Annotated in this window: 52 protein-coding genes (2 of these 52 running past the window's edge); 43 read left to right on the forward strand and 9 right to left on the reverse strand. The window is 64.5% G+C overall.

The annotated features are described in order from the left end of the window. From E4J93_RS06010 to E4J93_RS06030, 5 genes are all read left to right on the forward strand, one after another. Positions 1-339 carry the 3' portion of a YafY family protein gene (locus E4J93_RS06010; RefSeq protein ID WP_147588564.1) on the forward strand. The gene continues 648 nt to the left of window position 1, outside the view, so 339 of the gene's 987 nt are visible here — the last part of the coding sequence; its start codon lies beyond the left edge, outside the window; its stop codon occupies positions 337-339. Positions 340-552: 213 nt separating this feature from the next. Continuing rightward, positions 553-2,220, forward strand: a complete 1,668-nt coding sequence (locus E4J93_RS06015; RefSeq protein ID WP_147588565.1) for a SulP family inorganic anion transporter — start codon at positions 553-555, stop codon at positions 2,218-2,220. 427 nt (positions 2,221-2,647) lie between these two features. Continuing rightward, positions 2,648-4,261: a peptide chain release factor 3 gene (locus tag E4J93_RS06020; protein WP_147588566.1), complete on the forward strand. Its 1,614-nt coding sequence runs from the start codon at positions 2,648-2,650 to the stop codon at positions 4,259-4,261. An 81-nt stretch (positions 4,262-4,342) separates the two neighbouring features. Next, positions 4,343-5,929, forward strand: coding sequence for a hypothetical protein (locus E4J93_RS06025; RefSeq protein WP_147588567.1), 1,587 nt, complete (start codon positions 4,343-4,345; stop codon positions 5,927-5,929). 48 nt (positions 5,930-5,977) lie between these two features. Beyond that, positions 5,978-6,622: an NUDIX hydrolase gene (locus tag E4J93_RS06030; RefSeq protein ID WP_147588568.1), complete on the forward strand. Its 645-nt coding sequence runs from the start codon at positions 5,978-5,980 to the stop codon at positions 6,620-6,622. Between the two features lie 304 nt (positions 6,623-6,926). On the opposite strand, the gene E4J93_RS06035 is transcribed toward E4J93_RS06030, so the two are convergent. Beyond that, entirely contained in the window at positions 6,927-7,643 is a 717-nt protein-coding gene (locus E4J93_RS06035; protein ID WP_147588569.1) for a DUF554 domain-containing protein, read from the reverse strand. Between the two features lie 10 nt (positions 7,644-7,653). Beyond that, positions 7,654-8,142, reverse strand: a complete 489-nt coding sequence (locus tag E4J93_RS06040; protein WP_147588570.1) for a low molecular weight protein-tyrosine-phosphatase — start codon at positions 8,140-8,142, stop codon at positions 7,654-7,656. A 554-nt stretch (positions 8,143-8,696) separates the two neighbouring features. Here E4J93_RS06040 and E4J93_RS06045 point away from each other — a divergent pair. Then, positions 8,697-11,171, forward strand: a complete 2,475-nt coding sequence (locus E4J93_RS06045; protein WP_255431940.1) for a Tex family protein — start codon at positions 8,697-8,699, stop codon at positions 11,169-11,171. A gap of 304 nt (positions 11,172-11,475) precedes the next feature. On the opposite strand, the gene E4J93_RS06050 is transcribed toward E4J93_RS06045, so the two are convergent. Next, complete coding sequence (locus tag E4J93_RS06050; RefSeq protein ID WP_147588571.1) at positions 11,476-13,239, reverse strand: OPT/YSL family transporter; 1,764 nt, start codon at positions 13,237-13,239, stop codon at positions 11,476-11,478. Positions 13,240-13,400: 161 nt separating this feature from the next. On the opposite strand from E4J93_RS06050, the gene E4J93_RS06055 reads away from it, so the two are divergent. The 4 genes from E4J93_RS06055 to bsh all read left to right on the forward strand — a co-directional run bounded on the left by E4J93_RS06055 (position 13,401) and on the right by bsh (position 16,996). Further along, positions 13,401-14,222, forward strand: coding sequence for a type III pantothenate kinase (locus E4J93_RS06055; protein ID WP_255431941.1), 822 nt, complete (start codon positions 13,401-13,403; stop codon positions 14,220-14,222). Further along, entirely contained in the window at positions 14,206-15,108 is a 903-nt protein-coding gene (locus E4J93_RS06060) for a patatin family protein (RefSeq protein ID WP_255431942.1), read from the forward strand. The genes E4J93_RS06055 and E4J93_RS06060 overlap by 17 nt, the downstream gene beginning before the upstream one ends. A gap of 37 nt (positions 15,109-15,145) precedes the next feature. Next, a complete protein-coding gene (locus tag E4J93_RS06065) occupies positions 15,146-15,913 on the forward strand; it encodes a class I SAM-dependent methyltransferase (RefSeq protein ID WP_147588572.1) in 768 nt (255 codons plus the stop codon). Between the two features lie 138 nt (positions 15,914-16,051). Further along, the gene (gene bsh, locus E4J93_RS06070; protein ID WP_147588573.1) at positions 16,052-16,996 is read left to right on the forward strand and encodes a choloylglycine hydrolase; all 945 of its coding nucleotides are present in this window, start codon (positions 16,052-16,054) and stop codon (positions 16,994-16,996) included. Positions 16,997-17,128: 132 nt separating this feature from the next. On the opposite strand, the gene E4J93_RS06075 is transcribed toward bsh, so the two are convergent. Then, the gene (locus tag E4J93_RS06075) at positions 17,129-17,491 is read right to left on the reverse strand and encodes a NifB/NifX family molybdenum-iron cluster-binding protein (RefSeq protein WP_147588625.1); all 363 of its coding nucleotides are present in this window, start codon (positions 17,489-17,491) and stop codon (positions 17,129-17,131) included. A gap of 743 nt (positions 17,492-18,234) precedes the next feature. Here E4J93_RS06075 and feoB point away from each other — a divergent pair. Further along, a complete protein-coding gene (gene feoB, locus E4J93_RS06080; RefSeq protein WP_147588626.1) occupies positions 18,235-20,595 on the forward strand; it encodes a ferrous iron transport protein B in 2,361 nt (786 codons plus the stop codon). A gap of 173 nt (positions 20,596-20,768) precedes the next feature. On the opposite strand, the gene E4J93_RS06085 is transcribed toward feoB, so the two are convergent. Further along, positions 20,769-22,550 carry a 1-deoxy-D-xylulose-5-phosphate synthase gene (locus tag E4J93_RS06085; RefSeq protein WP_147588574.1) on the reverse strand — a complete coding sequence of 594 codons (1,782 nt, stop codon included), beginning with the start codon at positions 22,548-22,550 and terminating at the stop codon, positions 20,769-20,771. 415 nt (positions 22,551-22,965) lie between these two features. Here E4J93_RS06085 and E4J93_RS06090 point away from each other — a divergent pair, with 415 nt between their 5' ends. The 5 genes from E4J93_RS06090 (at position 22,966) to E4J93_RS06110 (ending at position 30,839) form a co-directional block, all read left to right on the forward strand. Beyond that, positions 22,966-23,385: a YbjN domain-containing protein gene (locus tag E4J93_RS06090; RefSeq protein WP_147588575.1), complete on the forward strand. Its 420-nt coding sequence runs from the start codon at positions 22,966-22,968 to the stop codon at positions 23,383-23,385. A gap of 90 nt (positions 23,386-23,475) precedes the next feature. Further along, positions 23,476-24,285 carry a ZIP family metal transporter gene (locus tag E4J93_RS06095; RefSeq protein ID WP_147588576.1) on the forward strand — a complete coding sequence of 270 codons (810 nt, stop codon included), beginning with the start codon at positions 23,476-23,478 and terminating at the stop codon, positions 24,283-24,285. A gap of 136 nt (positions 24,286-24,421) precedes the next feature. Then, on the forward strand, positions 24,422-25,294 hold the full coding sequence (locus E4J93_RS06100; protein ID WP_147588577.1) for an HAD hydrolase family protein: 873 nt from the start codon (positions 24,422-24,424) through the stop codon (positions 25,292-25,294). Positions 25,295-25,488: 194 nt separating this feature from the next. Beyond that, positions 25,489-26,223 carry a TetR/AcrR family transcriptional regulator gene (locus E4J93_RS06105; RefSeq protein ID WP_255431943.1) on the forward strand — a complete coding sequence of 245 codons (735 nt, stop codon included), beginning with the start codon at positions 25,489-25,491 and terminating at the stop codon, positions 26,221-26,223. A gap of 2 nt (positions 26,224-26,225) precedes the next feature. Further along, positions 26,226-30,839 (forward strand): 2-hydroxyacyl-CoA dehydratase, encoded by a 4,614-nt coding sequence (locus tag E4J93_RS06110; RefSeq protein WP_147588578.1) that lies wholly within the window; start codon positions 26,226-26,228, stop codon positions 30,837-30,839. A 610-nt stretch (positions 30,840-31,449) separates the two neighbouring features. Here the strand turns inward: E4J93_RS06110 and E4J93_RS06115 are convergent. Next, the gene (locus E4J93_RS06115) at positions 31,450-32,592 is read right to left on the reverse strand and encodes a hypothetical protein (protein WP_147588579.1); all 1,143 of its coding nucleotides are present in this window, start codon (positions 32,590-32,592) and stop codon (positions 31,450-31,452) included. A 244-nt stretch (positions 32,593-32,836) separates the two neighbouring features. Between E4J93_RS06115 and E4J93_RS06120 the strand changes: the two genes are divergently transcribed. The 6 genes from E4J93_RS06120 to E4J93_RS06145 all read left to right on the forward strand — a co-directional run bounded on the left by E4J93_RS06120 (position 32,837) and on the right by E4J93_RS06145 (position 38,860). After that, positions 32,837-33,292 (forward strand): helix-turn-helix transcriptional regulator, encoded by a 456-nt coding sequence (locus E4J93_RS06120; protein ID WP_222705698.1) that lies wholly within the window; start codon positions 32,837-32,839, stop codon positions 33,290-33,292. Positions 33,293-33,481: 189 nt separating this feature from the next. Continuing rightward, positions 33,482-35,209: a protein kinase gene (locus tag E4J93_RS06125; protein ID WP_147588580.1), complete on the forward strand. Its 1,728-nt coding sequence runs from the start codon at positions 33,482-33,484 to the stop codon at positions 35,207-35,209. Between the two features lie 209 nt (positions 35,210-35,418). Beyond that, positions 35,419-36,273, forward strand: coding sequence for a hypothetical protein (locus E4J93_RS06130; RefSeq protein ID WP_147588581.1), 855 nt, complete (start codon positions 35,419-35,421; stop codon positions 36,271-36,273). Between the two features lie 132 nt (positions 36,274-36,405). Beyond that, entirely contained in the window at positions 36,406-37,047 is a 642-nt protein-coding gene (locus E4J93_RS06135; RefSeq protein WP_187231631.1) for a MerR family transcriptional regulator, read from the forward strand. A 121-nt stretch (positions 37,048-37,168) separates the two neighbouring features. Then, the gene (locus tag E4J93_RS06140) at positions 37,169-37,840 is read left to right on the forward strand and encodes a DUF4230 domain-containing protein (protein ID WP_255431945.1); all 672 of its coding nucleotides are present in this window, start codon (positions 37,169-37,171) and stop codon (positions 37,838-37,840) included. 210 nt (positions 37,841-38,050) lie between these two features. Then, complete coding sequence (locus E4J93_RS06145) at positions 38,051-38,860, forward strand: hypothetical protein (RefSeq protein ID WP_147588584.1); 810 nt, start codon at positions 38,051-38,053, stop codon at positions 38,858-38,860. A 1,763-nt stretch (positions 38,861-40,623) separates the two neighbouring features. On the opposite strand, the gene E4J93_RS06155 is transcribed toward E4J93_RS06145, so the two are convergent. Continuing rightward, the gene (locus tag E4J93_RS06155; protein WP_147588629.1) at positions 40,624-40,824 is read right to left on the reverse strand and encodes a hypothetical protein; all 201 of its coding nucleotides are present in this window, start codon (positions 40,822-40,824) and stop codon (positions 40,624-40,626) included. 35 nt (positions 40,825-40,859) lie between these two features. After that, complete coding sequence (locus tag E4J93_RS06160) at positions 40,860-41,999, reverse strand: DUF389 domain-containing protein (protein WP_255431944.1); 1,140 nt, start codon at positions 41,997-41,999, stop codon at positions 40,860-40,862. A 156-nt stretch (positions 42,000-42,155) separates the two neighbouring features. On the opposite strand from E4J93_RS06160, the gene E4J93_RS06165 reads away from it, so the two are divergent. The 3 genes from E4J93_RS06165 (at position 42,156) to E4J93_RS06175 (ending at position 44,345) form a co-directional block, all read left to right on the forward strand. Then, positions 42,156-42,431 (forward strand): NifU family protein, encoded by a 276-nt coding sequence (locus tag E4J93_RS06165; RefSeq protein ID WP_147588587.1) that lies wholly within the window; start codon positions 42,156-42,158, stop codon positions 42,429-42,431. A 118-nt stretch (positions 42,432-42,549) separates the two neighbouring features. Further along, positions 42,550-43,389, forward strand: a complete 840-nt coding sequence (gene lgt / locus E4J93_RS06170; RefSeq protein ID WP_147588588.1) for a prolipoprotein diacylglyceryl transferase — start codon at positions 42,550-42,552, stop codon at positions 43,387-43,389. A 194-nt stretch (positions 43,390-43,583) separates the two neighbouring features. Continuing rightward, a complete protein-coding gene (locus E4J93_RS06175) occupies positions 43,584-44,345 on the forward strand; it encodes an ABC transporter permease (protein WP_147588589.1) in 762 nt (253 codons plus the stop codon). 507 nt (positions 44,346-44,852) lie between these two features. Here E4J93_RS06175 and E4J93_RS06180 read toward each other — a convergent pair. Next, on the reverse strand, positions 44,853-45,905 hold the full coding sequence (locus E4J93_RS06180) for an ABC transporter substrate-binding protein (RefSeq protein ID WP_222705699.1): 1,053 nt from the start codon (positions 45,903-45,905) through the stop codon (positions 44,853-44,855). A 357-nt stretch (positions 45,906-46,262) separates the two neighbouring features. On the opposite strand from E4J93_RS06180, the gene E4J93_RS06185 reads away from it, so the two are divergent. From E4J93_RS06185 to map, 18 genes are all read left to right on the forward strand, one after another. Beyond that, complete coding sequence (locus tag E4J93_RS06185; protein WP_147588591.1) at positions 46,263-47,069, forward strand: YebC/PmpR family DNA-binding transcriptional regulator; 807 nt, start codon at positions 46,263-46,265, stop codon at positions 47,067-47,069. Between the two features lie 337 nt (positions 47,070-47,406). Further along, positions 47,407-47,946: a hypothetical protein gene (locus tag E4J93_RS06190; RefSeq protein WP_147588592.1), complete on the forward strand. Its 540-nt coding sequence runs from the start codon at positions 47,407-47,409 to the stop codon at positions 47,944-47,946. Positions 47,947-47,951: 5 nt separating this feature from the next. Beyond that, the gene (locus E4J93_RS06195) at positions 47,952-48,317 is read left to right on the forward strand and encodes a DUF2273 domain-containing protein (RefSeq protein WP_147588630.1); all 366 of its coding nucleotides are present in this window, start codon (positions 47,952-47,954) and stop codon (positions 48,315-48,317) included. A gap of 81 nt (positions 48,318-48,398) precedes the next feature. Beyond that, positions 48,399-48,923 carry an Asp23/Gls24 family envelope stress response protein gene (locus tag E4J93_RS06200; RefSeq protein WP_187231632.1) on the forward strand — a complete coding sequence of 175 codons (525 nt, stop codon included), beginning with the start codon at positions 48,399-48,401 and terminating at the stop codon, positions 48,921-48,923. A 313-nt stretch (positions 48,924-49,236) separates the two neighbouring features. Continuing rightward, positions 49,237-50,136, forward strand: a complete 900-nt coding sequence (locus E4J93_RS06205) for a methionine ABC transporter ATP-binding protein (protein ID WP_147588594.1) — start codon at positions 49,237-49,239, stop codon at positions 50,134-50,136. Further along, entirely contained in the window at positions 50,129-50,794 is a 666-nt protein-coding gene (locus tag E4J93_RS06210; RefSeq protein ID WP_147588595.1) for a methionine ABC transporter permease, read from the forward strand. Before E4J93_RS06205 ends, E4J93_RS06210 begins: the two co-directional genes overlap by 8 nt. Positions 50,795-51,000: 206 nt before the next feature. Continuing rightward, positions 51,001-51,849, forward strand: a complete 849-nt coding sequence (locus E4J93_RS06215) for a MetQ/NlpA family ABC transporter substrate-binding protein (protein WP_147588596.1) — start codon at positions 51,001-51,003, stop codon at positions 51,847-51,849. Between the two features lie 236 nt (positions 51,850-52,085). After that, positions 52,086-52,643: a 50S ribosomal protein L5 gene (gene rplE, locus E4J93_RS06220; protein ID WP_147588597.1), complete on the forward strand. Its 558-nt coding sequence runs from the start codon at positions 52,086-52,088 to the stop codon at positions 52,641-52,643. A gap of 88 nt (positions 52,644-52,731) precedes the next feature. Then, entirely contained in the window at positions 52,732-52,917 is a 186-nt protein-coding gene (locus tag E4J93_RS06225) for a type Z 30S ribosomal protein S14 (RefSeq protein WP_147588598.1), read from the forward strand. A 121-nt stretch (positions 52,918-53,038) separates the two neighbouring features. Next, entirely contained in the window at positions 53,039-53,437 is a 399-nt protein-coding gene (rpsH, locus tag E4J93_RS06230; RefSeq protein WP_147588599.1) for a 30S ribosomal protein S8, read from the forward strand. Between the two features lie 33 nt (positions 53,438-53,470). After that, a complete protein-coding gene (rplF, locus tag E4J93_RS06235) occupies positions 53,471-54,007 on the forward strand; it encodes a 50S ribosomal protein L6 (RefSeq protein WP_147588600.1) in 537 nt (178 codons plus the stop codon). 70 nt (positions 54,008-54,077) lie between these two features. Then, positions 54,078-54,440 (forward strand): 50S ribosomal protein L18, encoded by a 363-nt coding sequence (gene rplR, locus E4J93_RS06240; RefSeq protein WP_147588601.1) that lies wholly within the window; start codon positions 54,078-54,080, stop codon positions 54,438-54,440. Between the two features lie 13 nt (positions 54,441-54,453). After that, on the forward strand, positions 54,454-54,981 hold the full coding sequence (rpsE, locus tag E4J93_RS06245) for a 30S ribosomal protein S5 (RefSeq protein ID WP_147588602.1): 528 nt from the start codon (positions 54,454-54,456) through the stop codon (positions 54,979-54,981). Positions 54,982-54,983: 2 nt separating this feature from the next. Further along, a complete protein-coding gene (rpmD, locus tag E4J93_RS06250; RefSeq protein WP_147588603.1) occupies positions 54,984-55,166 on the forward strand; it encodes a 50S ribosomal protein L30 in 183 nt (60 codons plus the stop codon). Between the two features lie 2 nt (positions 55,167-55,168). Continuing rightward, positions 55,169-55,618: a 50S ribosomal protein L15 gene (rplO, locus tag E4J93_RS06255; RefSeq protein WP_147588604.1), complete on the forward strand. Its 450-nt coding sequence runs from the start codon at positions 55,169-55,171 to the stop codon at positions 55,616-55,618. After that, the gene (gene secY, locus E4J93_RS06260; RefSeq protein ID WP_147588605.1) at positions 55,612-56,898 is read left to right on the forward strand and encodes a preprotein translocase subunit SecY; all 1,287 of its coding nucleotides are present in this window, start codon (positions 55,612-55,614) and stop codon (positions 56,896-56,898) included. The genes rplO and secY overlap by 7 nt, the downstream gene beginning before the upstream one ends. Positions 56,899-56,921: 23 nt before the next feature. Continuing rightward, a complete protein-coding gene (locus E4J93_RS06265) occupies positions 56,922-57,548 on the forward strand; it encodes an adenylate kinase (RefSeq protein ID WP_147588606.1) in 627 nt (208 codons plus the stop codon). Beyond that, on the forward strand, positions 57,545-57,671 hold the 5' end (the start) of the coding sequence (gene map / locus E4J93_RS06270; protein WP_147588607.1) for a type I methionyl aminopeptidase. Its footprint extends 662 nt past the window's final position; the window shows 127 of its 789 coding nt (coding positions 1-127); the start codon lies at positions 57,545-57,547; the stop codon falls past the right edge of the window. Before E4J93_RS06265 ends, map begins: the two co-directional genes overlap by 4 nt.

Below are 57,671 nucleotides of genomic sequence, written 5' to 3' on the forward strand. Positions count from 1 at the left end.
GAGGTGTCGGAGCAGGAGGCGACGCGCAACGAGCGCATCGCGTCGTTCAAGGTGGACGAGTATCGCCAGCGCGCGTTCGGCATGTACGGCGGCAAGACGGTCGATGTCATCCTGCGCGTGCAGGCGAGCGCGATGAGCACGGTGGTCGATCGCTTCGGCGGGGACGTCCCCGTGGACGCGCAGGACGATGGGACGGCGCGCGTGTGCGTGCGCGTGATGGAGGCGCCGACGTTCTACGGCTGGCTTGCAACCTTGGGCACGCAGGTGAGCATCGAGGAGCCGCAGCCTGTTCGCGAGGCGTATGCGGCGTACCTGCGTTCGATCCTGGCGCTCTATTAGAGGGCGCGCTTCGCCGCGCGCCCGCTTGGAATGTGTCGGGCGCGGGGTGAATCGCGCGGGATGTGTGGTATAACGGAGCAGCGTCTAAGCACGATGACAACGAAATGATGTTCATGCGTTTCCGGCCGGGATTTTTCCAGGTCGGGCGTTCGCGCGTTTCGAGGGCTTGGCCGCACGGTACGCACGTCACGAGCAGAAAGCAACGAGGCCCGCATGAAGCGCGACAAGATCAAGCCGATACTCTTCAGCATCATCAAGCATCAGGACCCCCAGACCCTCAGGCGGCAGATCCCGCGCGACATCGTGGCGGGCGTCGTCGTGGCCATCGTGGCGCTGCCGCTGTCCATCGCCCTGGCCATCGCGTCGGGCGTCGGACCCGAGCAGGGCCTCTACACCGCTATCGTCGCCGGCTTCCTCATCGCGCTGCTGGGCGGCAGCCCGGTGCAGATCTCCGGTCCCACGGCGGCGTTCGCCACCATCGTCGCCGGCATCGTGGCGGCCGACGGCATGGGCGGTCTCGTTATGGCCACCATCATCGCCGGCGTTCTGCTGATACTCATGGGCGTCTTTCGGTTGGGCGCCCTGATTCGCTTCGTGCCCTATACCATCACCACGGGCTTCACGGCGGGCATCGCGGTGACCATCGTGGCGGGCCAGCTCAAGGACCTGTTCGGCCTGACGTATCCCGCGGGTACGCCCACTATCGAGACCATGGATAAGCTCTCGGCCGTGGCCGCTAACTTCTCGAGCTTCAACGTCGAGGCGCTGCTGGTGGGCGCCGCGTTCCTGGCCGTGCTCGCGCTGTGGCCGCGCGTGAGCAAGCGCATCCCCGGATCTTTGGTGGCCGTGCTGGTGGGCGTGGGCCTGGTGAGCGGGCTGGGCCTCAACGTCAACACGATCGGCGACCTCTACACCATCAACGCCGGCCTGCCGCAGTTCCAGATGCCGCAGATGAGCCTGGATCTTTTCCGCGCGCAGTTCGCCAACGGATTCACCATCGCCATCCTCGCGGCTATCGAATCCCTGCTGTCCTGCGTGGTGGCCGATTCCATGATCAGCTCGCACCATTGCGCCAACATGGAGCTCGTCGCCCAGGGCGTGGGCAACATCGGCTCGGTGCTGTTCGGCGGCATCCCCGCTACCGGCGCCATCGCGCGTACCGCGGCCAACGTCAAGGCAGGCGGCCGCACGCCCATCTCGGGCATGGTGCACGCGCTCGTGCTGCTGGCCGTGATGGTGTTCCTCATGCCGTATGCGGCGCTTATCCCCATGCCGTGCATCGCGGCGATCTTGCTGCAGGTGGCATACAACATGTCGGGGTGGCGCACCGTGGTTCGCCTGGTGCGCACCGCGCCCAAGAGCGATGTGGCCGTGCTCGCCGTGACCTTCCTCTTCACCGTGGTGTTCGACCTGGTCATGGCGATCGGCGTGGGCATGATGATGGCCCTCGTGCTGTTCATGAAGCGATTGAGCGACGAGACCGAGGTGCGCGGTTGGAAGTACTATTGCGACGAGGACTCCGAGGTCACGCATCTGCGCGAGCTGCCCCAGAGTGTCCGCGTGTACGAGATCAACGGCCCCATGTTCTTCGGCATGACCGACCAGATCGCCGAGATCTCGGTGAAGGAGTTCACGAAGTACCTGATCATCCGCATGCGCGGCGTGCCGTCGCTGGACGCTTCGGCTATGAACGCGCTGGAGAACCTGCAGGGGTATTGCGCGGAGAACGGCGTGCAGCTCATCATCTCGCATGCGAACGAGCAGCCCATGCGCACGATGGAGCGCGCCGGCTTCGTTGACCTGGTGGGTCGCGAGCACTTCTGCGGCAGCATCGACGACGCCATCGCGCATGCCCGCGCGCTGCTGGGCGAGGACGCGTAGGCTGCCATCCGGCCCGCGGGTTACGGCTGCTTGTCGGGGACGGCTACGGGGCTCGAAATCGGCTCTTTTGACCGCTTGGCGGAGCTCTCACCCCCGAAGTGAGTGGAAAAATCGCCGCGTGCCGGATAGACGGCACGCGGCGATTTTATTTCCCCAGGTAGCGACGGTGCGCGCTGCTCGAAATGGCTTGTATACCGAAGGGGTCCAGAGTATTCCACTCACTTCGAGGGTGAGAGCTCCGCGTACGGCTATAAACCGCGCCATCCTCTATCGCCACGAGGAGGCGCAGCGTGGAAATCCGCTGCATAATGCGCTCGTCTGGGTCTTCATCCCGACGGGCGCTTCTTCTTGCCGCTACAATACGTACGTTTGAGCAGATCGCGCGGGAAGGTCCGCGCCGACACGTTAGAAAGGGACGCACGCGCCCATGGCATCTCTTGCAGACCAGATTTCCTCGCGCCGCACGTTCGCGATCATCTCGCACCCGGACGCCGGCAAGACCACGTTGACCGAGAAGCTCCTGCTGTACACCGGCACGATCCAGAGCGCCGGCTCCGTAAAGGGCAAGCAGAACGCCCGCCATGCCGTGTCCGACTGGATGGACATCGAGAAGCAGCGCGGCATCTCCGTCACGTCGTCGGTGCTGCAGTTCACTTACGGCGGCTGCTGCGTCAACATCCTCGACACCCCCGGCCACCAGGACTTCTCCGAGGACACGTACCGTACCCTCATGGCCGCCGACGCCGCGGTCATGGTGATCGACGGCGCCAAGGGCGTCGAGGCGCAGACCAAGAAGCTGTTCCGTGTCTGCGCCCTGCGCGGCATCCCCATCTTCACCTTCGTGAACAAGATGGACCGCGAGACGCGCGATCCGTTCGACCTCATGGAAGAGGTCGAGAACGTGCTGGGTATCCGCACGTATCCCATGAACTGGCCCATCGGCAACGGCCGCACCTTCCGCGGCGTGTTCGACCGCGCGAGTCGCCACGTGCTCGCGTTCGAGGGCGATGGCCGCGCGAACGGCACCAAGAAGGTCGACGAGATCGAGGCCGTGCTGGGCGACGAGGCGCTGAACGACCTCATCGGCGAGGACAACCACAAGAACCTGATGGACGATATCGAGCTGCTCGACGGCGCCGACTCCGAGTTCGACCTGGACGCCGTGCTTTCCGGCAAGCTCTCGCCCGTGTTCTTCGGAAGCGCGCTCACCAACTTCGGCGTCGAGCCGTTCCTCAAGGACTTCCTGCGTCTGGCGCCCGGTCCCTCCACGCATGTGGACGCACTCACCGGCGACGTGATCGAGCCCACGCGCGACGAGTTCTCGGGATTCGTCTTCAAGATCCAGGCGAACATGGATAAGAACCACCGTGACCGCATCGCGTTCGTGCGCATCTGCTCGGGCAAGTTCGAGCGCGGTATGGAGGCCTTCCATATGCAGGGCGGGCGCAAGCTCAAGCTGGCGACCGGCACCACCATGATGGCCGACGACCGCGCGATCGTCGACGAGGCGTATGCCGGCGACATCGTGGGTCTGTTCGACCCGGGTATCTTCAGCATCGGCGACACGCTGTGCGCGGGCAAGAAGCACGTGCAGTTCGCCGGCATCCCCACGTTCGCGCCCGAGCATTTCGCCCGTATCTCCCAGGTCGACACGCTCAAGCGCAAGCAGTTCGTGAAGGGTATGGAGCAGCTCGCCATGGAGGGCGCCGTGCAGATCTTCCGCGAGCTGGGCGCCGGCATGGAGAGCGTTATCGTGGGCGTGGTGGGCACGCTGCAGTTCGAGGTGCTCGAGCAGCGCCTGCGCAGCGAGTACCACGTGGAGGTGCGCCGCCAGGCGCTGCCGTACAGCGATATCCGCTGGATCTTGAACGAGCCCGATAGCATCGACATCGCGGGCCTGTCGCTCACGCGCGACACGCTGCGCGTCGAGGATATGCGCGGCGGCAAGCTGCTGCTGTTCACGAGCCCGTGGAACATCGACTGGGCGAAGGACCACAACAAGGACCTGATCCTGTCCGAGTTTGGTAACGTGGAGTTTTAAGACGCGAGGTTGCAAGCGGGGCACGGCGCGCGCGGCGCGGTCCGTGCCCCGCTGCGTATGACGGCGAGCCGAAGGGGGACGGTGCTGCAGATGGGTGATGCGATGGCGCGGGTCGACCTTCCATGGGTCTACCTGTACGAACTGGATAGCGTTCGAAAGGCTCCCTGGGAAATCGAGCTGGGCGAGCAGGCGCTGTTCGATGCGATCCGCCGGGGCCGGGTCGTCGTGGTGTCCATGAACCAGTTCGCCGCATCGCCGGTGATGATGAGCCTGCTGTTTTCGCGCGGCACCCATGCCGAGGGCGAGGAGCTGGACGAGCAGACGCTGCAGATCCTGTCGCTCATCCGCCAGGGCCAGATCGTCCTGGCGCGGTTCTCGTCGACGGGGCCCGCGTTCAAGGGCCGCGACGTCGCACGGGGCGTCGCCCGTCCCGCTGCCGACGCGGCGCCCGCGGTCCATGAATGCAGAACCATCACGCAGTACCTGCTGGAGGCGGCGACGAAGGACGGGTTCCGGTTCTCGTCCCTGCCGTTTTTGAATTACGAGAACGTCGCCGCGCGGCTGGCGGCGGACGGATGCGGCGGCGACGTCGCGCGCGACGTCTACCATGCGCTGATGGACTGCTTCTTCGATTCGATCGTGTTCGACGAACCCGAGCGTTTCCTGCATTTCGACAAGCTCTACGGCAACGGCGGCGCCCTGCCGTCGCCGCTGGATGCGGCCCAGGTCGAGCAGGCGGTCTCGTTCATCAGGATTCTGTCGGTGGTCGAACGCGATATGACCTACGTGGACGGATGCAATTCCGCGCGCGTCATCGGCATCGACGAGGCCGTGGAGCGCTTGGCCGGCGCGTGCGAGCGCTTCATCGAGGACGGCGGGTCGCTGGGCGCGGACGGCGCGGCGGCGGGGTGTGCCGTGGCGGAGGCGGATGTGCTGGAAGCGTGTGCGTTCGTGCGACGCATGGCGCGGTCCGCGTCTTCCGAGGGAACGCGCGCGCCCGCCACGAGGTCGGGCTACTACAACGCGATCGATGCGGAGCCGGGTCTGGGCCGCCGGGTCGCGCACGCCGCTCGATGCATCGTCGACATCGCGTACAACGCGACCGTCGAGCTGAACTTGGTGGGCCTGGACCCGCAGCTGGCGTGCGGTCCCGACGGGGTCGACGCTGTGAACAGGCTGAGGCGCTATATGGCCGTGCATCCCGCGGACGCCGCGTCCTATACGAGCTCGACGGTCGCGCAGTGCAAGGAACGCGTGCAGGCCGAAAGCGATCGATGCTGGACGGGCTTGGTGCGTCTTACGAGGGGCGTCGAGCTCTCGGGCGGACCGGGGTCGCGGGCGAGCCTGCAGGCGCCCGCGGGCCTTGCGTTCGATGCTGCGTGGTCGCGGCATGTGCGCCGTCGCTGGGCGCTCGAGGTCGTCTCGTTTCTGCGCGACGTGCTGCTGGCGGTCGCGGTCTCCACGGTGTCGTGGGTGATGGGCGGCGCGGGCGACGTGCTTACGTCCGCCTTTAACCTGGGCGTCGCGGGCCAGTTCGTCGTGCAGGTCATCGTGCTGACCATCGTGTTCGACCGCGTGTCGAACGCGTTCTCCATCCGCGATAGCGTGGAGGTCGACCATGGTTTGCGCGAACTGTACCGGACATTCAAGGCGTATCGTATGCGATAGCGCGACGTGCCGCCGCGAGGCGGCGGCTGTTGATAGGAGGAAGCTGGCATGGGCGATTGCATAGACCGCTACCTGCATCTGGTTGCTGCGCGTCCGGATCTATTCGAGTCCGAGGGCGGTTTTGCCTATGTGACGGACGAGGCGCGGCTTCGGGAGCGTTCGAGCGCCGAGGCCCCGTTGGGCGCCCTATACGAGGGCGCCTACCATTACCTGCTGGTCGATCTGATCCAGATGTCTGACGGCTCGCTGCTGCGCTACGAGCGATTCGTGCAGCGCGCGGCGGGCAGGGGCGTGGTCGTCGTGCCCGAAAGCGACGCCGGCATCGTGTTGTTGCAGCAGGAGCGTCCGTCTGCCGGAGGGGTCTTCTGGGGATTCCCGCGCGGTTTCGGCGAAGACGGCTTGTCTGCGCATGAGAACGCTCGCAAGGAGCTGACGGAGGAGCTCGCGTGCACGGCGTGGGATTTCGTCGAGCTCGGTTCGTTTGTCGCCGATTCGGGTGTGACGGGCGACCGCGTGGTGGCGTTTAGCTGCTCGGTTTCCGATGTCGCCCCGAAGACGGGGTACGAGGGGACGCTGGCGTGGCGCGCGGTTCCCTACGAGGAGCTGCGCGGCATGGTGCAGGCGGGCGCGATCGATGACGGCATGACGCTCGCCGCCCTACGCCTGTACGAGGCGGCGAAGGGCCTGGCGTAAGGGGCCCGGACGGCCGGCGCCGCGGGCCGCCGCCGCGGGCCGGCGCCGCGGCCGTGGGCGCGGGCGGTCGGCGGGTTCGCGCGTATGCTTTTGGCCCGTTTTCGGGCGGTCGGCGGGTTCGCACGTATGCTTTTGGCCCGTTTTCGGGCGGTCGGCGGGTTCGCACGTATGCTTTTGGCCCGCTATCGTGCTGCGTGACGGGCCAAAAGCATACGTACCTTAGAGACGATGGCCCGGAGGCGTTTCGAATGCGCGCGCCCCCTGCGCGGCGGCTGGCTGCCTGTACGCGTCGTAGGCGCGCCCGCTACATGAAGAGGGCGGCGAGCATGGCCACGAGCACGCTCGGCAGCATATTGGCCACGCGGAACGTCTTGCCCCAGATCAAGTCGACGCCGATGCAGAAGATGAGGATCGAGCCCACGGTCGACAGGTTGGCGAGCGCGGTCGCCGTCATGAGCGGCTGCAGGAAGCTGGCCAACAGGGTGAGGCTGCCCTGGAGCACGATGACGGGGATCACGGCGAAGATGCAGCCCTTGCCCATCGAGGCCGTCATGGTGCATACGAGCAGCGCGTCGATGGCGCCCTTCACCGCCAGGGTCGAGAAGTCGCCGGTGGTGCCGTCTTGGATGGCGCCCACGATGGACATGGCGCCCACCGCGACGGAAAGCGATGCCGTCACGAAGGCGTCGACGAATTCGGCGTCGCCGTTGCTGCGCGTGGCGTATTTGAGCCATTCACCGAAGCGGTCGATCTGGCGTTCCAGGTCGAGCACCTCGCCGATGAGCGATCCCAGGGCGAGGGAGCCCACCACCAGGGCGGTATTGCCCGCCGAGAGCCCGCCGTCTGCCAGGGAGAGCATGCCGGCCATCGCGCCCGAGATGCCTACGAACAGGATGGCGACCGCGGTTGCTTTGAGCAGGGTGTCCTGGATGCGCCCGTTGATGAAGCGGCCGAATGCCATGCCCGCGAAACCGCCGACGAGGATGAGCGAGACGTCGATAAGCGTGCCGAGTCCGATCATGGGTGTGCTCCTAACGCGTGCGCGCCGCCGGGAGGGCGGGCGCGGGACAATTGGTTACGTGCTGGAAGAGGGCGGAACAGCCTGCGACGACGTCGCGGTAGGTGGCGTCGAAGTCGCCGGTGTACCAGGGGTCGGCGACGTCGGCGGAGCTTCCCGCATATGCGAGGAGCTTCGTGCAGGCGCGCACGGCGTCGGCGCCGAGGATGCGGCGCAGGCCGCGCTCGTTTTCCTCATCCATATAGACGACGTGGTCCCAGCGGTCGAATTCGTCGCGCGAGATCTGCCGCGCTCGATGCGGGCCCACGGGTATGCCGACCTCCCGCAGCTTCGCCACGGTGCCGCGATGGGGTGGGTTGCCGATCTCCTCGCGGGAGGTGGCGGCCGAGTCGACCGTGAATTCGTCCTCGCGGCCGGCGCGCCGCACGAGCTCCTCGAATACGAATTGCGCCATGGTCGAACGGCATATATTGCCATGGCATATGAAGAGGATGCGGTGCATGGGGTTCCTTTCGCGAGGGGGTTCGGGCTCCATTGTACCGTGGCACGCCGCGTCGCGGCTCCACGCGGTCGGGCGGTAGCGGCGACGTGGCGTTTCGTGCGCCGGGGCGGTGTCCGCGCGGGGGCTCTCTATGGTTTTGTCAGCCATAGCGGCTTTCGTTTTTCAGCATGGTCCATCAGGGCGCCGGCGTCGCGCGCGACCGGCCCGCCGAGATGGGCGGGAAGCCGGGGCGGTGCCCGCGGGCGCCGGCGCCTACCTTGTGCGTATGCTTTCGACGTTGTGCGTATGCTTAGGCATTTGCACGTATGCTTTCGTGCTCGTTTTTACCGTTTTTCGCCCAAAAAATGGCGAAAGGCATACGTATGAGATTCGAACTGGCAAATTGCATACGTATGAGATTCGAGCTGGCAAAAAGCATACGCATGGTGTTTGGGACGGTTTCGAGCGGGGCGCGGCGGCTGCTGCGGCGCGTGTCGAGTGCATGGAGCGCGCGCCGCGCGTCGGTTCGGTCGTGTAGGATAGGGAACCCGACTGATTAGTGAGGAGATCGAGATATGGCCGATACCCAACATGTCGATGTTGCTTCCATCATGAATATGGTCGCCGCGCTCAACCCTGCCAACGCGGGCAAGTCGGCGGCAACGCCTGGTTCCGCACGGGGCGCAGGCGCCTCTGCGGGCGCGGAGGGCGAGGGCGTTCACGCGTCCGGTGCATGCGCGGCCGCAGGGACCGGACGCGCGAGCGGCGTCGTTTCGTCAGCCGAGACGGGCGCCGTCGCCGCTGCCGCTTCGCCTGTCCCGACGGCCGCGGCCGATGTCGCGCCGGCGGCCGAGCGCCTAGACGTGCCCGCCGAGGCGCCGGAGGCCCTCAAGGCGCGTATCGCCGCCGCGCTGGCAGCCGAGCTCGGCCAACCCGTATCGCGTATCGAGGCCGTGGTCGCGCTCATCGACGAAGGCGCCACCATCCCGTTTATCGCGCGCTACCGCAAGGAGGTCACGGGCGGGATGGACGACGTTGCCCTGCGCGCGCTCAACGACCGCTTGGCCTACCTGCGCAACCTCGAGCAGCGCAAGGCCGACGTCATCGACCTCATCAACATGCAGGGCAAGCTCACGCCGGAGCTTCTGGACGAGATCCGCTCGGCCACGGTGCTCCAGCGCGTCGAGGACCTCTACAAGCCCTATCGCAAGAAGCGCGCCACGCGCGCCTCGAAGGCCCGCGACGCCGGCCTGGAGCCGCTCGCCAACCTCATCCTCATGCAGCCCGCGCGCAGCGACGATCCGCTCAGGGTCGCCGAGGGCTATCTCAACGCGCCCGCCGGCTACGGCACCCCCGAGGCGGCGCTCGCGGGCGCGCAGGATATCGTGGCCGAGCTCGTGGCCGAAGACCCCGAGAACGTTGCCGACCTGCGCGCGTTCACGCAGAAGACGGCCGCCATCGAGTCCGAGGCGGTGGATGCGGACGAGAAGACCCCTTACGAGCCGTATTACGAGTTCGCCGAGGCGGCGCGGACCATCCCCAACCACCGTATCCTTGCCATCAACCGCGGCGAGCGCGAGGGCAAGCTGCGCGTGCGCGTGCGCGTGGACGGCGAGGCGGCGTCGAGCCGTCTGGTGGGCCGCTACCCGCGTCGCCGCGGCCCCTTCGCCCCCGTGCTGGAGGGTGCGGTTGCCGATGGTTACAAGCGTCTGATGGCGCCCTCGCTCGAGCGCGAGCTGCGCGTGGACCTCACGGTCCGCGCCCAGCTCGACGCCATCAAGGTGTTCGCCAAGAACACCGAGGGCCTGCTGCTGCAGCGCCCCGTGCGCGGCGCCCGCGTGATCGCGCTCGACCCGGGCTACCGCGCCGGGTGTAAGGTGGCGGTGCTGGACGAATACGGCAAGCTGCTGGACCACACCATCCTGTATCCCACGCCGCCGCGCCGCGATATCGCGGGAACCAAGCGTGAACTGGCCCGTCTTACGCGCAAGCACCGTATCAACACCATCGTGGTGGGCAACGGCACGGCGAGCCGCGAGACCGAGGAGGTCGTGGCTGCCTTCATCGCCGAGTCGGCACCAGATTTGCGCTATACCATCGTGAACGAGGCGGGCGCGTCGGTGTATTCGGCGTCCGAGCTGGCGAGCCAGGAGTACCCCGACCTTGACGTGACCACCCGCGGCGCCATGAGCCTGGGGCGCCGTTTGCAGGACCCGCTGGCCGAGCTCGTCAAGATTCCGCCGCAGTCCATCGGCGTGGGCCAGTATCAGCACGATCTCGACCAGGCGGAGCTGGGCCGCGCGCTGGGCAACGTGGTCGAGGACGTGGTGAACCGCGTCGGCGTGGACCTCAACACGGCGAGCGCGAGCCTGCTATCCTACGTGTCGGGCATCACGCCCGCGGTGGCGAAGAACATCGTGGCGTATCGCGAGGAGAACGGTGCGTTCACCGACCGTCGCCAGCTTAAGAAGGTGCCCAAGCTCGGGCCCAAGGCGTTTCTCAACTGCGCGGGCTTCCTGCGCATCGCGGGCGGTAAGAACCCCCTCGACGCCACCAGCGTGCACCCCGAGAGCTACGACGTGGCCACCGAGCTGCTGCATCGCGCGCACGTTGAGCCCGCGGCGCTGGCCGCCGGCGGCGTTCCCGGCATCGCCAAGCGCGTGGGGTCTCTGGGCGAGCTGGCGGGAGAGCTGCACTGCGGCGTGCCGACGCTGCGCGATATCGTGGCGGAGCTGGAGAAGCCGGGCCGCGACCCGCGCGACGATGCACCCGAGGTCATCTTCTCGCAGGCTGCCCGCAGCATCGAGGACCTCGAGGTGGGCATGGAGCTCAAGGGCACCGTGCGAAACGTGGTCGACTTCGGCGCCTTCGTGGACGTGGGCGTGCACCAGGACGGCCTCGTGCACATCTCCAAGCTGGCCGACCGCTTCGTGAAGCACCCCAGCGAGGTCGTGTCGGTGGGGGACACCGTGACCGTGTGGGTGACGGGCGTCGACCGCGCGCGCCAGAAGATCTCGCTCACCATGGTGAAGGGGAAGATGGACCGCTAGCCGAGGCCCCGGCGTAGCCCAAGGGGCCGGCCGCCGCCACGCGGGTTTCGAGCGGCGGGCGCGGTTGCGTCCCTAATGCGCGCCCTTCCTCATACGTATGGGTTTCGGCCGTTTGATGGCAGCAACGCGACCTATTTCCATACGTATAAAGAAGGCGCCGGGTTGCACGTATGGGTTTCGGCTGTTTGGCGGCAGCCATGTAGTCGAAACCCATACGTAAGGGGCGGGAACCCGAGATGCTCTTTCGATCTCGCACGGCGCGCAGCGCGCGCCGCATGCCAGGCGACGCGCGCCGAGCGGTGCCTTAGCCGAGGAGGCCGCTCGCAACGGATGCGAGGGCGATGAGGACGCCCACGATGGATTCGCCGCCAAGGATGCCGGAAGCGACGATGATGCCGCTCTCCTCGTGCGTGGTCTCGGGGCCGTCGACGGTGCCGGCGGCAGGGTCGCTCGCGGGCCGGTCGCAGCACCCGGCCCGACGTCCAGCGATGCGGTCGTAGGCGAACTTGACGAGTGCGCCCAACGCCGCGGTGAGCGACATGTAGAACGGCAGGTAGATGCCGAGACCGAGCATCATGGAGGGCACACCCAGACAGTACAGCGCGATGCCGCCGACAAGGCCCAGGGCGAAGGCGGGGACGCTGGGGATGCCGGAGACCATGGTGGCGACGACGCTCGCCTGGGCGGCCACGAACTGCTTGCCGGGACCGAAGGCATCTGCGCCGTAAGCGTGCATGAGCGCTGTCATGACGACGACCGATACCACGCATCCCAGAAGGGCGCCGATGGCCTGTCCGCGCCAGAGCGCGCGCGGGTCCGTGCCGATGATCGCGCCCGTTTTGAAGTCGCTCATCACATCGCCCGCAAGGCCGCAGGCGATGGCGACGACGGCGGCGACGAAGAAGAGCTTGACCTGATTCGACTCCCCCAGGGCGGCGATGGCGAGCAGCACGATGAGGCCGAAGATCTCCATGGGGTCGATACCCGTCTGGCCCACCGACTGGGCGCTCATGATGGTGGTGACGAACGCCAGCGCGACCACGACAAGGCAGGCGAGCGGGGACAGGCCGATGCCGAAGCAGACGAGCAGCGCTGCCGCGGCCGTTATGATGCCGAGCGCGCCCGCGTCGGCGCGACCCAGCCCGACCGCGAGCGTCGCGCGCCGGGCCTTCGATCCCCGGCCGCTGCCTTGCTGCTTTTCGCTGCGGCTCGACCCGCGTGCACCCGCGTTCGCGCGGCCGCGCAGGGCGGCGACGACCTTGGGCAGGATGTCGCGTGCGACCACGCCCAAGCCGGAGCCCATCATGAGGCCCATGCCCAGGCTCGATACGATGCCCTGCGCGCTCGCGACATCCCAGAGCCCCGCGGCGGTGCCGCCTACGATGATGCCGAAATTGCCCAGCAGGGCGCCGAGGAACCATACGGCCACGGCCGTGCCGCCAACCAAAAAGCCGACCGAGCACAGCATGGGGGAGTTGTAGAGCGCGAAGCTCACACCCGGGATGGGCAGAGCGCCGATCATGGTGGGAATCGCTCCCGCCAGGTCGCGCAGTGCGCACCAGATGCCGGCGAGCGCCATGGAGCCGAACAGCTTTCTGCCCGTCTTTCCGCCCGCGCTGCTGGCAAGCAGCGTCTCCGCCGCAGCGGTGCCGATGGGGTACTCCAGATCCGACTCGTCCACGAACCTGCGGCGGATGAGGGCCGTGCATACCAAGCCCAGCAGCGTGCCCGCCAGGGCGACTGCGAGCAGGGCGGACACGCCGACCTCGTCGGCGCGTCCGAGCATCCAGATACCCGGGACGGTGAACGCCAAACCGCCGGCGACCATCGAACCGGCCGACATGATGACCTGCGTGATATTCGCTTCGTTCAAACTCGTTTTGCCCAGCGCCCGCAGCACCACGAGTGCGGTGATGGAGGTGAAGATGGTGGGCCACGGGAGCGCCCCCATCTTGAGGGCGGTGTACACGGACGACGCCGTGATGACGATGCAGCCGATGCAGCCGACGACGATGCCGGCGACACTCAGCTGCGCGCGCGCCGATTCGCGCGTGCTCGATGAGCTCATGTTGTAACTCCTTCGTATATCCGCTCTCCCTGGTGGAGAGTCGGGTTACGGCGGTAAGGACCGCTATAGTATAGACTCGAACGAAACGAGCGAAGCGCTCATTTTGCACGGTCCTCACCCGCACGGCGTGCGCGGGCGAGGACGCTGCCGAAAGGGGTTGTATGGCTGAGCAGATGGATGCGCGCGGCGAGCAGCCGCTGGTGCTTACGGTGGATGTGGGCAATACCACGACGCGCCTGGGCGTATTTTGCACGGACGAGATCCAGGGTACGTGGGAGCTCACCACTCCTGCGAGCCTTACCGCCGACGAGGTGTACGCGCAGGTGGTCCGCGCGCTGGATATGCTCGGCATCGGGGTCCCGCACGATGCCATCCTGGCATGCGTGGTGCCATCGCTGACCGATGCGTGGCGCCAGGCGCTGACGCGGGCCTGCACGGGGCGCGTCTACGTGGTGGGACCGGGCTTGAAGACGGGCATCCCCATGCGCTGCGACGACCCGTCGGAGGTGGGTGCCGACCGCGTGGCCGATGCGGTGGCGGCACGGGCTTCCTACGGCGCCCCCGTGGTGGTGGTCGACCTGGGCACTACCACCACGATCGAGGTGGTCGACGCCGACGGCGCCTTCGCGGGCGGCGTGATCGCGCCCGGCGTGGCCCTGGGCGCCCGCTCGCTGGCGGCCGCCGCCGCGCGCCTGCCCGTTATCGAGCTGCGCGCGCCCTCTTCGGTGATTGGCCGCAACACCTGCTCGGCCATGCAGTCGGGCGTGGTCCTGGGCGAGGTAGCGCGGATCGACGGCCTGGTCGACGCCGTGATGCGCGAGCTGGGCGCTGCAGCCCCGGTGGTGGTGACGGGCGACGGCGCTTCCGGCCTGGCGCCGCTGCTGGCGCACGAGACCGTGCTGGATGAGGCCCTGACGCTGCGCGGCCTGCACACGATCTGGAAGTACAACGTGAAGTGGGGGCGGGGTGCCGCACGTGGTTAGGGTGGAACGGGATGCCTCGACGCGTCCGAGCGCGGGCGCGGTCCTCGAGGGCGGCGGGTTTCGCGGTATGTACACCGCCGGCGTGCTCGATATCTGGATGGAGAACGGCATAGAGGTCGATGCCGCGGTGGGCGCGTCTGCCGGAGCCGCCTTCGGCTGCAACCTGAAGTCGCGCCAGATCGGCCGCGCCATCCGCTATAACAAGCGCTTCTGCAACGATCCACGCTATGCGGGCCTGGGCGTGCTGCTACGTACGGGGGACCTGTTCAGCAAGGATTTCGCCTACCATACGGTTCCGTTCGAGCTCGATATCTTCGACAGCGAGGCGTTCGAGAAGAATCCCATGCGCTTCTCCGTCGTGTGCACCGACGCCGATACGGGCCGGCCGGTCTACCGTGATCTGCTGTACGGCGATGAGCGCGATATCGAGTGGATCCGCGCGTCCGCGTCGATACCCGTGGTGTCGCGCCCGGTCGAGCTCGAATACGAGGGGCGCACGCTGCGCCTGCTTGACGGCGGCGCCTCCGATCCCATTCCGGTGACGTGGATGCGGGCGCAGGGGTACGACCGATGCGTGGTGGTGCTCACGCAGCCGCAGGGGTTCCGGAAGGAGCATCAGCCGCTCATGCCGCTTATCCGCCGATCACTTAGGAAGTTTCCGCAGATGGCGGAGGTGCTCGATCGTCGGCATGAACGCTACAACGCGCAGCTGGACGAGATCGCGCGGTTCGAGGCGGCGGGCGAGGCGTTCGTGATTCGCCCGAGCGAATCGGTGAAGGTGCCTGCCGTGGTGAAGGACCCCGAGGTGCTCGAGGACGTCTACCAGGTTGGCAGGAGAGACGGCTTGGCGGCGCTGCCGGCGCTGCGGGCGTATCTGGGGCAGTAGGGACGGCCGTTGCGCGGTGCGCGACGAGAGGATGGATATGACGAATTCTCTGCAGGATGGCTTGCTGCTGGCAGTCGATGGGGGCGCTTCGTTCGAGTATGCCGAGCGCGTGGCCGCGTCGACGGGGGCGCGGATGGTCGCGGCCGATGGGCTCGAGGTGTATGACGGCTTGATGCTGCGATTGGGTGCCGGGGGGCTGTCGCTCGAACGCGGGGGCATGGTGCTGCGCGGCGATTTCTCCGATATGCTGCCCCGGTTGCGCCCGGCCAACCTCGCGCGCGAGCTGCTCGTGCGTGCCGCCAAGGTGAAAGGGGTGGCCGCACCCGTGGTGGCGGATGCCACGGCGGGCTTGGGGCAGGATTCGCTGCTGCTGGCGGCCGCTGGCTGCACGGTTGTGATGTATGAGAGCGACGCGGTGATCGCGGCCCTTCTGCGCGACGCGCTCGAGCGCGCCGCGGGCGATGGACGCCTGGCTTCCATCGTGGCGCGCATGACGTTGGTTGAAGGCGACAGCATCTCGGCACTCCCGCACCTGGCCCCTGCGCCCGACGTGGTGTATCTGGACCCCATGTTTCCCGAGCGCACGAAGAGCGCGGCGGTAAAGAAGAAGTTCCAGCTGCTGCACCATCTGGAGCGACCCTGTTCGAATCAGGAGGAGCTGCTGCGCGCCGCGCTCGCCGTTCACCCGCGCAAGGTCGTGGTGAAGCGCCCGGTGAAGGGACCCTATCTGGCGGACGTGAAGCCGAGCGGCTCGCTGTCGGGCAAGGCCGTTCGCTACGACTGCATCGTCCCGCCGCGCCCGTAGACCGGATGCACGGTCGGTTCTTGGTTAAATCCAGCCGATTTGCCACAGCGATGGCTAGCGTGTGGCCGAACGGGTACACATGGATGCAACGTGCTTCGGCGCAGGCGGTGCCGAGCGTGAGAGAAAGGGTGGCGCGCTATGTGCACCGGCATGCGTTTTTGCGATGCGAACGGATCCATGTACTTCGGCAGGAATCTGGATTGGACCTTCGACTACGGCGAGCGGGTGCTGGTGGTGCCGCGCGGGTTCGCCCCGGCGTCCCCCTTCGGCGCGACGCCGCGCGTCGAGCACGCGCTGATGGGCATGGGCCTGGTCGAGGAAGGCCAGCCCATGCTGTTCGACGCCGGCAACGACGTCGGATTGGCCGTTGCCGGGCTGAACTTCAACGGTTACGCGGCCTACGAGCCGGCGCCCGTCGAGGGCAAGGTGAACGTTGCCGCCTGGGAGTTTCCGCTGTGGGTATGCGCCAACTTCGCCTCGGTCGACGAGGTGGAGCGCGCGCTGGGGGACGCCGTGGTCGTGGATAGCTCGGTGAACCCACGGTATCCGTCGTCGCCGCTCCATTGGATCATCGGGGATGCGAAGCGCTCGATCGTGGTGGAGTACACGGCGGCGGGCATGCAGGTGTTCGACGATACGGTCGATGTGCTGGCTAACCATCCGGGCTTCGCGTGGCATGCCGAGAACCTGCGCAACTACCTCAACGTCTCGAATGCCTGGGGAGGGTCGGGTTCCTTCGGCGTGGAGCTCGCCCCCTTTGGAGCCGGCGCCGCCCAGCGCGGCCTGCCCGGCGACTACAGCTCTCCCTCGCGGTTCGTGCGCGCGGCCTATGTGAACGCGAACTATCCCGTCAAGGACGGCGAAGCGGCCAACGTGAGCCGCATGTTCCATTCGCTTTCCCAGGTTGCGATGGTCGAGGGAGGGGCGGTCTCCCATGACGGAAAGCTGGAGCGCACGCTCTATTCGAGCTGCTTCTCGGCGGCGACGCGTACGTATTATTTCAACACCTACGACGATGTGGCGCTGAGGTCGTATCGCCTGGATGACTATCCCGCCGAGGGCGGCGCGGTCATCGAGGCCTAGGGCCTCGGGCGCTCGCCTTTGCTGCATGGCGCGAATGCGCCTGGTACAGGATGGATGTAGGGAGAAGCCGCCCGCGTACGGCCATGTGGTCGCGCGCGGGCGGCTTCCTTGCGTCTACGGGGCGGGGTCGGTTTAGTGGTGGCAGGCGTGCTCGGGACCCATGGCGGCGAGCTCTCCCGCGGCGGCGCGTTGCACGACGTCGCCTACGAGCGGGGCGTCTGCATCGTAGAGCACCGTGATCCCGGCGTTCGCGAATCCCTGCATGGGGCGCATGCCCATGCCGGCGGCGACGATGGCGTCGATGCCGTGGTCGGCGAGGATGCCCACGGGGCGCATGCAGCCGCCCTCCGCGTGGGGCGGGTTGGCGATGACGTGCACGTCCGCGACCGCGCCGTCCTCGATGGTAACGATGGTGAAGCAATCGGCATGGCCGAAGTGGGCCGAGCGCTGGGCGTCGAGGCCGCCTTCACCGATGGAGGGAACTGCGAGCTTCATGTAGGAGCCACCTTTCGCTGATTCCGAGATGGTTGGGATGGCCCCATGGTAGCGCTCTTCGATCTTCGTTGCGAATGTGACGAAACCGTCAGGGCTGCGTAGGCAAAACCGATGGCTGCCGTGGTGCAGCGCTGCGACCATGTGCATGGGGGTGCGGCGAAAGGAGCCGCGCCTATCGCGGGAGACCGGGCAGAGCATGGGTTTTATGCTGCAGTTTTTGCGATGGATTCGCCAGGGCGCGTTCGATGTGCCCGCGATCTCGTTCGTGTTGGCGTCGCCCATCGTGGCATATCGCGATGAACGCGGTCTTCCTCGGCGCGCGTCCGGCGTGCCCGGTACTCGCGTTCGCGTTCGCGCCCTTGGCTATGCCCACGCTGGGCATCTTCTATCTGGCATGACGGCGTATGCCCTACGACTGCATCGGGTTGGTCGAAAAGGGCGGAACGCGCGGGTTCGGACGGGGATAGGCCGTGGAATCGCGAGGTTGCATGAATGGGTGGAGAGGAAGGGCGCTATCATGGGTGGGAAATAACCGAAGCTAACATTGTCGTCCGGGCGAGCGCCCGGGCGTCGCCTGCATGACAAGGGGAATCGGAATGCATCGAGAGAGAACGCGCGACAGGGGGGCCGTCCGCTCCGGGGATCGGGCCGTGCAGCGCACGGCGATGCCCGATGCGGCCGTCGCGGGCGGCCGCGTGCAGGATGCGGCTCCATCTCCAGGCGCCGCATCCTGCACCTGGCCGCTGCACCTGCACGCGCTCGAGATCGGGCACGATGCGGTGGTGACCGCGGTGGACTGCGATGACGCCTCGCTCCGGCAGCATATCCTCGATATGGGGCTCACACCCGGTACCGAGGTGACGATGATGAAGTACGCCCCCATGGGCGATCCGCTGGAGATTCGCCTGCGCGGCTACGAGCTCACGCTGCGCCGCGCCGACGCCGCGCGCATCTCGTTGGCCAACGTGCACGAGGCGCACGGAAGCGACCGCGCGAACGCGAAGATCGGCGATACGGAGCATCCAGCGCTGGGTGAGAAAACATACCGCCCGCGTCCCGGCGAGCATCCGATTCCGGCGGGCGAACCGTTGACGCTTGCCCTGGCGGGGAACCAGAACTGCGGCAAGACGACGCTCTTCAACCAGCTTACGGGTTCGAACCAGCATGTGGGCAATTTCCCCGGGGTGACGGTCGATCGCAAGGACGGCGTCATTCGGGGCCATGCCGAGGCCACCATCACCGACCTGCCGGGCATCTACTCGCTTTCACCGTATACGAGCGAGGAGGTGGTGAGCCGCAACTTCATCCTCACCTCCCGGCCCGATGCCATCGTGAACATCGTGGACGCGACGAATATCGAGCGCAACCTGTACCTCACGATGCAGCTGATGGAGCTCGACCGACCCATGGTGCTCGCACTCAACATGATGGACGAGGTGACCGCCAACGGTGGCGCCATCGACGTGAACCTGCTCGAGAGCATCCTGGGCATTCCCGTGGTGCCCATCTCGGCTGCGCGCAACGAGGGTACGAGCGAGTTGATCGAGCACGTCCTGCATGTGGCGCGCCATCGCGAGCGCCCCGGCCGGCTCGATTTCTGCGCTTCCCAGGGGCCGGATGGGGGCGCGCTGCACCGGTGCATCCATGGCGTGGCGCATCTGGTGGAAGATCATGCGCGTCGGGCGGGGATCCCGCTGCGCTTCGCGGCGACCAAGCTCGTCGAGGGAGACGAGCTGGTGCGCGAGGCGCTGGCCCTCGACCAAAACGAGCTCGAGGCGCTCGAGCACATCATCGCGCAGATGGAGGAGGAATCGGGTAAGGACCGGCTCGCCGCCCTCGCCGACATGCGCTTCGCATTTATCGGAGAGGCCTGCCGGCGTTGCGTGGTGAAACCGCATGAGAGTCGCGAGCATAAGCGCTCCGTGGCCATCGATCGCATCCTGACCGGTCGCTTCACGGCGTTCCCCGCCTTCATCCTCATCATGGGCCTGGTGTTCTGGCTGACGTTCGGCGTGGTGGGCGCCTGGCTGCAGGGGCTTATGGAAGAGGGCGTTTCGGCTTTGACCGCGTTCGTGGACGGCGGCCTGTCGGCCTGGGGCGTGAACCCGGTGGTGCATTCCCTCGTGATCGACGGCATCTTCGCCGGCGTCGGCAGCGTGCTGTCGTTCCTGCCGCTCATCGTGGTGCTGTTCTTGTTTCTCTCCATGCTCGAGGATTCGGGCTATATGGCGCGCGTCGCCTTCGTGATGGACAAGGTGCTGCGGCGGTTCGGCCTCTCGGGTCGCAGCTTCGTGCCCATGCTCGTGGGCTTCGGCTGCAGCGTCCCGGCCATCATGTCGACGCGCACCCTGCCTTCCGAGCACGACCGCAAGATGACCATCATGCTCACGCCCTTCATGAGCTGCTCGGCTAAGTTGCCGGTATACGGCCTGCTCGCGGCGGCATTTTTCGGCAGGGCATCGGTTCCGGTGATGGTATCGCTCTATCTCCTGGGTATCGTGGTGGGGATGGTCGTGGCGCTTATCTTCAAGAAGACGGCGTTTCGCGGCGAGCCCGTGCCGTTCATCATGGAGCTGCCGAACTACCGGTTTCCCAGCATGAAGACGACGGTCCTACTTGCGTGGGATAAGGCGAAGGACTTCATCACGCGCGCCTTCACGCTGATCTTCGCCGCGAGCGTGGTGATCTGGTTCCTGCAGACATTCGATTTCCAGCTCAACGTGGCGGCTGATCAGTCGCAGAGCCTGCTCGCCGGTTTGGGCGGCCTGCTCGCGCCGCTGCTCGAGCCGCTCGGGTTCGGCGACTGGCGTGCCTCCACGGCCCTGGTGACCGGATTGCTGGCAAAGGAGAGCGTCATCTCGACGCTTTCGGTGCTGCTGGGAACCGAGTCCGCAGCCGCCCTCACCGGGTTGTTCACGCCGCTGACGGCCTATGTCTTCCTAGTGTTCACGCTTCTGTACCCGCCGTGCGTGGCGGCAATCGGTGCGGTGAAGAACGAGCTGGGCGCGAAGTGGGCGCTAGCGGTGTTCGTCTTGCAGATCGGCGTTGCTTGGATCGCGGCCTGGCTCGTGCACCTGGCCGGCATGGCGTTGGGCCTGGCGTAGAAGCGCCCGCGCGATGCGCCGGTCGTCCGCCGCGGTTGACGATGTAGGGATATATACGGCAGCCTGCAGCGCGAGTTCGTGCTGCAGGCTGCTTTTTGCATATGGACGTTCCGTCGGACCCCGGGATGCTCGACGGTATTGCGGCGCTGCGCGCGGGTGCGCGGGCGGTGCGACTATGCTCGGAGCATGTCGCGCACGTCGGCTACGATCTGCGCGATGGACATGCCGTGCTGCGCGAGCAGCTCTTCGGGGGCATAGCGGTCGGGGAAGCCCGGCGCCTTGGAGATGCCGTAGCATTTCATGCGCAGCCCGGTGCGCGCGGCGACGGCGATGACCTGCTGGCCCCAGCCGCCTTCGACAACGCCGTCTTCAAGGGTGATGAGGACGCGGTGGGTGGAGGTGAGGCGGGCGAGCGCGGCGCGGTCGACGCTGCTGGCGAGCCGCGGGTTGACGACCGTGGGGGCGACGCCCAGCTCGGCTTCGACGGCGTCGGCGATGCGCTCGGCGTAGGGGAGGAAATCCCCCAGGCCCATGATGGCGACCTCTGAGCCCGCCCGCACGGTTTGGTAGCGCGGGATGCTCCAGTCGATAGCCGTGCCGGCCGCGGGCGCCAGATCGGGGCGTGAGGCGACGCCGGTACCGGGGACGCGGATGAGCACGGGGTGCTCGCGCTGCTCGATGGCCCAGCCGAGCATGGCCAGGTACTCCTCCTGGCAGGTGGGGGCCAGCGTCACGAGGTTGGGCAGGTTGCCCAGCATGGAGAGGTCGAAGAAGCTCAAGTGCGTCTCGGCGGTGGTGCCGAAGATGGAGGCCCCGAAATCCAGAATGGTTGCCGGCGCGTTGTTGAGGCAGACGTCATGCCAGAGCTGATCGTAGCAGCGCTGCAGGAACACGCCGTAGACGCCGAACACGGGCGATGCGCCCTGCAGCGCGAGGGCGGCCGAGCAGGTGACGGCGTGCTCCTCGGCGATGCCCACGTCGACGAACCGGCTGCCGGCTTTCGCGCGTCGCTGCTGGTCGAAGCCCATGATGTAGGGCGTTGCCGCGTTGAGCACGCAGACGCTCGGGTCGCGTTCGATGGCATCCATGAGGAAGGCGCCGGTTATCTCGGCATAGGTGTTGGGGGCTCCGTGCGCTCCGGCGGGCTGCATCGAATCGAGGTCGAACGGCCCCACGTGATGCCAGCGCTCGGGGTTTTCCTCGGCGGCGGCGAATCCCGCTCCCTTGCGCGTGTGCACGTGCAGGACGACCGGATGCGCGGCGTCGCGCAGCTCCTCGAGTGCGTCGACGAGCGCTTGGACATCGTTGCCGCGCTCGACGTAGCGGTAGTCGAGTCCCAGGGCGCGGAAGGGGTTGTCGGCTGCCTGTCCGTTCGTGGCGCGCAGCTCGGCCAGGCGCCTGTAGAGGCCGCCGTGGTTCTCGGCGATGGATTGGTCGTTGTCGTTGATGACGATGACCATGCCGGTATCGAGCTCGCCCGCGGCGTCGAGGCCCTCGAAGGCCAGGCCGCCCGAGAGCGCGCCGTCGCCGATGACGGCTACCACGCGGTATGTTTCGTGCGCGAGGTCGCGCGCCATGGCGATGCCGCAGGCGAGGCTGACCGATGTGGAGGTGTGGCCCATGGAGAACAGGTCGTATTCGGACTCGCGCGGATTGGCGAACCCCGATGCCTCGTCCGCGCGGTCGCGATCGAGGAAGGCGGCGGCGCGCCCGGTGAGCATCTTGTGCGCATAGGTTTGGTGCGAGACGTCGAAGACGATGCGGTCGCGCGGGGCGTCGAACACGTGGTGCAGGGCGACCGTGAGCTCGACCGCGGCGAGGTTGGATGCGACGTGCCCGCCCTCGCGCGCACAGTACGCGAGGATCGCGTGGCGCAGCTCGGAACAGAGCGTGACGAGCCCGGATGCGTCGAGGGCTTGCACGTCTGCAGGTGATGCAATGCGGTCCAAGATCATAGCGTTGCTTGTCGCTCCCATACTCGTTGGATAGACAGCCGGCCGAGGCGCATCGCCATGCCCGGAGGCGTGGGCGCGCGGGCCGCCATGGATGGAATGACAAGTTTCTCACAGGTATCCTGGGCGCGTGACCAGATTGGTGCGCACCGGCGCCGTGACAAATTCACTCCACACCCAAATGTAGCCGTATGCATGGGAGCTTGCAATTGCCGTCCGTGAGCGGACGGGGAGCGGTAGTGCATGTGAGCTGCGAAGACCAGGGGCGCTTCGCGTGGTTTCCATAAAAGGTTAGCTAAGGGAAACAAAATGACGCAAAGCTTGTGCCGTAGTGTAGGATAGGACGAACAGATCTAGGACCGGACGTGGGGTCGCGACGCGCTACGGCGAGCCGGCCCGGCGATAGGGGGCGTGGCATATGTATGACAACTCGCTTGCGTTGATGGGCAGCCTGCGCGATGCGGGCATCGATTATCGAAGCGATACGCCGATCGATGACGAGAACCTCGTCGATACCGTGCGCGTGGGATGGGAGGGCGCCCATCTGCCGGCGACGACCATCTTGCTGCGCGTGAACGATCGAGGGGCGCATCTGGAGGTCGAGAACCTGGGATGCGTCGCCCCCGGTCTGCGCGCGCAGGCGCTCGAGCTGGTCAACGCGCTCAACGGCGCCTATCGCTGGGTGACGTTCGTGCTGGAGGACGACGGCCGCTTGAGCTGCTCGTCCGATGTGTTCCTGGTGCCCGAGGTGGCGGGCCTGTTCGGCATGGCCGCGATGGGCCGCATGTTCGACACGCTCGACGAGGTCTATCCGCGCGTGCGGGCGGTGCTGTGCTAGCAGCTCGGGCTGCCGATGCGGACGGCGCGTGGACATGTGCCGCGACGGGTCCGTTGTACGTGAAAACCGTGCTTCGAAGGAGGCGTTACGATGACCGATACATTTGGACAGGCGTTGCTGTGGGCGGCGATGGGTTGCGGCTTCACCTGGCTCATGACCACCGCGGGCGCCGCGATGGTATTTTTCTTCCGCAGCGACCGGAGATTCATGCACCACATCTTCTTGGGCTTCGCTGCAGGCGTCATGATCGCGGCCTCGGTGTGGTCGCTGCTCAATCCGGCGATCGAGCAAGCCGAGGAGCTCGGGCAGATCGGTTGGATTCCCGCGGCGGGCGGTTTCTTGCTGGGCGTCGCCTTCCTGTTCGCGCTCGATACCTTCCTGCCGCATCTGCATCCCGAGAGCGCGGAGCCCGAGGGCGTGCGGACGAGCTGGAAGCGCACGACGCTGCTGGTCTCTGCCGTCACGCTGCACAACATTCCCGAGGGGATGAGCGTGGGCCTGCTGTTCGCCATGGCCGCCCAGGCCACCGGTGCGGCTTCCGACGCCTATCTGGGCATGGCGATCGCGTTGGCCGTGGGGATGGGGCTGCAGAACTTCCCGGAGGGCGCCGCCGTATCGCTGCCGCTTGCGCGCGAGGGCATGGGCCGGGGCAAGGCGTTTCTCATGGGGAGCCTGTCGGGCATCGTGGAGCCGGTCTTCGGCATCGCGGTGGTGCTGGCGGCTGGCTGGATCACGCCGTTCATGCCGTGGATGCTCGCGTTCGCCGCGGGTGCCATGATCTACGTCGTGGTCGAGGAGCTCATTCCCGAAGCGCACCTGGGGGAGCACTCCAACGTGGGCACGCTGGGCGTGATCGCCGGATTCGTGTTGATGATGGTGCTGGACGTGGCGCTGGGCTAGGGTGCGGACCGGAACCGCTCTCGTCTTTTGCCTTGGGATGGCGATACCGCGCCCTATCGTCCGGCGGCGTGCATCGCCGGGGCCTTGCCGTATCATGGGTGGAGAATCGCGACGCGTGCTGCAGGAGGATGAACGCATGATCAAGCTGTTTGCCAGCGACCTCGATGGAACGCTGCTCAATCTTGCCCATATGATGGACCCGGCCATCCGCTCGGCGCTGAAGGCCGTCACCGCTTCCGGCACCCATTTCGCCGTGGCGACGGGGCGCACCATGCGCTCGACCGACGACTTCGGATTTCGAGGCGTGCCGATCGAGGCGGTCTGCTCCAACGGCGCGATCGTGCTCGATCGGTCGGGCCGCGCGATCAAGAGCTATCCCATCGACCCGGTGTTCCTGAAGGAGCTCGTCGAAGCGTTTCCAGGCGCGTGCCTGGAGTGCGTAGGGCTCGATCGCACGTATGTGACCGGCTCCTTCGAGGACCTGATGTCCGGTTTCGTGGCGAAGGGCGGCGTCGCCTCCCAGGTGAAGATGGCTGCGCTGCGCATCCGCCGTCGTCAGATGCGATCCGATTGCGTGTTCGGCCAGGGCGCCGACGACGTCGTGGCGCATGATATCTGCAAGGTGAACGCCCGCGTCGCGGACCCCGGTCTCGAGGCGGAGCTCAAGGCCTTTCTGGCCGAGCATGAGCGCGAGGCTACCAATGCGCCGTTCAACCCCGTGATGTTCGAGATCACGGCCGCCGGCGTCGACAAGGGCGCTGCGCTCGAATGGCTTGCCGGCTACCTGGGTATCGAGCCCTCCGAGGTCGCCGTCTACGGGGACGGCGGTAACGATGTCGCGATGCTCGAGCGCTTCGAGCATGCCTACGCTACGGGCAACGGTGCCGACGACGCCAAGCGCGCTGCCGGCAACGTGATCGGCAGCTGCGCGGCGTACGCGGTGCCGCGGCACATGGTCGCGACGGTTCGCGCGCAGGGGGCGGTTGGCGCGTACACGCGCATCGACTAGCCTCGCATCCCCCTGCTCCATATCGCTTTTCAGCGCCCCGCCTCAAATTGGTGCCTGTCCCTATTTCGAGGCGGGGCGCTGTGTGTTGATATGCCACTCGTTTTATGGGGAAAACGAGACGGTGCAATGTTCATTCACACACTGTGCAATAATGCTCGAACAGTGCAATAGCCTTACAACTCAGAAAGGGGCGCGTGACGTTGGAAGTCCAAGCCGCCCAGAAATGCGACCGCCGTTCGCTTCGCTCGCAGCGCATGCTGCGCGATGCGCTCGCTGCGGAAATCGCCGAGACGGGTGACCTGTCGCGCGTGACGGTCGCGGCGCTCACCGACCGCGCGGGCCTCACGCGCCGCACGTTCTACAGCCACTATAAGGACATCCCCGATTTCATCGAGCGCGTGGAGGAAACGGTGCTCGATGAGGTGCGCGTGTACGTGGACGCCATCGCGGCAGCCACCCTGGAGGACCTGTACGAGCGCATCGACGTGGCGGAGCCCGCGTCGGGATCGGTGGAGCTGCTCACCTATCTCAAAGACAACGGCGACCTTATCGGCGCGCTGCTGGGGCCGGGCGGCGACCCCGCCTTCATCGAGAAGGTCCTCGATCTGGCGCGCGCGGTCGTGTCGGGCCGCATGCAGACGGGCATCCTCCCGTCGGCCCTGGGGACGTTCTTCGACTACTACCTCAGCTCCGTGATCGCATCCGAGGTGGGCATCGTGCAGCGCTGGTTTCAAAACGGCCTCAAGGAGAGCCCGCGCACCATGGCGTGCATCATGACCGTGGTGGCGTTCGTGCGCCCGGGCGACCTCTACGGGAAGCCCATCGATATCAACGTTCCCGCCTACGGGCTGCGCCTCATGAATATGAAGGTCGCCGAACCCCCGGCTGCATCCGAAGACGTGGCCGCGAGGCACGAGGAAGGGCATTAACCATGGCAGAAGCTATCAATTCCACGCTGTCCGACGGCGCTATCTGGAACCCGCAAAACGCGGCGGGTCCGCTGCACCTGGGCATCGACGTGGGCTCTACAACCGTGAAGCTCGCGGTGCTCGACGACGAGAACAGGATCGTCTACGCCAAGTACCAGCGCCATCACACCGACGTGCGCGCCTGCGCGCGCGATCTGTTCGCGGGCGCCGCGGCCGTGCTGGGCGATGCCCAGATGACCTGCGCGATCACCGGCTCGGGCGGCCTGCTGCTGGCGCAGTGGCTCGGCCTCGAGTTCGTCCAGGAGGTCATCGCGTCCAAGCGCGCGGTGGAAACCCTCATTCCGCAGACGGATGTCGCCATCGAGTTGGGCGGCGAGGACGCCAAGATCATCTACTTCGACTCGGGTATCGAGCAGCGCATGAACGGCACGTGCGCGGGCGGCACCGGCGCGTTCATCGACCAGATGGCCACCCTGCTGCATACCGATGCGAGCGGCTTGAACGAGCTGGCCGCCAACGCAACCACCATCTATCCCATCGCGAGCCGTTGCGGCGTGTTCGCCAAGACCGACGTGCAGCCGCTGCTCAACGAGGGCGCCCGCCCCGAGGACGTGGCCGCGTCGATCTTCCAAGCCGTGGTCACGCAGACCATCTCGGGCTTGGCGTGCGGCCGTCCCATCCGTGGCTACGTGGCGTTTCTGGGCGGTCCGCTGCAGTACCTCTCCGAGCTGCGCCGTCGCTTCTACCTTACGCTCGAGCTGGACGAAGAGCATCGCATCGTCCCGGAGAACGCGCACCTGTTCGTGGCGTCGGGCGCCGCGATGGCGCACGAGTCCGATGCGCTTGCCACGTTCGACCAGCTCATCACCGCTATCGATGCGCTGGGTGACACGCAGGGCTCCGAGGTCGAGCGCCTTCCGGCGCTGTTTGCGGGCGAGGCGGATCTCGCCGAGTTCAAGGCCCGTCACGACGCCGAGGTGGTTCCGCGCGGCGACCTGTCCACCTATGCGGGCGGGCGCGTGTTCATCGGCCTCGATGCCGGTTCGACCACGATGAAGGCGGCCATGGTGGGCGAGGACGGCCAGCTGCTGCACACCTGGTACGGCAACAACAACGGCGACATCCTGGGCACCGCCAAGCTCATCATGGCCGATTTCTACCAGCATATGCCCGCCGGCGCGCGCATCGGGCACGTGACCACCACGGGCTACGGCGAGGCGCTGCTCATCGAGGCCCTGAAGGCCGACTCGGGCGAGATCGAGACCGTCGCGCACCTGCGCGGCGCCCGCGCCTTCCTGCCGGGCGTCGAGTTCATCCTCGACATCGGCGGTCAGGATATGAAGTGCCTGCGCGTGCGCGACGGCGTGATCGAGCACATCATGCTCAACGAGGCGTGTTCCTCGGGCTGCGGCAGCTTCATCGAGAGCTTCGCGGTCTCGATGAACATGGACGTGCGCGCGTTCGCGGCCGAGGCCGTGGAGGCCAAGGCGCCGGTCGACCTGGGCAGCCGCTGCACCGTGTTCATGAACTCCCGCGTCAAGCAAGCGCAGAAAGAGGGTGCCACGGTGGGCGACATCGCCGCCGGCCTGTCGTACTCCGTCATCAAGAACGCGCTGTTCAAGGTCATCAAGCTGCGCGATCCGCACGAGATCGGCACGCAGGTGATCGTGCAGGGCGGCACCTTCATGTCCGATGCCACGCTGCGCGCGTTCGAGCAGCTCACGGGCGTGCATGCCGTACGTCCCGATATCGCGGGCTGCATGGGCGCCTACGGAGCGGCGCTGCTGGCGCGCGACCGCGCCGGCGCGACCGGCATCTCGACGGTGCTCTCCGCCGACGAGATCGCCGCGCTCACCGTGACGCAGCGCCATGCGCGTTGCGGCCGCTGCTCCAACAACTGCCAGCTCACCATCAACGATTTCGGTGGGGGCAGGCGCTTCATCACCGGCAACCGCTGCGAGAAGGGCGCCGGCCACCGCACGCGCAAGAGCGAGGCGCCCAATCTGTTTGCCAAGAAGAACGACCTGCTGTTCAACCGCGAGTCGCTGCCGGCATCCGATGCGCCGCGCGGCACGGTGGGCATCCCGCGCGCGCTCAACATGTACGAGAACTATCCGTTCTGGCATACGTTCTTCACGCATCTGGGCTTCTCGGTGGTGCTGTCGGACAACTCCAGCAAGAAGACGTACGAGGCGGGCATCGAGTCCATGCCGTCGGAGAGCGTGTGCTATCCGGCCAAGCTCAGCCACGGCCACATCATGAACCTCATCGAGAAGGATCCCGATTTCATCTGGATGCCGTGCGTGCGCTGGGAGCGCAAGGAGGACCCCACGGCGGGCAACTGCTACAACTGCCCCATCGTGATGAGCTATCCTACGGCGCTTGGCTTGAACATCGATGAGATCGGCGAGAAGCACATCGAGTTCATGTACCCGTTCGTGCCGTACCACGATAAGATCGAGCTGAAGCGCCGTCTGTACGAGCTCATCGCGGTTGAGCGCGTGGCCGACGCCGAGGCGGGCCGTGGGCGCGTGCGCGGGCCCAAGATCACCCGCACCGAGATCGACGCCGCCGTCAACGCGGCGTACGAGGAGGACGCGCGCTTCCATAAGCAGATCCAGACCATGGGCGAGGAGGCCGTGAAGTGGATCGAGGACAACGGCGGGCACGGCATCGTGCTGGCCGGCCGTCCCTACCACAACGACCCCGAGATCAACCATGCGCTGCCCGAGCTCATCTCGAGCTTCGGCTTCGCGGTGCTCACCGAGGACTCGGTGGCGCATCTGGTGAAGCCCGAGCGCCCCATCCGCGTGGTCGACCAGTGGATGTTCCACAGCCGCCTGTATGCCGCCGCGCGCTTCGTTACCATGCGCAACGACCTGGATCTGGTGCAGATGAACTCGTTCGGCTGCGGCCTGGACGCGCTCACCACCGACCAGGTACAGGAGATCTTGGAGGCGTCCGGCAAGATCTATACCGTGCTGAAGATCGACGAGGTGTCCAACCTGGGCGCGGCCCGCATCCGCGTGCGCTCGCTCATGGCCGCGCTCAAGGACCAGGAGGCGGAGCGCGCGGCCGAGGCCGAGCGCTCCGGCGCCGCCTACGTGCAGGGCGAGGCCGCTCCCGTGGCGCCGTCCACCGATGCGCCGGTGTTCGCCACGCATAAGTACCGCCTCGAGCCGCAGCGCGAGAGCGCCAGCGCGGCGTTCCCCAAGGTGAGCTTCACCGAGGAGATGCGCGAGGCGGGCTACACCATCCTGTGCCCGCAGATGGCGCCCATCCACTTCGACCTCATCAAAGAGGTCTTCCGAGCAGGCGGATACAACCTGGAGCTGTTGCCGTCCACCGACCGCGGAGCCATCGAGGCGGGCCTGCGCTACGTGAACAACGACATCTGCTACCCGTCCATCCTGGTCACGGGCCAGATCATGGAGGCGATCGAGAGCGGCCGTTACGACCTATCGAAGACGGCGGTGGTCATCACGCAGACCGGCGGCGGCTGCCGTGCGACGAATTACATCGCGCTCATCCGCAAGGCGCTGCGCGATTCCGGGCACCCGGACATTCCCGTGATCTCGCTTTCGGCGGTTAAGCTCGACGAGAACAATCCGGGCTTCAAGCTCACGCCGGGCCTGCTCAAGGCATCTGTGTACAGCGTGCTGTTCGGCGACCTGATGATGCAGATGCTCTATCGCTGCCGTCCGTACGAGGCCGCGCCGGGTGCGGCCAACGCGCTGTTCGAGGAGTTTATGGAGCGAGCTCGCGCCATGGCGCCGTCGTTCAGCCGCCGCACGTTTACAAAGCTGTCGCGCGAGGCCATTCAGGCGTTCGACACCATGCCGCTGGTGGGCGAGGGTTCCAAGCCGCGCGTGGGCGTGGTAGGCGAGATCCTGGTGAAGTTCCATCCCACGGCGAACAACCATGTGGTCGACGTCATCGAGTCCGAGGGCTGCGAGGCCGTGGTCCCGGGCCTGCTCGATTTCTTCCTGTATGCCATGAGCAACGCGAACGTGCAGAAGAACGAGATCGGCAGCTCTGCGGCCGAGCGTGCGGCGATGTCCGGCGCGATCAGCATGATCGACTGGATGCGCGCGCCCGTGGACGAGATGCTGGAGCGCAGCGCGCGCTTCGAGCGACCCGAGCCGATCTCGGTGATGGCCGACAAGGCCACGCAGGTGCTGAGCCTGTGCAACAACATGGGCGAGGGATGGCTGCTCACGGCCGAGATGCTCGACCTGATCGACCACGGCGCGCCCAACATCATCTGCACGCAGCCGTTCGCGTGCCTGCCCAACCACGTGGTGGGCAAGGCCGTGATCAAGGAGCTGCGCCGCCAGCATCCCGAGAGCAACATCGTCGCGGTGGACTACGACCCCGGTGCGTCCGAGGTCAACCAGCTCAACCGTATCAAGCTCATGATCAGCGTGGCCAAGGAGAACCTGCGGGCGGGCAAGGGCTTCGTTATGGAGCCCATCGCCACCATCCGCCGCGATTCGGTGACGAGCCGCATGAAGCCGCATCATCTGACGAGCGATGCCGAGGTGGAGCGCGTGGCCCGTCGCCTGGGCCGCGGCTTGCATTGGAAGCGTGCGAGCAGGGTGGACCAGGGCGAGTAGCTCGATGGTTTTGCATGCCGCATCACCATAGGTGAACAGGCCTCGGATCGGGGATGCCCCCTCGGTCCAAGGCCTTAACTTTGGGGGTTCGAGATGCCTTCGCGCCGCCTGCCGCGCCGCCGTCTATGGCGTGCCTCCAGTGCAGGGCGACCCGAGGGCTGAATGAGATAGATCCTGCCGCGCCACCGTCTATGGCGTGCCTCCAGTGCAATCTTGGCGACTTTACCCATTCATATCGCGATGTGCTTTGTATACCAGATTTGTAGCAAATCTCTGACCAGCGGATTCTCTCGCCGGGGGCAAATCTGTACTCGGGGGTTTTCAAATCTGATGTGCAAAGTCGGCAAAATTGCACTTCTAGGGGCCCCGCTGCGCGCTCGATCGCTCGATGTGCGTGCGCTCTCGGCTCAAAATCGAGCCGCCTTCCATGTCTTGGGGCAAGGGGATTGAAGTTCGAGCAACGGAGTCGGCTCAAATGTGATGCGGGCAGCCGATCGCGCAGCGGATTACAGCCGGCTACACGGCGGATTGCGGCTGAGCACGCGTCGCGTGCGGATTCAAAGCATGCGGCCCCGCGGGCGCGCGGAGGATTGAGCGAGGCTTGCCGCTGCTAGTACGATTTTGCCATCAGGTAGATGGAGATGCGCGGCCTCGTGTACTCGTCGAACTCCGCTTGGGGCTCCGTATCGAAGAGCGCCCAGGCGCGCAGCGTGCCGGTGTCGTCGAGGTCGACATCGAGGGCGGTGTAGTAGTCGCCGGTGAGGAAGGCCTGGCGGAACTCCTCGGGAAGCACGGGCTTCTGCACGAGTCCCGCATCCAGTAGCTCGATTCCCTCTGCCTCGATATCGACGCTCGCGAGCGCTTCATGGAAGCGCGCGAAGCACTCCTCGGCGAAGGCGAGGTTTTCTTCGGGCGTGCGGGCGATGTCGACATCGGCGTTGTATGCCACGCTGTCGACGGCGCCCAACTCGTCTGTTTCGATTGCGACGCTTGCCGCGGCGTCGTCGTTCTCGTCGGTGATGTTGCCGCTCACGCGGTATCCGCTGTCCTGGCGATGCTCGAGCGGCTCGTCGGCGAGGGTGTAGCCGCATACTGGTTCGAGGGCGGTGTCAAATGCCTGGATGGTGCGTGTCGACGCCTCCTGGGAGGCCGAGGCCAGCGCGGCGGAGTCCATGAAGCGCGGGACGAAGGCGAGCGTCAGAAGCAGGAGCGGCAGGCCCATAACCAGCAGGCGCGTGCGGCCGAGCCCGGGGAGCTCCAGTCCGTGGACGTGCGCGACCGCGGCCGCCGCCTTGCTCATGCGGCGCATGGTGTCGAAGAAGCCGTAGGTTGCCATGGCGGCGCCGGCGACCTCGAGCCCCGTGCTCAGCGCGTCGAGATCGTCGTTGTCCAAGGTATCGACCAGGCGTCCTGCGGCAGCCATGCCGATGCCGCCCGCGAGGGCGGGGTTCGAGTCGATATCGGCGTTGGCGCCCATCGCCTCGCGCTCGAGTTCTTGCCAGCGCTCGCTGCCGAGGCCGCGCCGGGCGGCGATGCCGAAGGCGATGCAGGCGGCGCCCTCGATCACCATGAGTACGGCCATGGCGATTGCCTGCATGTCTCCAAAGCCGCTGGAGCCAAGCCCGATATTGTCGATCATCACGAGCAGGATGGCGACGCCGCCCGTGAGAAACAGGGCTGCCAGGGAATACCAGGCAGCTTTGGGCAGCAGGTAGTACTTCTTGATGAGTTTGGCACCGCGCGCATCGAGCACGAGGGTTCCTCCCGGTTCGAAGCCGAAAGTCGGTTCTAGTCGCTGGCAACGAGTATCCCACATCTTGCGGTCGCGCGCCGCGGTGTATGCCGATGCATTCTGCGAACGGGTCGTTTGGGCGTTACGGGTGCTCGCTCCTGCGGACCGCGCGCAACGCCGCTTCGCTTGGGCTCGCCCAAAGGGGAAGGGCGGGCGCGATGGCTATAATGGGTGGGAAACGGCATGCGAGCGAACAGGGGACGAGATGCTGAAAGAGATGGAGCGCGAGCGGCTCACTGAGGACCTTCTGTCGCGCCTGCTTGAGGCGGACACCTCCGAGGCGTACCTTGCGCAGGCCGAGACGGTCAACTTCGCTCTGAAGGACTATTTGTCGGAGCTGCTCGCCGCGCGCGGGCTTAACAGATCCCAGCTTGCGCGAATGTCCTGCGTGTCGAGCCCGCAGCTCTATAGGTGTTTTGAGGGCAAGGGCAAGCCCGGTCGAGACGGTGCCCTGCGAATCGCCTTTGCGTTGGAGTGCAATCTTGCTCAAACGCAGCGTCTGCTGCGCCTGAGCGGCCTTTCTATCCTGTGGCCCAAAGACGCGCGTGATGCCATCATTATCTGGTGCATCGAGCACGGCTACACGCGCGAGGAGTGCGACGATGAGCTCTACCGTCTGGGTGAGCGGGGGATCCTCAAGGTCACGGGCGACCTGCGATGAGCGCGCGTGGCGCCCGCGTTCGCTTCGTACGGCCTGCCGCCGTGGGTTTCGGCGGGCCTTTCTGCTTCGTATCGGCACAGGACCTGGGCTTGTCTTCCCTTGCAAGGGGAAACATTTCGCCATGCCTTGGCCTACAATCGTCGCGCTTGCCCTGTCGTTGCGCGGCGCGCGCGAAGGGGGTGAGCGCGAATGGCTGAGTATAGGCGGAGGATTCCCGGTTTGAACAACGACCAGATCATGCACGCGATGGGTATCGACGACGCTTACCATGTCGAGCGCGTGCTCGCCCGGGGCCGCAACGGCGCCACGGAGCTGGTAACCATCGAGGGAGCCGGTCCGTTCGTGCGCAAGAAAATGCCCCTGGAGGATGCGAACCGTTCGGTTTGGGCGGCGCTTGCCTGCGGCGACTGCCCCCGTCTGCCGCAGGTGGTGGCAACGTACGAAATGCCCGATTGCTTCGTAGTCGTGTGCGATTACGTGCCGGGCGAAGCGCTCGAAGATCTCGTGGGGCGTGCGGGTGCGCTCGACGCCGGCGTGGCGGTTCCGCTCGCGCGCGATGTGTGCGAGGCGCTTGCCGCTCTGCATGCTTGCGGCGTGGCGCATCTGGATATCGCACCTGGCAACGTGGTCGTTGCCGCCGACGGCGCGCACTTGGTCGACTTCGGCAACGCTCGTCCCATTGCGGTGGATACGGGGCTCGCGGACGGTGTCGTGCGCCCCCGGGGAACCTGGGGTTTCGCGGCACCCGAGCAGTTCTTTTCGCGCGCTGGCGTGTGCTCCGACGTGTTTTCAGCCGGGCGGCTGCTGGGCTACATGCTCACGGGTATCGAGCCCGACGAAGATCGCATCAGCGAGTTCGAGGCCGCGCTGCGCGACGAGTCGCGCGTGCCCGTGTCTGCGCGTCGGCTGGTTGAGCGGGCGACTAATTTCGAGCCGAGCGCGCGATACCAGGGCGCGCGCGAGTTCGCGGCCGCTTTGGATGGCGCGCTGCGCGGGGAGGATGTCGACGCCAATGGGGCGGACGCTTCTACGTCGGCTGCCGGGCCTGTCGCGGCGCCCGCGAACGACCCGGATGCGCCGGAGGAACCTGCGCCGCACGCGCTTGCATCCGATGCTCCGCATGCGCCCGAGCGCCGCATGCGCTCGATTGCCCACAGCATCTCGCTGCTGATGCTGGCGGGCGCGGTTGCCGCGGGCGGCCTCGTCATCGCGTACAAGGTCTTCACCAAGCCGACGCGCCCGCCTTTATCGGCGAGCGATGCGGAAGCAGGTCGGGTTGAAGATATCGGGCCCGCTTCGGGGGGTGGAGCAGCGCGCGAAGACGATGTACGGCGCGCTGCGGAGTCGCTTCGAATCGTCGAGAGCGGCTGGCGGGCGAATGAGGCCGGCCTTGTTGATTTCGCGATCGTCATTAAGAATGCGAGCGGGGACCTTGCCGTTGACGACGCCGCGGTTTGCATCACGGGCCGCGACGAGGACGGCTTCGTGCTGTTCTCCACGACGCAGGCCGTGGGAGCCCTGTTTCCTCAGACCACGGCTGCGTTTGCGAGCATGTGCGGCAACGGCACGAAGCCTGCGACCGTTGAGTTTTCGCTGGAGAAGCCGATGGACTTCCAGGTACGCAGGTACGCCGGCAAGCCTACGGCATACAAGGTCCACGGCGCCTCCGTGGCGAGTGGCGCTTCGGGCCGTACCACGGTTTCGGGCGAGGTCGAGATGGTCGAGCAAGGCGATGAGGAGTTCACGACGGGAATCGTGTGGCTGTCCGCGGTGTTTCGCGATGTCGAGGGCGCTATCGTAACGGGCGCAAGCGGGTACGTGACGGCTCCAGATCCGGGTGAGCGCGCGCCGTTCTCGATCGACAGCTTCGACTGCCCCGAATACGCGACGGTCGACGTGGTCGCTCGGGCGCTGTAGGCGGGTCGCGGGCCCGACGCGCCGCCGCACCCGACGCGCCGCCACCGCATCCGGTGCCCTCGCCGTAGCGGGCCGTCGTCCGCGCGTCTTCCCCTCGCAGGGGAAGCTTCTCGCTCCAAAAGCATAGAGAATCAGGTACACCGTATCAGGGAATGCGGCGGCAACGCGCTGCGCGAAGCCGTCGCATCATGTCGAAGGAGTGTGCTGAGATGAAGAAGAGCGTTGCGGTCACGGCGGCGGTAGCCGCCTTGGCGGGCGTGCTGGGCCTTGCCGGCTGTGGCGGTACGACTGCGGGCGGAAGTGCCGAGCCGGCGCAGGAGCAGCCGGCAAAACCCGATGCCAAGGGTTTCGGCAAGCGTGTGGCCATCAAGCCGTCGCCCGATAAGTACACGTGGTACGTCAAGGATTATCGCGGCATGAACGCGGCGTCTATCGGCTACACGGCTCTCGATTGCTTCCGACGCGATCGGTACGGCGAGGGCATCGTGAAAATCGTCTATGTCGCGCCGGACGGCACGTTTATCGATCCCGAAGATGAGGAGCTGCTTAAGCAGTACGTTGTCGTGGGGCAAAATGTCGAGCCAAACACCGAGATCAAGCTCACCTTCGAGGTGGACGAGGACGGCGTCGAGTACGAGAACCTCACCTCGTATGTGAGCTTGGACGAGATCGTTTTGGCCGTGGACAAGACGGGCAGCAGGAAGTCGCATGATACCGCGATGACGCCGCTCGAGATATCGCCCGATAAGTACACGCACTACATCCGCGATTACGTGGGGCGCAATCTGGCGGAATGCGGCTACTCCACCATGGGCGGCTTCTTCGCCGACAGCTACGGTGATAGCTGGATCAGGTTGACGATCGTGACCGAGGACGGCGCCGCGGTCGATATCGAAGACAAGGCCGCGCTCGCGCAGTACGTCGTCGTCGATCAGGACGTCGCGCCTAACACGGTGATGAGTTACACGTATTCGAAGGACCTGGATGGCGTTGAGTACAGCAACCTGGTGTCCTCGAAGACGATTGAGGGGCTCACGCTGTATGTGACCAAGATCGAGGCGTAAGCACATCGGACGCGTGATCGAGACGAACGAGGGCGCGCGGCGAGACGCATGGTCTTGCTGGCGCGCCCGCGCTTCATAGCCTTGCTGTTCAACCGTTGAACAGGCTTGATGGAATGGTTGAGAGGAGGCTCCATGGGGCAGCGTGTGCCGGCAGAGGGATGGAAGATCTCGCAGGTTGTGAGTCTTCTGAATATGGAACGCCGCGATATCACGCGGTCGTGCTACGCCGATCGTCGACGCGGCGGCGCGGGGATTTTGCAGCCCGCCGATGGCTCATGGGGCCGACGCAGCTATAGCGTCGAGGATATCGGCTGGCTGTACCTGGTCAAGCTGCAGCACGAGGCCGGATTCAGCTTGCCCGAGATCGCGACCAGGATGGATACCTCGGTTGGGGTCGAGGGCCTGTGCGACCTGCTGAGGGCCGTCGAGGACCGCGCGGCCGAAGAGTTCGACGAGCTTCAGGCAAAGCGCGAACGGGCACGCGTGCTGCGCTACGCGCTCGAAGGGAGCGCCCGGCGCGCGCAGGAGTCGCTCGAGCAGTATCTGAACGACCGTCTGGGCGCCGAGACCGTCGGTATGCTGAGGTTTCTCATTGCGCGCCCGATGGCCCCCGATGTCGATGGCGCTCCGCAGTTCCAATTTGGCGTGCAGGATTGCATGCGGTTGCGCCAGGTTCTGGACGAGCCCGGCATGGACCTCGCGATCGACCTGTGGGCGGGTCCGGGGTCATATGAGCGGCTGGTCGAGGCGGCGGTCGGTTGGACGGGCGCGTAGGCGATGCGGCATACGTAGTGCGCTCCCATGGGCAGTTCGTTGGGGCAATCGCTTGGCGGTAGATGGGGAGGTCGGCTAGCCATCGCGTATCGGGAAAGAGAAAGGGAGAAGTATCGTGAACATGAAAGAGAAGATGAAGAAGCTGATGGGCGGCAAGACCTTCGCCCTGCGCAAGAGCGTGGTCTTTGCGCTCGTGGCGGGCTTGCTGCTGGGTGCGGGCGGCGTACTGTTTTTCCAGTGGTACAACCCCAAGGATGAGCCGCAGGTCGAGACCATTGATACCTCGATGATCATGAGTCGTGTTATCGATCGTAGCGATATGGTGACGGCTTCGCAGGACTACACGATCGTTGAGAAGGCGGGAGACAAGAACAAGCTCTTCGACTTGATTGAGATTCCGTTCACGCAAAACAGTTTCTGGTACCTCTATGCAGGCAGCATTGAGGCAAGTGTGGACCTGGGCAAGGCAACCTGGGAGCCCGAAAGCTCGGGCGTGCTCAAGGTGACACTGCCGGAGCCCGTGCTGCAGAACATCCCCAACATGGACGTCTCGGGCGTGTTCGAGGAGCACAACAACGTGCTGAACCCCATCCATGTGGAGGATGTCGATGCGTTCCAGCGCGACTGCATCGCCAAGAGCAACCAGCAGGCAGAAGAGGGCGGGCTGAAGGAGCAGGCTAAGGCGAACGCCCAGGCCAACCTGCAGACCATGTTCGATGTTGCGTGCGGTGAGGGCAGGTGCACGGTCGAGATCACCTGGGTGCCGGCGGAAGGCGGTGAGCAGGGTGAGTAAGAACACGTTGGTCGTCATCGCCGTCATCGCGGTGCTCGCGATCGTGGCGTTCGCGATCTACAACGCGACCGTGCTGTCCTGGGGGTAGCGTGTAGGGGCGGTATTGATTTCCGTTGACCGAAGGGCCCGCCATATGTCTGCAGATGCATCTTTTTTCGGTCTAATCTGTGCATGAGACATGGTGTCAGGTCATTTGTTTAGGAGGACGCGATGGATGTAGAAGAGCATGGTCAAGAGCAGGTTCAAGTGGAAACCCCCGTGGGGGCGGAAGATAGGACTGCGGTCGATATTGCCGCAGCTGCGAACGCTGCGATAGAAATCGCGTTGCTGGCGGTTGAGTTCCTGCCTGGTGGCCCCGTTGCTTCCAAAGTGGCAAGGGGCGTAAAGAAGTTTGCTCCGGCTGCGAAAGTTGTTGCTCAAAAGTTGCCAGACATGGCTCCCGTTGTGGTTCAGATGGCCGAGAAAGCGCATGATAAAATGCCCACCGCTGCTTCAGCTGGCGCCGGGAAAGTGAAAGGCGCTGTCAAAGATGCTTCCGACCAGCTTGGCGAGAAAGGACGAGCGCTCGGAGCAAGGGCCCGCGATGCATTTGAAGAGCGCGAGCGCGAAAAGATGCTCAAAGCTGCACGAAAGGCTTTGCTAGATGGCGCCGGTAACAAATTGACTGTCGGCCAGTTTCTGCAGAACTGGGAATTGCAAGTGTCGCCCGTGGGCATGATCGGGGATGGTTATATGGCGTTCAGCGGCTGCTATGCCATCGCCACGTATGCGTCTGTGGTCAAGAAGGGTGACTTCAGCAACTTCAAGGGTATCTATATCGGTAAGTCCGAAAACATGGGCAAAGCGATTTATAGCGATCTAATTGGCTTGGGCAATGTGGATGTATACGCAGACGTGAAGTACAAGCAGCACGTTTACATTCTGCTCTATCCGTGTTCCCTGAATAAGATCGATGAGCTTGAGGCGTCGTTGATTACGGCGCTGGATGCTGACCTCTCGTACAACAAGGCGAGGGGATAATGGCTGCATGCTATGTCGATGTCTTATATGAATGCGTCCAAGCCAGTCAAGGCTCATGAGTGATGAGAAAGTCTATTCAAGCTGATCAGCATGAGAGAGGAGGGGAAATGAGCGATAGATTTCCAGATGTTGATTGGTGGCGCGATCGCTACGGAGCGCTCCTGAATGCTCAAGATGGCTTTGACGACAACCACTATGTGTGGAAGTGTACGGGGTACGGGCATAAGAACAGTATCTCAAGTGAGAACATCTACGATTCACATGCAGACTTCTATGCATTCAAAGACAACTGATTGTTTGCACGTTTTTGTTTGTGGGAGGTGAAACGATGTTCGAGACCTGTCCCAACTGCGACATGCCGCTGGATGGTGCGGATTACACGGCGCAATGGGGGGGACAATGAATGTGGCTATTGGACTTGCCCTCACTGTGGCGCAGAGGGGTAGAAGATTGGTGCACTGATGACGACTAGGGCGTCTAGGTGATTCAACTGTTGTTGACAAAAAGGAGCTGGTGACTAGTCGATGCCACGGGCTTTTAGTGTGGTCTAGTGTTGGTTGTTCTTGATGGATTTACGATTGCTACTGTGGCAATAAGCTCCAATATGAATTGACTGCTATTTTGCAATTAGCCGAAAAGCCTACTCGTTGTTCCACCCTGTATTTGAAGGGTGGATGAATGGACAAAACCATTTGAGTCGTAATGAAATCGGTGCATCTGCGATAGGAGCTTGTCAGGCCCGAGCCTTAAGGGGCCTGTCAATTCGATCGGAGCGGCTTTCTTGCTGATTGCATGGGTTTGCAGCGATTGCATTATTGGACTATAAGAGCTTAATAAAAGAGGTGACGTCAGTTGTTTGGTAAAGTGCGAAAGACGAGAAGCGACTGCACTGTAGGATCATATGAAAAGAAGCATGGTATGCCGAAGGGTACAATTCGTCTTCCGAACGGAAGGAAGGCTAGAAAGGATAAGACCCTTGGTGCTCTTCGGAAACAAAGCGGCAACGAATATCGCTAATCCAGGCTAGTAATAATACGTTGTCTTGCTTCGGGCGACGCATGGTGCACTCTCTGGATATACGGAATATGCCGCCGACGTTGCCGTGGGGTCGCCTAGCGGCAGCAGGAGGCGCTGCACTCGCAATAGAGCTTAATCAAGCGTCTGTCGATATAGTCATGCTGGCCAGATTTGATGGGAAGCGGCTCTGTCGGTGCCTGCTTTGGAATCTTGCCGTCGTTATTTGTCAGGACGCAATCGCCTTGCTGGGTGAGTCAAGCTGTCGTGGAGTTTGGCGACGATGCATCTTTGCAGACAGGCACGTGGATGGGCTGCGGCCTTCGTTTGCCTAAAAAGGCGTTAGCCGCCCACGATAAAGAGGCTAGGCAATTCCGAGGTCTCCTTCGGCTTCGTATTTGAAAATGAGATAGGCGTTGTCGTGGAGGAACCGCTCGATCAAGTGGATCTCCGCTGCAGAACAGCGTCCTCCTCAGGACTCCCAGGTATATGATGGCAGCTCGCAGCGAACGGAGTGGAAGTCCGCGCCTGTGGGCAGCTCGAAATGCGCGATTGCTTTCCGAACGCCTTCATTTTCGATGATGCCGGTATGCATGACTTCAGTGCCGCCGGCGAATGCGAAATACGGGTGCATCATGGATCATCACCCTTGAGCGTATCGAGGCGTACAGCATGCTTCTTGCAGCTTGGTATGCCCGTGGGCGCACGAGCCGGCCTGCGGCGCCGCTGCGTGCCACAGACCGGCCTACCTACTTGAACAGGTCCTTCAATCCGAAGGTGGTCTTGCGATAGACCTTGTTGTACGCGGCTTTCTTGGGATCGCGCAGCCAGCCCATGCCCTTCTGGCCGTAGCCGGGGATAAGCGCCTTCTTTACGGCGCGCTTGGCTTTGCCCGTCGTGCGGGCGGCGAGTGATTTCTTTAGGCTGGGCTTGCGCATGCCGAATTTCATAGCGTTCACGCTCCTCGATCGTGATGTAGCGGCGTCTATTCCGTCGTGAACTCCACGCGGTCGAGGCCCTCGACGTCGAGGCGGATGAGCTCCTCGGCCATCGTGCGCTGTGCCGCGTCGAGCTCCTCCGATGTCACCACGCGTGCTACGAGCTCCTCTTCTACCTTGTTCGTCGCGCTGCCGCCGGTCGCCTCGGCTTGCAGGCCTACCGTGTAGCGTTCGAAACCCGGGCAGACCACGGCGAGCTCCTCGGCCGTCTCGGCCGCGCCATAGGAATCGGGCGTGGGATCGTCGGCGGCCTTGACGAGGTTGGACGTGATGAACAGGCTCGGAATAGCGAAGATGGCCGTGCCCAGCAGGATGCGCCAGCGGATCTTGTGCGACTTCGCGCGGACGTCGGCGTCCTCCTCGGCCGTTACAACGCCGTCCTCGTTCAGGTCGCGCTTGAGCGGCACGCGCAGCAGCACCAGTACCACCATGGCGGATAGCGAGATGAACACCACGTTCACGCCGAACTCGTATAGGGCCGATAGCGCCACTCCCAGGTTGGCCGCGGCGATGCCGTAGCCCGCGGCGCACAGCGGCGGCATGAGCGCCGTTGCTACGGCGACGCCCGAGATGAGGGTTGCCGGCTCCTGGTCGCGCGAGTTGCCCAGGCCGCCCGCGAAGCCTCCTACGAGCGCCAAGATCAGGTCCCATACCGTTGCCGTCGAGTTGTCCGCGAGCGACGGCGTCATGCCCGCCACGGGGGAGAGATGGAAGTACAGCGTGGATGTTATGAGGCAGAACACCATCTGTATGACGAGTCCCGCCACGGCATCGCGCGTGAGCGCGCGATCGAAGGTGGCGACGCCGTAGGCGATGGCAAGCACCGATCCCATGATGGGGCAGATGAGCATGGCGCCCACGATGGCGATCTCGGAGTTCGTATCAAGGCCGATACAGGCGATGATCATAGCGATGATGAGGATGCAGATGTGGTTGCCGTTGAGGCGCGCGCCGTTGACGAAGCGCTTGCGGATCACATGGTAGGGCGCGCGTCCCTCGCGGATGTTGAACGTGTGCTGGATGAACCGGTGCAGGCTGCGGCAGAGGCGCTGCGGAGCGGACCGCTCTCCGTGGCGGCGACGGTGCCGGTCGATATACTTTTTAAGGTCGGGATTGGTGCTTGCCACGACGATTCACCTTGCTGACGTTGGGGGCGTGTGCGGTGTGACCGCGCGATGCGGCCGCGTGGTATAGTGTACGCTCACATGGGTACAACCCGTGGCATAACGTGTGAGCTGCGCGCGCCGGCGGAACGGCGCTGCGCTCGTCGAAAGGACTGCCCCATGGCAGTAGATGAGAAACTCCTCCTTGAGGTCCTCGAGCAGATTCGCCCCAACCTGCAGGCAGATGGTGGCGACATGGCGTACGTGGGCGTGGACGACGAGGGCGTGGTATCGCTTGAGCTGCAGGGTGCTTGCGCCGGCTGCCCCATGAGCCAGCTCACGTTGTCCATGGGCGTGGAGCGCATCCTGAAGGAGCACGTGCCCGGCGTCACGCGCGTCGTGGCGGTCAACGACGGCCCTGCGTCCGATCTGTACGACGACTACATGCCGTTTTAATCGAGCGCATACACGCGGTAACGTGCGGTTGCGCAAATTCGACGGGCGCCGGGCAGGCGCCCGTCGCGTTTAAAGAGCGGCGCGTACGCAGCGCCGCTCGTTTCAAGGAGGTTGCTCCATGCTCAACGAGCTCTACCAGATGCTCGACCCGGTAGCATTTTCGGCCGGTCCCCTCACTATCTATTGGTACGGCATCGCCTATGTGGTGGGTTCTATCCTTGCGGGTGTCGTGGCGTACCGCGTGCAGCGACGCTGGAACATGGGACTCACGGTGGACGATATCTGGATGCTCGTCACGGGCGCGGTCTTCGGTCTCATCATCGGCGGCCGTCTGTTCTACGTGATCTTCTACGGCGATGGGTACTACCTGACGCATCCCTTGGAGATCTTCGCTGCCAACCAGGGAGGCATGAGTTTCCACGGCGGCCTGCTCGGCGGCCTGCTCGGCGGCTACGTGGTGTGCCGCATGCTCAGGCTGTCTCCGTGGACGGTTGCCGATTTCGCCATCGTCGGCGTTCCTCTCGCCCTGGCGCTGGGCCGCTGCGCCAACTTCGTGAACGGCGAGCTGTGGGGTAAGCCCACCGACCTTCCCTGGGGCGTGGTCTTCGGCGGCGCCGCAGGCGAGATGCCGCGCCATCCCTCCCAGCTGTACGAGGCATTTCTCGAGGGCATCGTGTTGTTCGTGGTGCTCTATGCCATGAGCCGCAAGCGCCCGGTGCCTCCGCAGGGGGCGTTTATCGGTACGTTCGTGCTCGGCTACGGCGTGGTTCGCTTCCTGATCGAGTTCGTCCGCGTGCCCGATGCCCAGCTGGGCTACCTGTTCGGCGGCGTGATCACGATGGGTCAGCTGTTGAGCCTTCCTCTGATCGCGATAGGCGCCGGGCTGCTGGTCTATGCATACCGCGCGAAGCGCCCGCAGCGGGCCAAGCTGGTCGACGACGCGCCGGCGCAGCAGTGAGCGCCTCGCCTCAACCGTGGTGCTGGCTTCGCCCGATGGTTCCAGGGAGGGGGCACTGCGTCGGCGTTGTCCGCCGGCGTCTGGATGGAGGCGACGCGCCGGCAGGGGTTCGCGAGCACCGGCGCAAGAAGACGGAATGAGTGCGCGCCCGTTCGGCATGTCGTCGGACGGGCGCCTTCATGAAGGGAGCAATCATGGAAGGCGGACGTGTGCACGACGCCGCTTGGAAGGTGGCTGCGTATGCTGCCTCTACGGTGGCGCTGCTTGGGCTTTGGCATCTGGCGTCGCTCGTCCTCGCGTCTCCCGCCCTGCCCGCGCCGCTTGAGACCGTCCGCGTGCTCTATGCCTATCTTCCCGAATTGCTGCCCGCCTTTCTCATAAGCTTGTATCGCGTGCTGGCAGCGCTGGTTGCGGCATCGATTCTGGCGATACCGCTGGGTCTTGCATTGGGCAGGTCGCCCCGCCTGGACGCCCTCGTCTCTCCCGCCTTACACATCCTCTATCCCATTCCAAAGGTCGTGCTGCTGCCCATCTTTTTGGTGATGCTCGGCTTAGGGGATGCGTCGAAGATTGCGCTCATGGCGGTCACGGTGTTCTTCCAGATTCTGGCGAGCGTTCGGGATGCTGCTGCTTGCGTGCCGCGGGGGTCGATCCTGGCCGCTCGAAGCCTGGGGGCGGGTCGTATCTGCACATGTCTCCATGTGGTGGTGCCCGCCGTGCTGCCAGAATTGTTCACGGCGCTTCGCGTTGGATCCGGGACGGCGATCGCAGTGCTCTTTTTGTCCGAGGCCATCGCGGGGTCGACGGGCTTGGGTTATTTCATCGTCGACTCTTGGTCGATGATCGACTATCCGCGCATGTTCGCCGGCATGATCGGCATGGCGGTGCTGGGCGTGGGGATCTACGAGGCGCTCGCAGGGGTTGAGCGCGCCTTGACGCCGTGGAGAAGGGCATAGCTTTGCTGCTCGTGCAGGCCGAACGGTGCCGGACGTTCGAAGCAGGCTGGAATCGGCAGCGGAACTGCATATTTTCCAATTGGATCTGCATGGAATAACGGTGCTGCTCTTGCATGGCACATGAACAGCGTTCAGTCATTGTTGCCTTGGCATTAAATGCACATTTTGAGTCTTTTGTGTCCCCGGAGAAGGGCTTTGCGTGCCATTTCGATGCGGGTTACGCGCCCGTTTGCGGATGATGGCATGGAATGTGCCCTCATTGCAGGCCGACGGTGCTGGAACACGCAACATATTCCACGGCTGAGGAAGTATTCACCTCGCACACGGGTGCCCAAAGACTCAAAATCGGCATTTAGTGCCATCGCGTATCGACGGGCCCCTGCATGAGGCGGGAAGGAGCTCGAAAGGGGCGTGCGGCGCGCTCGTTCGGGGACATCCGTATGAAAAGCCCCTGCCGCCTCGATGGGCGGCAGGGGTGCGGGAAGTGGGTCGTATTGGCTCGAGAGATTAATGAGCGGGATCGAACGCGCCGCTTTCCTCGTCGAAATAGAGCGCGTTCTTGAGGTAGCCGCGTTCGAGCATCCAGTCGAGCTGGGGTTGAACCATGTCGCACGTAGGGCGTGTGCACGCGGGGTATTGGGATATGGGGTAGGTCTTGGCAAGGGGCGCGGGGAGTTTGGCCTTCTCTACGAGCAGAGCGCGATAGTTCTCGGGATCGCTGTTGATGGCCTGGGCCGCCATCTCCCATCCGCGCTGGATGGCCTCGACGGCGTCCTCGCCGCCTGGTGCGTCCTCGAATGCCTCGCGTACCACCACGACCGATTGCGAGAGGTTTTTGCCCTCGGCATCATGGGCATCATCCATGATGGTGGTGCAGCCGTCGATCTCGCCCAGCGCGAGCAACGTTGCCGGCAGGGCGGCGGCGCCGACGTTTTCCGAGGTCATCATCTCGTAGCGCACCGGGAGCTTCTTGATTTCCTGCTTGTCGAAGTCGCCTTGGCCGATGCCCTCGATCTCGAGAAGCCTGTCCATGACGTACTCGGGAACGGTGTTGGAGCCCACGCCGATGGATGCGCCGCGCAGGTCTTCCGCCGTCTTGATAGGCGAGTCCGGTCCCACCATGATGCCGAAGCGCCCCTGTTCGGGCGTGGCACCTAGGGCGATCCATTTCAGCCGTACCGGCGTGCCCCCTGCGGTAAGGGAGGCCGAGACCTGCGGATCGGTCATCGCCATATCGATGTCGCCCGAGGTGAGCGCACTGGAGAGCTCCTGCGCGCTTTGGAACGTCGAGATCTTCACGTCGACGGAGCCGGGGAAGAGCACGTCGGCCTGGGCTACCCAGCCTGGGAGGAAATCCTCCGTCATCATCGTGCCCAGGCGTACCGTTGCGGGGCCGGTGGAAGCCACGGCCGCCGAGCCGGCGGAGGCGGCGGCAGCAGAGCCGCGATCTCTTTCATTTTTCGCGGTACAGCCTGCGAGGACGAGTGCGCCGAGCGCGCCGGCGCCGGCCAGGAAGCTGCGGCGCGTTGGATAGGATGGGTCGGCAAGGTTCGTGTTCAAAACGGGTCCTCCTGTTCGGTCGTGCGCTGCGGGGGTGTGGAGGCTGGCGTCGAAGCAAGGGCGCCGTCGCGCGCTCTCGCGGCGTGAAACGGTCTTCAGGGTCGCGAGTATAGGAATCGCTCCGCCATGCGTGTGAACATCTGGTAGGGCGGTGGGCGCGAAGGGCGGCGCGGTTCCGGAGGGGTGTGTAGACGGTGCGCGCCGCCTCCATGGGCATTGCATGTGAGCTTGGCTCGCGCTAAATTTCATACTTTCGCAGCAGGGGCATTCGGTATATTATTTCCCACGTCTGTTTAATCAGGGTCACCGATCCGCAGCGACCGTGCGACCGATGCGCATATTCGATAGGAGTCTCGCATGTCCGGACACTCTAAATGGGCAACTACCAAGCATCGTAAGGGTGCGCAGGACGCCAAGCGTTCCGCCCTCTTCTCCAAGCTGAGCCGCAACATCACCGTTGCCGCTCGCCTGGGCAACGATCCCAACCCCGACAACAACGCCTCGCTGGCCGCCGCCGTTGCCAAGGCCAAGGCGCAGTCCATGCCCAAGGACAAGATCAAGGCCGCCATCGACAAGGCCTTCGGCTCGGGTGCCGACGCCGCCGTGTACGAGAACATCGTGTACGAGGGCTATGGTCCCGCCGGCGTCGCCGTGTACGTCGAGTGCCTGACGGACAACCGCAACCGCACCGCTGCCGATGTCCGCTCCGCCTTCTCGCACGCTGGCGGTAACCTGGGCACCACCGGCTCCGTTGCCTTCCAGTTCGAGCGCAAGGGCCAGGTCGTCGTCTCCAAGGAGGTTCTGGATCCGAACGCCAAGAAGGAGACCATGATCGCCAACGGCGCTGCTGGCGACGAGGAAGAGTTCATGATGGCCATCGCCGAGGCCGGCGGCGACGATTACGAGGACGCCGGCGAGGACTGGGTCGTGTGGACCGCTGCCAACGAGCTCATGGCCGTCTCCAAGGGCATCGAGGAGCAGGGCATCGAGGTCAAGGGTGCCGAGCTCACCATGGTTCCCACCACCCCTACGGCCGTTTCCGGCGCCGACGCCAAGAAGGTCCAGCGCCTCATCGACCGTCTCGAGGAGCTCGACGATGTCCAGGACGTCTACAGCACCATGGACATGACCGACGAGGTCATCGCCGCTCTCGAGGAGGAGTAGGCACCTTTGGGCTAGCCGGGTCCATCTCCCCCTAGCTGTATAAGATCGCACGCCCTCCCGACCCGCTCCATGGCGGGCCGGGAGGGTTTTTTTATGCGCCGGCCCGGTGCGCGTCGACCCGGTCGCGCGTCGGCCCGGTCGCGCGCCGACCCGCCCATACGCCGACCCGCGCCCGTCCGGCTATCCGATGGGATGGTTCCGAACAAATTAAGTTTTTCGGATGATGCCCGGTTCCTTCGCCGCGGGGATGCGGGCGATTTATACTGGAAGGCCAGATGCGTCGTATTCGCGCCGACTTGGTGTCGTGCGTTGTGGATACAGGAGGAAAGGAGGCGGAATGGGACGGTTGAAGAAGGCGTGCGCCATCATCTATCTCCTTGCTTTTGCCGTGGTGCTCGCGAGTTTCGCATCGTCGCTTGCGGGGCCGTTCTCCCGCGATGCGGCCGAGCTGCTCGACCTTCCCGCCTTTCAGGCGTTTCTCGCGGCGTGCATGGCCATATGCGCGCTTCAGGCGCTCTACGTGCTGGGCCGCGTCGTTTTCGATAAGCCTGAGCCCCGCTGCATCCATCCACAGGGCGCGACGGATCTCGAAGTGACCACGTCGGCGCTCGAAGCCGTGGCGCGTACCGCCGCGCGCGACGAGGACGTCCTGGTCGATCGGGTGCTCGTGCGCATCCGGGGGAGGGCGCACGATACGCTGTATGTGACCATCGAGGCGATCGCGCTTGACGATACGGCTCTCGACGTGCGCGCCGCAGCGATGCGCTCGCGTGTCGAGCAGGCGATGCGCGATATGCTCGGCACGTCGTGCGCATCGGTGCGCGTTCGTTTTCTACCTGCCCGGACTACCGTGGTGACCAAGGAGGATGAGCTGTGAGTGATATGAAGGGGGCGCCCAAGGCGCCGCGTCCCGTTATCGAGCAGAGCACCGAGGCCGATGAGTCCAGCCGCCCGCGCGTCGAGCGCGAGGTTGGGGCCGATGAGGCCCGTTCGGCGTTTCACGACACGACCGTGGGGTTCTTTTCGCGTGCGGGCCAGCGCGCATGGGCCTATGCCGACGCCCATCCGCATACGGTGCTGTACGCCGGCGTCGGCTTGCTGCTGGCCGTGCTGATACTTTGGCTCGGGTTGTGGCACGCCTTGGTCATCGCGATCTTCGTGGTCGTGGGCGCGGCCATCGGCCAGGCGCGCGACGGCGAGGGCGGTATCTACCGTTTCTTCCGGCGAATCTTCGGTGGTCGCGGCTAGCGCGTGCATCGATGCCGTGTTTTGGGGAATCAGATGCTACAGCTCGGGTGCCGAGTGAAGCTGAAGAGAAGGGTGCATGCGATGACGAGCGCACAGAATAACGATACCAAGGTCGATGATCTCGAGACGATGGAAACCGAGACCGCGAACAGCGCGGATGCGGAATCCGAGGAGGTCGTTGCCGACCTTACCGATCTGGATGACGACGATCTGACATCGGAGGATTCGCTTACGTATTCCAACGGCGTGATCGAGAAGATCGTGGCCATGGCGACGCGCGAGGTCCCGCATGTGCTGGGCATGAAGGGCAATCTCATGCACTTCGTCCAGGAGCAGTTCGGCGGCGAAAGCCTCACCAAGGGCGTATCCGTGGAGGTCACCGACGATAACCGCGTGGTGGTGAACATCTCGGTGATCATCGAGTACGGCTCCTATGCGCCTGATATCTTCGAGGATGTGAAGAAGGTGGTTACCGATCGCCTCGCCGCTATGACCGGTTTGGAGGTCGCCGGCATCAACCTCCGTATCGACGACGTCGTGACGCGCGACGAATACGCCGAGAGCCAGAAGCGCGTGCTCGACAGCTTGAAGGATAACGAGGGGTAGAAGCGAACGGGGGCGTGCGACGATTCCGCCGCCCGATCGAGAGGGGCCGCCTATGTTAGCGTTTGGTAACATAGGCGGCCTTTTCATGTGTCGACCTTGCATCTGCTGCAACGCGCGTGCTATTCTCGTCCGCATGATTACTACGCTTGCACATAACACGATGATGATGGTCATGGAGATGCCCTCGCCCGGGCACTTTGTCATGTCGCGCGCATGCGCTGCACATGTGGAGACCGGGCGCCTCTCGTAAGATCGCCTCTGGCAGGAGGCGGTCCGCCTTCTTGTTCAACCATCATCGAGCGGAGTTTCACTCGTGATCAGCATTCAACATCTGTATAAGAACTATGCCGAGCCCGCGAAGACGGGGCGCGGGAAAGCCGGGCGCGCTGCCGGCATCGATGGGTCGTATGCGGCGTCGGTGAGCGGGGAGCCCGTGCTCGTTGCGGCCGCCGCAGCGGGCGCGACCTCCGAGGCCGTTTCGGCCGTTGCGGATATCGCGCCCGCTGCGAACGGGGCATTTGCCCTGAACGATATCTGCTTGGATATCGCCGACGGCGATCGCTTCGGCATCATCGGCATGAGCGGTGCGGGCAAGTCCACGCTGGTTCGCACCATCAACCTGCTGGAGCGCCCCACGTCGGGCCGGATCATCGTCGACGGCCGGGATATAACGGACCTCTCCGGTTCCGCTTTGCGCAGCTATCGCCGACGCGTGGCCATGATCTTCCAAAACTTCGGCCTGCTGGCCCAAAAGACGGTGCTGGACAACGTGTGCTTCCCGTATGTAGCCGCGTCCGGCAAGGTCACCGCCGAAAATCGCGCCCATGCGCTGGAGCTGCTCGATCGCGTGGGGTTGGCACAGAAGGCATCGTCGTATCCCAGCCAGCTGTCGGGTGGACAGCAGCAGCGCGTCGCCATCGCGCGCGCCCTGGCATGCGAGCCCGAGGTCATCCTCTGCGATGAAGCCACCTCGGCACTCGATCCCAAGAGCACCAACACCATCCTCAAGCTTTTGCGCGATATCAACGAGGAGACCGGCGTCACGCTGGTCATCATCACGCATTCCATGGACGTGGTGGAGAAGATCTGCAACAACGTCGCGGTGCTCGATGCCGGACGCGTGGTCGAGCAGGGGCCGGTCGCCTCCGTGTTCGAGGCCCCGCGTGCCGAGGCAACGCGCGTCCTTCTGGGAAAGGTGGACTGGGATGCTTAGTGAATTCCTTGCCGAGTATTCCGGCTTGCTTGTCCAGGGTACGCTCGACACGCTGGTGATGGTGTTCGCCTCCACGGCGATCGCCTACGTCATCGGTACCGCGCTGGGCGTGGTGCTGCATCTGACGGTCCGCGACGGCTTGCACCCCGCCCCGCTGCTCAATGCGGTGCTGGGCTGGGTCGTGAATATCGGTCGTTCGCTTCCGTTCATCATCTTGCTCATCGCGCTCATGCCCGCTACGGCGGCGCTCGTGGGTACGTCCACCGGCGTGCGCGGCGTCATTCCGCCCCTGGTGGTGGCTACGGCCCCGTTCGTCGCGCGCATGGTGGAGCAATCGCTGGCCGAGGTCTCGCGTGACGCCGTCGAGGCAGCCGAGGCCTGCGGCGCTTCCGTTCCGCGCATCGTGTTCTCGGCGCTGCTGCCCGAGGCGTTGCCCTCCATCGTGCGCGGTATCGCCGTCACGCTTATAGCCGTGCTCGGCTACACCGCCATCGCCGGCGCCGTTGGAGCGGGCGGCTTGGGCGACATCGCCATCCGCTACGGCTATTACCGCTACGAGAACGAGGTCATGATCGCCACGGTCGTCCTCCTCGTTATCCTGGTCCAGCTGATTCAGTCCGCGTGCGGCTGGATCGCCCGCAGGGTGGACCACCGCTAGGGCGCTCGGCGCCTCGACTGGGCCCCGCGCTCGCGCGTTCAGCCGCCGCGTTCGAGCCGGTTGGCGTTCCCGTGCGTCGGGCGTCGATGCACCGCAACCCCGGCGGCGGCCCTCATGGGGGGGCGCCGCCAGCCCCGACGGGGCGGCGCCGCCATTTCGCTTCATTTCTTCCTATATGCAAATTTCATCCAGAAAGGATGTCCCGTATGAACAGCAACGTTTCCCTCACTCGCCGCCTTGCCTTGAAGTCCCTGGCCGTCGCCGCCGGTCTGGTCGCCTTGGGCGGCCTGTCGGCTTGCGGCTCGGCGCCCGCCGAGGCCGATGCATCCAAGCTCGTGGTCGCCGCCTCGCCTGCGCCCCATGCGCAGATCCTGACGGATTTCGCGGCTCCCGCGCTGAAGGAGCAGGGTATCGAGCTCGTGGTGAAGGAGTACACCGACTACATCCTGCCGAACAAGGACACCGACGGCGGAAGCGTCGACGCGAACTATTTCCAGCACATCAACTATCTTGATAACTACAACGCGGAGAACGGCACCGACCTGGTGTCGGCCGGCGCCGTCCACTACGAGCCGATGGCCGTGTACGCCGGCAAGTCCGCCGACCTGGACGCCATCGCCGACGGCGCCGTGATCGCCGTTCCCAACGACCCCACCAACGAGGGCCGCGCCCTGCTGCTCCTGCAGGATCTGGGCCTCATCAAGCTGAGCGATCCCGAGGACCTCGAGGCCACGCCCAAGGATATCGCCGAGAACCCGTATAACCTGGTGTTCCAGGAACTCGAGGCCGCGGCCGTGCCCCGTGCCCTGCAGTCCGTGGACTTCGCGGTGATCAACGGCAACTACGCCATCGAGGCCGGCTACCATGTCGAGGACGCGCTTGCCCACGAGGAGACCGGTTCGCGCGCGGTTGAGCAGTATGCCAACATCGTCTGCACGGCCGCCGACCACGCCGACGATCCGCAAGTGAAGGCGCTTGTCGAGCTGCTCCAGTCCGATGATTTCAAGGCGTATCTCGAGGCGAACTACGGCCAGGACGTCCTGCCGGCGTTCTAATACGCGCCTGTACGCCATCCACCTCAAAACCATCACAAAGTTATGGAATTGCCTGCACAGCTGAACTTTATGTGGCGCTGGGCAGGCAATCGGCGTATAGTAACGAATGTTTTGTCGGCTCCTGCCGTCAATTCGTCATGCCTCAGACAGCCATCGCGGGCATGGCGCACGTCAGGAGGCACGAGGATAGCTTTTCATGGTGAACCCCGTGCTTAAAACCCCAGTTAGGAGTGAACATGGCTGAAGAGAAGTACGTTCCGCGTCTTAAGACCAAGTACAACAACGAGGTCAAGCAGCTGATGCAGGACAAGTTCGAGTACGGCAACGTCATGGAGATCCCGAAGTTCGAGAAGATCGTCGTCAACATGGGTGTTGGCGAGGCCGCTACGGACTCCAAGGCTATCGACGGCGCTGTGCGCGACCTGCGCACCATCACCGGCCAGCAGCCCATGGTGACCCGTGCCCGCAAGTCCATCGCATCCTTCCGCCTCCGTGCCGGTATGCCCATCGGCGCCAAGGTCACCCTGCGCGGCGACCGCATGTGGGAGTTCTTCGATCGTCTGACCTCCATCGCGATCCCCCGTATCCGCGACTTCCGCGGCATCTCCGCCAAGTCCTTCGATGGCCGCGGCAACTTCTCCATGGGCGTCACCGAGCAGCTCATCTTCCCCGAGGTTGACTTCGACTCCGTCGATCACACCCGTGGTATGGACATCACCATCGTTACTACCGCGAAGACCGATGAAGAGGCCAAGGCCCTTCTCGACGCCTTCGGTTTCCCGTTCAAGAAATAGGTTCTAATGCCCCGGGCCCACGGGCGGTGCGCGAAGAGCACGTGCCGCCCGTCCGGAGCGAACATACTCAGATGTGAGGAGGAAATAAGTGGCTAAGACATCGATGATCGTCAAGTGCAATCGCAAGCAGAAGTTCTCGACGCGTGAGTACACCCGTTGCCAGCGTTGCGGCCGTCCGCATTCGGTCTACCGCAAGTTCGGCATCTGCCGTGTCTGCTTCCGCGAGCTGGCACTCAAGGGCGAGCTTCCCGGCATCAAGAAGGCCAGCTGGTAAGTCACTGCCAGCGCGTCAGGCGCACGTGCCTGATCGCACGGAAGAACGTGCTGTCTGGCTCACCTGCTAGGGGCAGGGGAGGACCGCAGCATGAGTTCATCAAGAACGAAGGAGAATCTGCATGAACGTCACAGACCCGATCGCAGACATGCTTACGCGTATTCGCAACGCGAACTCTGCGAACAAGGCTGAGGTCTCGATGCCGAGCAGCAAGAAGCTCGTCGAGATCGCCCGCGTTATTTGTGAGGAGGGCTACGTCGAGAGCTACTACGTCGAGGACACCGCTCCGGCTAAGACCCTGCACATCACTCTGAAGTACGGTCCCAAGAAGAAGAAGGTCATCAACGGCATCAAGCGCATCTCCAAGCCTGGTCTGCGCAAGTACGCCGGCGTTCAGGACCTGCCCCGCGTTCGCGGTGGCCTTGGTACCGCCATCGTTTCTACGAGCAAGGGCGTTATGGCCGACCGCGACGCTCGCAAGCTGGGCGTCGGCGGCGAGATCGTCGCTTTTGTTTGGTAATCGCCTCGGCGTGTAGAAGGAAAGGAGATCACCGTGTCTCGTATCGGTAAGAAGCCTGTCCAGATTCCCGCCGGAGTCGAAGTGACAGTTAATGGCAACACCTGCATCGTGAAGGGCCCCAAGGGCACCCTGGAGCAGGATTTCCACGAGGAGATCAGCGTCGAGGTCGTGGAGAACGAGGTTATCGTTACCCGCGCCAACGATGAGCGCACCGCCCGTGCCCAGCACGGTCTGACCCGCGCCCTCATCCAGAACATGGTCACCGGCGTTTCCGAGGGCTTCGTGAAGTCCCTCGAGCTCGCTGGCGTTGGCTACCGTGTCCAGCTCAAGGGCACCGCGCTCGACTTCTCCCTGGGTTATTCCCACCCCGTTGTCATGGAGCAGCCCGAGGGCATCACCTTCGAGGTTCCCGACAACACCCACATCAACGTCAAGGGCATCAACAAGCAGCAGGTCGGCCAGGTCGCCGCTGAGATTCGCGCGAAGCGTCCGCCCGAGCCCTACAAGGGCAAGGGTATCCACTACGTTGGCGAGCACATCCGTCGTAAGCTCGGTAAGGCCGCTAAGTAGTAAGCGCTCTCTTGCATCCTAAGACCAGCACCCCGTTAGGTGCTGGCATGACTTCTTAAGGAGTTTCAGCATGAACAAGAACAAGGCGAAGCAGGCAGGCCTTAAGCGCCGTCAGCGTCGCGTTCGCGGCAAGATTTTCGGCACCGTCGAGCGTCCGCGTCTGCGCGTCGTTCGTTCCAATGCGAACATCTACGCCATGATCGTCAACGACACCGAGGGCAAGACGCTCGTTTCCGCGTCCACGCTCGAGGCTGAGTTCAAGGGCACCAAGACCGGCAACAAGGAGGCCGCTGAGAAGGTCGGCAAGCTCGTCGCCGAGCGCGCTCTCGAGGCCGGCATCACCCAGGTCAAGTTCGACCGTGGTGGCCGCATCTATCATGGCCGTGTCAAGGCCCTGGCTGATGGCGCCCGCGCCGCCGGCCTGGTCTTCTAGGAGGTATTAAGCAATGGCTCGTAATATCAAGCAGCAGCGCGAGGCCTCCGAGTTCGAGGAGCGCGTCGTCTTCATCAACCGTGTCGCCAAGACCGTCAAGGGCGGCCGTCGCATGTCCCTCGTGGCTCTCGTCGTCGTCGGCGACGGTAAGGGCAACGTGGGCCTGGGCATGGGCAAGTCCCAGGAGGTGCCCCTGGCCATCTCCAAGGCTACGCTCGACGCCAAGAAGCACATGTTCCATGTTCCCGTCACCGCTGAGGGCACCATCCCGCATGAGGTCCTCGGTCACTTCGGTGCCGCGAGCATCCTGATCAAGCCCGCTGTCGAGGGTACCGGTGTTATCGCCGGCGGCGCCGTGCGCCCCCTCTTCGAGCTCGCGGGCATCAAGAACGTCCTCTCCAAGTCCCTTGGTTCCGACAACGGCCTCAACATCATCAAGGCCGCTGCCGAGGGCCTCAAGGAGCTCTCCAGCCCCGAGGACATTGCCGAGCTTCGCGGTCTGACCGTCTCCGAGATGTTCGTCGGTAAGAAGGAGCAGTAAGCATGGCTAACACCATCAAGATCAAGCAGGTCCGCAGCACGAACGGCTGCAAGGAGGACCAGCGCCGCACCGTTCGCGCCCTGGGCCTCAACAAGATCAACGCCACGCGCGAGATCACTGATAACGAGAGTGTCCGCGGCATGATCTTCAAGGTTAAGCACCTTGTCGAGATCGTAGAGGAGTAACAATGCAGCTTCATGATCTTACTCCGGCTGAGGGTTCCAACAAGCGTCGCAAGCGCGTCGGTCGTGGTAACTCCTCCGGTAAGGGTACCTATTCGGGTCGCGGCCAGAACGGCCAGGGCTCCCGCTCCGGCGGCACCAAGGGTGCCGGCTTCGAGGGTGGCCAGACCCCGCTCGCGATGCGTCTCCCGAAGCTCCCTGGCTTCGTGAGTCCCCGTCGCATCGAGTTCACCCCCATCAACGTCTCTACCCTCGAGGAGCGCTTCGAGGCTGACGCCGTCGTCGACGGTGCCGCCCTCAAGTCCGCCCGCCTCGTGAAGAGCGTCGACGAGCCCGTAAAGGTGCTCGGCAACGGCGAGATCACCAAGAAGCTCACCGTCAAGGTCGATAAGGTCTCCGCTTCCGCGAAGGCCAAGATCGAGGCGGCTGGCGGAAAGGTCGAGCAGCCGTGCTAAATGGTTTGAAGAATATGTTCCGCATCAAAGAGTTGCGCGGAAAGATTCTCTTCACCATCGCGATGCTCGTGCTGTACCGTATCGGTGCACACGTTCCTGTGCCCGGTATCCCCTTCCAGGGGATGCTGGGCCTTTTCCAGTCTGCAGGTGATTCTGTAGCGCAGGGTGCGATGGCGCTGTTGAACCTCTTCTCCGGTGGCGCTCTTTCGTATGTGTCGGTGTTCTCCCTGGGCATCATGCCCTACATCACCAGCTCGATCATCATCCAGATGCTTCAGAGCGTAGTTCCCTCCCTGCACGAGCTCGCTCGTGAGGGCGAGGTGGGGCAGACCAAGATCACCCAGTACACGCGTTATCTCACGCTCGCCCTGGCCGTGCTCAACGCTATCGGCTACCTCTTCCTGTTCAAGGGCTTCGGCATTTCCTTCAACGGTGCCGGTGCACCCGAGATCATCTTCGACGTGATGGTCGTCGGCACGCTCGTTGCAGGCGCCATGCTCATCATGTGGATCGGCGAGCTCATCACGCAGCGCGGTATTGGTAACGGCATGTCCCTTATCATCTTCGCCAACATCATGGCCGGCCTGCCCCAGGCCATCCTCCAGTCCATCGATGGCGGTAACATGGGCATCGTGATGACCCTCGTCATCCTGCTCATCATCCTGTGCGTGATTCCGCTGATCGTCTTCATCGAGCGCGGCCAGCGCCGCATTCCGGTCCAGTACGCCAAGCGCGTCGTGGGTCGTCGCATCATGGGCGGCCAGTCCACCTATCTGCCCATCAAGGTCAACACCGCCGGCGTTATCCCCATCATCTTCGCCAGCGCGCTGCTGTACTTCCCGGCGCAGATCGCCGTGTTCTTCCCGAACGTCGGCTGGATTCAGGCGGTGGCCAATGCGCTTTCGACCGGCTGGATCAACTGGATCCTCAACGTTGTCCTGATCGTCTTCTTCGCGTACTTCTACACCTCCATGGTGTTCAATCCCGATGAGACGGCCGACAACCTCAAGAAGCAGGGCGGCTTCATCCCGGGCGTCCGTCCCGGCAAGGCTACGGCGCGCTACATCAAGAACGCGCTCAACAAGATCACCCTGCCTTCCGCGATCTTCCTGGCACTCATCGCCATCGTCCCCTCGATCGTGTTCTCCTTCACTGGCAACGCGCTCATCCAGGCGTTCGGCGGTACCTCAATCCTCATCATGGTCGGCGTCGTTCTCGACACCATCGCCAAGGTGGAGAGCCAGATGAAGATGTACGATTACGACGGGTTCTTCAAGTAAGTTAGGTTGAGAGGAGCAAACCCATGAACATCGTTCTGTTGGGTGCACCGGGCGCAGGTAAGGGCACTCAGGCCCAGCGTCTCGTGCGTGATTTCGGCGTTGCCCATATTTCTACCGGTGATCTTCTCCGCGCTGCCGTCAAGGGCGGCACCGAGCTTGGAATCCAGGCTAAGAAGTACATGGATGCCGGCGAGCTCGTACCCGACCAGCTCGTTATCGATCTGGTCAAGGGGCGCCTGGCCGAGGATGACGCCCAGCAGGGCTTCCTGCTCGACGGCTTCCCGCGCAACACGCTCCAGGCCGTCACGCTCGATTCCGAGCTGTCCGAGATGGGTCGCGAGCTTGATTGCGCCCTGCTGATCGACGTGGCCGGCGATGTCATCATCAACCGTCTGTCCTCTCGCCGCACCTGCCGCGCCTGCGGCTACACCGGCACCGCCTCGGACGAGGTGTGCCCGTCGTGCGGTGGCGAGATGTATCAGCGCGATGACGACAAGGCCGAGACCATCGCCAATCGACTGGACGTCTACGAGAAGCAGACCAGCCCCCTCGTCGAGTACTATCGCGGTCAGGATATCCTCCACGCCGTCGACGGCGATCGCGATGCCGACGTCGTCTATGCGGACGTGAAAGAAGTCCTCGGTCTATGATCAAGATCAAGTCTGCACACGATATCGAGCAGATGAAGGTTGCCGGAGCGCTATCTAAGATGGCGCTCCGGCGCGTTGGTGCCATGGTTCGTCCGGGCGTCTCCACCTTCGAGCTCGATCAGC

The sequence above is a fragment of the Collinsella sp. BA40 genome (genome assembly GCF_008014645.1).
GTDB lineage: Bacteria > Actinomycetota > Coriobacteriia > Coriobacteriales > Coriobacteriaceae > Collinsella.

Bases quoted from the DNA above. Each gene is read 5' to 3' on its own strand.
- E4J93_RS06020 (WP_147588566.1), top strand. From the start codon at position 2,648: ATGGCATCTCTTGCAGACCAGATTTCCTCGCGCCGCACGTTCGCGATC.
- bsh (WP_147588573.1), top strand. From the start codon at position 16,052: ATGTGCACCGGCATGCGTTTTTGCGATGCGAACGGATCCATGTACTTC.
- rpsH (WP_147588599.1), top strand. From the start codon at position 53,039: ATGAACGTCACAGACCCGATCGCAGACATGCTTACGCGTATTCGCAAC.
- E4J93_RS06175 (WP_147588589.1), top strand. From the start codon at position 43,584: ATGGAAGGCGGACGTGTGCACGACGCCGCTTGGAAGGTGGCTGCGTAT.
- E4J93_RS06085 (WP_147588574.1), bottom strand. From the start codon at position 22,550: ATGATCTTGGACCGCATTGCATCACCTGCAGACGTGCAAGCCCTCGAC.
- rplE (WP_147588597.1), top strand. From the start codon at position 52,086: ATGGCTGAAGAGAAGTACGTTCCGCGTCTTAAGACCAAGTACAACAAC.
- E4J93_RS06015 (WP_147588565.1), top strand. From the start codon at position 553: ATGAAGCGCGACAAGATCAAGCCGATACTCTTCAGCATCATCAAGCAT.
- E4J93_RS06155 (WP_147588629.1), bottom strand. From the start codon at position 40,824: ATGAAATTCGGCATGCGCAAGCCCAGCCTAAAGAAATCACTCGCCGCC.
- E4J93_RS06165 (WP_147588587.1), top strand. From the start codon at position 42,156: ATGGCAGTAGATGAGAAACTCCTCCTTGAGGTCCTCGAGCAGATTCGC.
- E4J93_RS06215 (WP_147588596.1), top strand. From the start codon at position 51,001: ATGAACAGCAACGTTTCCCTCACTCGCCGCCTTGCCTTGAAGTCCCTG.
- rplO (WP_147588604.1), top strand. From the start codon at position 55,169: ATGCAGCTTCATGATCTTACTCCGGCTGAGGGTTCCAACAAGCGTCGC.
- rpmD (WP_147588603.1), top strand. From the start codon at position 54,984: ATGGCTAACACCATCAAGATCAAGCAGGTCCGCAGCACGAACGGCTGC.
- rplR (WP_147588601.1), top strand. From the start codon at position 54,078: ATGAACAAGAACAAGGCGAAGCAGGCAGGCCTTAAGCGCCGTCAGCGT.
- E4J93_RS06110 (WP_147588578.1), top strand. From the start codon at position 26,226: ATGGCAGAAGCTATCAATTCCACGCTGTCCGACGGCGCTATCTGGAAC.
- E4J93_RS06265 (WP_147588606.1), top strand. From the start codon at position 56,922: ATGAACATCGTTCTGTTGGGTGCACCGGGCGCAGGTAAGGGCACTCAG.
- E4J93_RS06195 (WP_147588630.1), top strand. From the start codon at position 47,952: ATGAAGGGGGCGCCCAAGGCGCCGCGTCCCGTTATCGAGCAGAGCACC.
- E4J93_RS06030 (WP_147588568.1), top strand. From the start codon at position 5,978: ATGGGCGATTGCATAGACCGCTACCTGCATCTGGTTGCTGCGCGTCCG.
- E4J93_RS06040 (WP_147588570.1), bottom strand. From the start codon at position 8,142: ATGCACCGCATCCTCTTCATATGCCATGGCAATATATGCCGTTCGACC.
- E4J93_RS06210 (WP_147588595.1), top strand. From the start codon at position 50,129: ATGCTTAGTGAATTCCTTGCCGAGTATTCCGGCTTGCTTGTCCAGGGT.
- E4J93_RS06125 (WP_147588580.1), top strand. From the start codon at position 33,482: ATGGCTGAGTATAGGCGGAGGATTCCCGGTTTGAACAACGACCAGATC.
- E4J93_RS06130 (WP_147588581.1), top strand. From the start codon at position 35,419: ATGAAGAAGAGCGTTGCGGTCACGGCGGCGGTAGCCGCCTTGGCGGGC.
- E4J93_RS06065 (WP_147588572.1), top strand. From the start codon at position 15,146: ATGACGAATTCTCTGCAGGATGGCTTGCTGCTGGCAGTCGATGGGGGC.
- lgt (WP_147588588.1), top strand. From the start codon at position 42,550: ATGCTCAACGAGCTCTACCAGATGCTCGACCCGGTAGCATTTTCGGCC.
- E4J93_RS06055 (WP_255431941.1), top strand. From the start codon at position 13,401: ATGGCTGAGCAGATGGATGCGCGCGGCGAGCAGCCGCTGGTGCTTACG.
- E4J93_RS06075 (WP_147588625.1), bottom strand. From the start codon at position 17,491: ATGAAGCTCGCAGTTCCCTCCATCGGTGAAGGCGGCCTCGACGCCCAG.
- E4J93_RS06185 (WP_147588591.1), top strand. From the start codon at position 46,263: ATGTCCGGACACTCTAAATGGGCAACTACCAAGCATCGTAAGGGTGCG.
- E4J93_RS06095 (WP_147588576.1), top strand. From the start codon at position 23,476: ATGACCGATACATTTGGACAGGCGTTGCTGTGGGCGGCGATGGGTTGC.
- E4J93_RS06145 (WP_147588584.1), top strand. From the start codon at position 38,051: ATGGATGTAGAAGAGCATGGTCAAGAGCAGGTTCAAGTGGAAACCCCC.
- E4J93_RS06135 (WP_187231631.1), top strand. From the start codon at position 36,406: ATGGGGCAGCGTGTGCCGGCAGAGGGATGGAAGATCTCGCAGGTTGTG.
- E4J93_RS06120 (WP_222705698.1), top strand. From the start codon at position 32,837: ATGCTGAAAGAGATGGAGCGCGAGCGGCTCACTGAGGACCTTCTGTCG.
- E4J93_RS06035 (WP_147588569.1), bottom strand. From the start codon at position 7,643: ATGATCGGACTCGGCACGCTTATCGACGTCTCGCTCATCCTCGTCGGC.
- E4J93_RS06200 (WP_187231632.1), top strand. From the start codon at position 48,399: ATGACGAGCGCACAGAATAACGATACCAAGGTCGATGATCTCGAGACG.
- E4J93_RS06090 (WP_147588575.1), top strand. From the start codon at position 22,966: ATGTATGACAACTCGCTTGCGTTGATGGGCAGCCTGCGCGATGCGGGC.
- E4J93_RS06140 (WP_255431945.1), top strand. From the start codon at position 37,169: ATGAAAGAGAAGATGAAGAAGCTGATGGGCGGCAAGACCTTCGCCCTG.
- E4J93_RS06045 (WP_255431940.1), top strand. From the start codon at position 8,697: ATGGCCGATACCCAACATGTCGATGTTGCTTCCATCATGAATATGGTC.
- E4J93_RS06190 (WP_147588592.1), top strand. From the start codon at position 47,407: ATGGGACGGTTGAAGAAGGCGTGCGCCATCATCTATCTCCTTGCTTTT.
- E4J93_RS06050 (WP_147588571.1), bottom strand. From the start codon at position 13,239: ATGAGCTCATCGAGCACGCGCGAATCGGCGCGCGCGCAGCTGAGTGTC.
- rpsE (WP_147588602.1), top strand. From the start codon at position 54,454: ATGGCTCGTAATATCAAGCAGCAGCGCGAGGCCTCCGAGTTCGAGGAG.
- E4J93_RS06100 (WP_147588577.1), top strand. From the start codon at position 24,422: ATGATCAAGCTGTTTGCCAGCGACCTCGATGGAACGCTGCTCAATCTT.